At 39.2% G+C, this 57,671-nt stretch carries 49 protein-coding genes, 1 tRNA gene, 2 other RNA genes and 1 other annotated feature (2 of these 53 running past the window's edge); all 52 genes read right to left on the reverse strand.

Annotated features, from left to right (window positions below; genetic code table 11):
- A protein-coding gene (gene thrS, locus KHY58_RS02240; protein WP_118091341.1) for a threonine--tRNA ligase crosses the window boundary here: on the reverse strand, positions 1–1,500 show its 5' portion. The gene continues 411 nt to the left of window position 1, outside the view; the window shows 1,500 of its 1,911 coding nt (coding positions 1–1,500); it begins with the start codon at positions 1,498–1,500; its stop codon lies beyond the left edge, outside the window.
- Positions 1,501–1,641: 141 nt separating this feature from the next.
- Positions 1,642–1,874, reverse strand: a binding site (T-box leader).
- A gap of 239 nt (positions 1,875–2,113) precedes the next feature.
- Positions 2,114–3,103 carry a hypothetical protein gene (locus tag KHY58_RS02245; protein WP_118091342.1) on the reverse strand — a complete coding sequence of 330 codons (990 nt, stop codon included), beginning with the start codon at positions 3,101–3,103 and terminating at the stop codon, positions 2,114–2,116.
- A gap of 101 nt (positions 3,104–3,204) precedes the next feature.
- Positions 3,205–3,480 carry a DUF4911 domain-containing protein gene (locus tag KHY58_RS02250; protein ID WP_118091343.1) on the reverse strand — a complete coding sequence of 92 codons (276 nt, stop codon included), beginning with the start codon at positions 3,478–3,480 and terminating at the stop codon, positions 3,205–3,207.
- A gap of 3 nt (positions 3,481–3,483) precedes the next feature.
- On the reverse strand, positions 3,484–4,728 hold the full coding sequence (locus tag KHY58_RS02255; RefSeq protein WP_118091344.1) for a peptidase U32 family protein: 1,245 nt from the start codon (positions 4,726–4,728) through the stop codon (positions 3,484–3,486).
- Positions 4,728–5,336, reverse strand: coding sequence for an O-methyltransferase (locus KHY58_RS02260; protein WP_004697053.1), 609 nt, complete (start codon positions 5,334–5,336; stop codon positions 4,728–4,730). The genes KHY58_RS02255 and KHY58_RS02260 overlap by 1 nt, the downstream gene beginning before the upstream one ends.
- A gap of 23 nt (positions 5,337–5,359) precedes the next feature.
- Positions 5,360–6,793, reverse strand: coding sequence for an endolytic transglycosylase MltG (mltG, locus tag KHY58_RS02265; protein ID WP_118091345.1), 1,434 nt, complete (start codon positions 6,791–6,793; stop codon positions 5,360–5,362).
- A 243-nt stretch (positions 6,794–7,036) separates the two neighbouring features.
- A complete protein-coding gene (locus KHY58_RS02270; protein WP_008601328.1) occupies positions 7,037–7,333 on the reverse strand; it encodes a DUF1292 domain-containing protein in 297 nt (98 codons plus the stop codon).
- Positions 7,334–7,359: 26 nt separating this feature from the next.
- Positions 7,360–7,779 carry a Holliday junction resolvase RuvX gene (gene ruvX / locus KHY58_RS02275; RefSeq protein ID WP_004696363.1) on the reverse strand — a complete coding sequence of 140 codons (420 nt, stop codon included), beginning with the start codon at positions 7,777–7,779 and terminating at the stop codon, positions 7,360–7,362.
- Entirely contained in the window at positions 7,779–8,039 is a 261-nt protein-coding gene (locus KHY58_RS02280; protein WP_004696366.1) for an IreB family regulatory phosphoprotein, read from the reverse strand. The genes ruvX and KHY58_RS02280 overlap by 1 nt, the downstream gene beginning before the upstream one ends.
- 154 nt (positions 8,040–8,193) lie before the next feature.
- Entirely contained in the window at positions 8,194–10,809 is a 2,616-nt protein-coding gene (alaS, locus tag KHY58_RS02285) for an alanine--tRNA ligase (protein ID WP_278471755.1), read from the reverse strand.
- Positions 10,810–11,086: 277 nt separating this feature from the next.
- The gene (locus KHY58_RS02290; RefSeq protein WP_008714242.1) at positions 11,087–11,899 is read right to left on the reverse strand and encodes a C40 family peptidase; all 813 of its coding nucleotides are present in this window, start codon (positions 11,897–11,899) and stop codon (positions 11,087–11,089) included.
- 84 nt (positions 11,900–11,983) lie between these two features.
- On the reverse strand, positions 11,984–12,994 hold the full coding sequence (locus KHY58_RS02295; protein ID WP_004696372.1) for a glycosyltransferase family 2 protein: 1,011 nt from the start codon (positions 12,992–12,994) through the stop codon (positions 11,984–11,986).
- Between the two features lie 376 nt (positions 12,995–13,370).
- Entirely contained in the window at positions 13,371–13,748 is a 378-nt protein-coding gene (locus KHY58_RS02300; RefSeq protein WP_004696374.1) for a hydrogenase expression/formation C-terminal domain-containing protein, read from the reverse strand.
- Between the two features lie 68 nt (positions 13,749–13,816).
- Positions 13,817–14,395, reverse strand: a complete 579-nt coding sequence (locus KHY58_RS02305) for a HyaD/HybD family hydrogenase maturation endopeptidase (protein WP_278471757.1) — start codon at positions 14,393–14,395, stop codon at positions 13,817–13,819.
- Positions 14,388–15,197, reverse strand: coding sequence for a Ni/Fe-hydrogenase, b-type cytochrome subunit (gene cybH / locus KHY58_RS02310; RefSeq protein ID WP_278471759.1), 810 nt, complete (start codon positions 15,195–15,197; stop codon positions 14,388–14,390). Before cybH ends, KHY58_RS02305 begins: the two co-directional genes overlap by 8 nt.
- Before the next feature lie 14 nt (positions 15,198–15,211).
- A complete protein-coding gene (locus tag KHY58_RS02315) occupies positions 15,212–17,113 on the reverse strand; it encodes a nickel-dependent hydrogenase large subunit (RefSeq protein ID WP_105086643.1) in 1,902 nt (633 codons plus the stop codon).
- Positions 17,113–18,252 carry a hydrogenase small subunit gene (locus KHY58_RS02320; RefSeq protein ID WP_105086644.1) on the reverse strand — a complete coding sequence of 380 codons (1,140 nt, stop codon included), beginning with the start codon at positions 18,250–18,252 and terminating at the stop codon, positions 17,113–17,115. The genes KHY58_RS02315 and KHY58_RS02320 overlap by 1 nt, the downstream gene beginning before the upstream one ends.
- Positions 18,253–18,526: 274 nt before the next feature.
- A complete protein-coding gene (locus KHY58_RS02325; protein ID WP_004698670.1) occupies positions 18,527–18,856 on the reverse strand; it encodes a thioredoxin family protein in 330 nt (109 codons plus the stop codon).
- A 57-nt stretch (positions 18,857–18,913) separates the two neighbouring features.
- An RNA gene (gene rnpB / locus KHY58_RS02330) (RNase P RNA component class A) lies at positions 18,914–19,264 on the reverse strand.
- A gap of 49 nt (positions 19,265–19,313) precedes the next feature.
- A complete protein-coding gene (locus KHY58_RS02335) occupies positions 19,314–20,417 on the reverse strand; it encodes a Nif3-like dinuclear metal center hexameric protein (RefSeq protein WP_278451702.1) in 1,104 nt (367 codons plus the stop codon).
- Between the two features lie 15 nt (positions 20,418–20,432).
- Positions 20,433–21,164 (reverse strand): tRNA (adenine(22)-N(1))-methyltransferase, encoded by a 732-nt coding sequence (locus KHY58_RS02340; RefSeq protein ID WP_278471763.1) that lies wholly within the window; start codon positions 21,162–21,164, stop codon positions 20,433–20,435.
- A 244-nt stretch (positions 21,165–21,408) separates the two neighbouring features.
- A tRNA-Ile gene (locus KHY58_RS02345) sits at positions 21,409–21,483 on the reverse strand.
- A 71-nt stretch (positions 21,484–21,554) separates the two neighbouring features.
- Positions 21,555–22,112 (reverse strand): GTP cyclohydrolase I FolE, encoded by a 558-nt coding sequence (folE, locus tag KHY58_RS02350; protein WP_227065638.1) that lies wholly within the window; start codon positions 22,110–22,112, stop codon positions 21,555–21,557.
- 81 nt (positions 22,113–22,193) lie between these two features.
- Positions 22,194–22,940 (reverse strand): 4Fe-4S cluster-binding domain-containing protein, encoded by a 747-nt coding sequence (locus KHY58_RS02355; RefSeq protein WP_227065639.1) that lies wholly within the window; start codon positions 22,938–22,940, stop codon positions 22,194–22,196.
- Complete coding sequence (gene queD / locus KHY58_RS02360) at positions 22,927–23,265, reverse strand: 6-carboxytetrahydropterin synthase QueD (protein WP_004696395.1); 339 nt, start codon at positions 23,263–23,265, stop codon at positions 22,927–22,929. Before queD ends, KHY58_RS02355 begins: the two co-directional genes overlap by 14 nt.
- A gap of 205 nt (positions 23,266–23,470) precedes the next feature.
- Positions 23,471–24,631, reverse strand: a complete 1,161-nt coding sequence (gene rpoD, locus KHY58_RS02365) for an RNA polymerase sigma factor RpoD (RefSeq protein WP_004696398.1) — start codon at positions 24,629–24,631, stop codon at positions 23,471–23,473.
- A gap of 28 nt (positions 24,632–24,659) precedes the next feature.
- On the reverse strand, positions 24,660–26,432 hold the full coding sequence (dnaG, locus tag KHY58_RS02370; protein WP_278471766.1) for a DNA primase: 1,773 nt from the start codon (positions 26,430–26,432) through the stop codon (positions 24,660–24,662).
- Positions 26,433–26,687: 255 nt separating this feature from the next.
- The gene (rny, locus tag KHY58_RS02375) at positions 26,688–28,289 is read right to left on the reverse strand and encodes a ribonuclease Y (protein WP_004696400.1); all 1,602 of its coding nucleotides are present in this window, start codon (positions 28,287–28,289) and stop codon (positions 26,688–26,690) included.
- A 118-nt stretch (positions 28,290–28,407) separates the two neighbouring features.
- Complete coding sequence (locus tag KHY58_RS02380; RefSeq protein ID WP_195213119.1) at positions 28,408–28,851, reverse strand: regulatory protein RecX; 444 nt, start codon at positions 28,849–28,851, stop codon at positions 28,408–28,410.
- A gap of 2 nt (positions 28,852–28,853) precedes the next feature.
- Positions 28,854–29,894, reverse strand: coding sequence for a recombinase RecA (gene recA, locus KHY58_RS02385; protein WP_004696404.1), 1,041 nt, complete (start codon positions 29,892–29,894; stop codon positions 28,854–28,856).
- A gap of 4 nt (positions 29,895–29,898) precedes the next feature.
- Positions 29,899–31,146 (reverse strand): competence/damage-inducible protein A, encoded by a 1,248-nt coding sequence (locus KHY58_RS02390; RefSeq protein ID WP_278471770.1) that lies wholly within the window; start codon positions 31,144–31,146, stop codon positions 29,899–29,901.
- 37 nt (positions 31,147–31,183) lie between these two features.
- On the reverse strand, positions 31,184–32,530 hold the full coding sequence (gene rimO, locus KHY58_RS02395) for a 30S ribosomal protein S12 methylthiotransferase RimO (RefSeq protein WP_004696407.1): 1,347 nt from the start codon (positions 32,528–32,530) through the stop codon (positions 31,184–31,186).
- Between the two features lie 59 nt (positions 32,531–32,589).
- Positions 32,590–33,627 carry an ABC transporter substrate-binding protein gene (locus KHY58_RS02400; RefSeq protein ID WP_008601367.1) on the reverse strand — a complete coding sequence of 346 codons (1,038 nt, stop codon included), beginning with the start codon at positions 33,625–33,627 and terminating at the stop codon, positions 32,590–32,592.
- Positions 33,628–33,683: 56 nt separating this feature from the next.
- Positions 33,684–35,630: a YgiQ family radical SAM protein gene (locus KHY58_RS02405; RefSeq protein WP_004698698.1), complete on the reverse strand. Its 1,947-nt coding sequence runs from the start codon at positions 35,628–35,630 to the stop codon at positions 33,684–33,686.
- A 39-nt stretch (positions 35,631–35,669) separates the two neighbouring features.
- Complete coding sequence (locus KHY58_RS02410; RefSeq protein ID WP_004698676.1) at positions 35,670–36,122, reverse strand: helix-turn-helix domain-containing protein; 453 nt, start codon at positions 36,120–36,122, stop codon at positions 35,670–35,672.
- A 48-nt stretch (positions 36,123–36,170) separates the two neighbouring features.
- Positions 36,171–38,915, reverse strand: a complete 2,745-nt coding sequence (locus KHY58_RS02415) for an FtsK/SpoIIIE family DNA translocase (RefSeq protein WP_278471773.1) — start codon at positions 38,913–38,915, stop codon at positions 36,171–36,173.
- A gap of 82 nt (positions 38,916–38,997) precedes the next feature.
- The gene (locus tag KHY58_RS02420; RefSeq protein WP_077708566.1) at positions 38,998–40,299 is read right to left on the reverse strand and encodes a replication-associated recombination protein A; all 1,302 of its coding nucleotides are present in this window, start codon (positions 40,297–40,299) and stop codon (positions 38,998–39,000) included.
- A gap of 243 nt (positions 40,300–40,542) precedes the next feature.
- Positions 40,543–40,714, reverse strand: a non-coding RNA gene (gene ssrS / locus KHY58_RS02425) — 6S RNA.
- Positions 40,715–40,794: 80 nt separating this feature from the next.
- Complete coding sequence (gene aspS, locus KHY58_RS02430; protein WP_278471776.1) at positions 40,795–42,600, reverse strand: aspartate--tRNA ligase; 1,806 nt, start codon at positions 42,598–42,600, stop codon at positions 40,795–40,797.
- An 8-nt stretch (positions 42,601–42,608) separates the two neighbouring features.
- Positions 42,609–43,880: a histidine--tRNA ligase gene (gene hisS, locus KHY58_RS02435; RefSeq protein ID WP_205112501.1), complete on the reverse strand. Its 1,272-nt coding sequence runs from the start codon at positions 43,878–43,880 to the stop codon at positions 42,609–42,611.
- Positions 43,880–45,307 (reverse strand): coproporphyrinogen dehydrogenase HemZ, encoded by a 1,428-nt coding sequence (gene hemZ / locus KHY58_RS02440; protein ID WP_278471780.1) that lies wholly within the window; start codon positions 45,305–45,307, stop codon positions 43,880–43,882. Before hemZ ends, hisS begins: the two co-directional genes overlap by 1 nt.
- On the reverse strand, positions 45,300–45,788 hold the full coding sequence (locus tag KHY58_RS02445) for a Fur family transcriptional regulator (protein WP_004696420.1): 489 nt from the start codon (positions 45,786–45,788) through the stop codon (positions 45,300–45,302). Before KHY58_RS02445 ends, hemZ begins: the two co-directional genes overlap by 8 nt.
- Positions 45,789–45,829: 41 nt before the next feature.
- Positions 45,830–46,465 carry an MBL fold metallo-hydrolase gene (locus KHY58_RS02450; protein WP_004696422.1) on the reverse strand — a complete coding sequence of 212 codons (636 nt, stop codon included), beginning with the start codon at positions 46,463–46,465 and terminating at the stop codon, positions 45,830–45,832.
- Complete coding sequence (locus KHY58_RS02455; RefSeq protein ID WP_004696424.1) at positions 46,465–48,705, reverse strand: RelA/SpoT family protein; 2,241 nt, start codon at positions 48,703–48,705, stop codon at positions 46,465–46,467. The genes KHY58_RS02450 and KHY58_RS02455 overlap by 1 nt, the downstream gene beginning before the upstream one ends.
- 11 nt (positions 48,706–48,716) lie before the next feature.
- Positions 48,717–50,699, reverse strand: coding sequence for a single-stranded-DNA-specific exonuclease RecJ (gene recJ, locus KHY58_RS02460; protein WP_278471783.1), 1,983 nt, complete (start codon positions 50,697–50,699; stop codon positions 48,717–48,719).
- A 194-nt stretch (positions 50,700–50,893) separates the two neighbouring features.
- Positions 50,894–52,312, reverse strand: coding sequence for a [FeFe] hydrogenase H-cluster radical SAM maturase HydG (gene hydG, locus KHY58_RS02465; protein WP_077708570.1), 1,419 nt, complete (start codon positions 52,310–52,312; stop codon positions 50,894–50,896).
- 310 nt (positions 52,313–52,622) lie between these two features.
- Positions 52,623–53,711, reverse strand: coding sequence for an ABC transporter substrate-binding protein (locus tag KHY58_RS02470; RefSeq protein ID WP_278457609.1), 1,089 nt, complete (start codon positions 53,709–53,711; stop codon positions 52,623–52,625).
- A 1-nt stretch (position 53,712) separates the two neighbouring features.
- Positions 53,713–54,522: an ABC transporter ATP-binding protein gene (locus KHY58_RS02475; RefSeq protein WP_278457610.1), complete on the reverse strand. Its 810-nt coding sequence runs from the start codon at positions 54,520–54,522 to the stop codon at positions 53,713–53,715.
- Positions 54,523–54,536: 14 nt separating this feature from the next.
- Positions 54,537–55,535, reverse strand: coding sequence for a FecCD family ABC transporter permease (locus KHY58_RS02480; protein ID WP_060919189.1), 999 nt, complete (start codon positions 55,533–55,535; stop codon positions 54,537–54,539).
- A 1-nt stretch (position 55,536) separates the two neighbouring features.
- Positions 55,537–56,559, reverse strand: a complete 1,023-nt coding sequence (locus KHY58_RS02485) for a FecCD family ABC transporter permease (RefSeq protein WP_060919190.1) — start codon at positions 56,557–56,559, stop codon at positions 55,537–55,539.
- A 293-nt stretch (positions 56,560–56,852) separates the two neighbouring features.
- On the reverse strand, positions 56,853–57,617 hold the full coding sequence (locus KHY58_RS02490; RefSeq protein ID WP_278457613.1) for an ABC transporter permease: 765 nt from the start codon (positions 57,615–57,617) through the stop codon (positions 56,853–56,855).
- Positions 57,614–57,671 carry the end of an ABC transporter ATP-binding protein gene (locus tag KHY58_RS02495; RefSeq protein WP_060919192.1) on the reverse strand. The gene runs 599 nt beyond the window's last position, so only the last 58 of its 657 coding nucleotides appear in the window; the start codon falls outside the window, past its right edge; the stop codon is at positions 57,614–57,616. The genes KHY58_RS02490 and KHY58_RS02495 overlap by 4 nt, the downstream gene beginning before the upstream one ends.

The raw sequence follows: 57,671 nt of genomic DNA on the forward strand, positions 1-57,671 counted from the left end.
TTCACCAATGTATTCAATTTGGAAACGTTCAGGCAAGTTCATATCTAATTGGATAGTACCACATTGCCATGTACGACCTAAGGAGTCTTCGATATGGTAGTCAAGTTTAGGACCGTAGAATGCGCCGTCGCCAGGGTTGATTACGTATGGAATACCTTTCGCTTCGATAGCATTACGCAATGCTTCTGTCGCTGCTTCCCAAATTGCGTCATCACCCATTGCATTATCAGGTTTAGTGGACAGTTCTACATGATACTTCAAACCGAATTGACTATAGATACGGTCGAACAATTCGATAACTTTCATCAACTCAGTTTGCATTTGATCTGGCAACATGAATACATGAGCATCGTCTTGTGTGAACGCACGTACACGGAATAAGCCGTGTAATGCACCGGACAATTCATGACGGTGAACTAGACCGAGTTCAGCGTAACGCAATGGGAAGTCACGATAGGAATGCATTTCGTTTTGGTAAACCAAGATACCACCTGGGCAGTTCATAGGTTTAATTGCATATTCTTCATCGTCGATGATTGTAGTGTACATATTTTCACGGTAATGATCCCAGTGACCAGAAGTTTCCCACAAATGTTTACTTAAGATGATAGGTGTACGAATTTCTTCATAATCAAAATCATGGTGAACTTCACGCCAGAAGTTTTCTAATTCGTTGCGAAGAGCCATACCTTTTGGTAAGAAGAATGGGAAGCCAGGACCTTCTTCTTTGATAACAAACAAGCCAAGTTCTTTACCAAGTTTACGGTGGTCACGTTTAGCCGCTTCTTCAAGCAAGTGAAGGTATGCATCAAGTTCTTCTTTCTTTTCAAATGCAGTACCGTAAATACGTTGCAACATTTTATTTTTTTCATCGCCGCGCCAGTATGCACCTGCAATGCTTTGTAATTTGAAAGCTTTCACCTTGCCAGTGGATGCCACGTGAGGTCCTGCGCAAAGATCGATGAAATCGCCTTGAGAGTAGCAGGAGATTACAGCATCTTCAGGAAGGTCTTGAATCAATTCTACCTTGTAGTCTTCGTTTTTAGATTTGAAGAACTCGATAGCTTCTTGACGAGGCATAACGGATTTAGTAATCGGTAAATTTTCTTTTACGATGCGGCTCATTTCCTTTTCGATTTTACCTAAATCTTCTGGAGTCAAAGTATGTTCCATATCGATATCATAGTAGAAACCTTTGTCGATAGCGGGTCCAATAGCCAATTTAGCTTCAGGCCATAAACGTTTGACAGCTTGAGCCAAGATATGAGAAGCTGTGTGGCGCAATGTATGTTTACCACCATCTTCTTCGAATGTTAAGAATGCTACTTCAGAACCATCTACAAGTTCTTCGCGAAGGTCTGTTAATTCGCCATTTACGTTTGCAGCTAATACTTTTTTAGCTAAGCTGTTAGATAGTTGTTTTACTGCTTCCCCAAGAGTAGTGCCAGCAGCGTATTCCTTTGCACTACCATCAGGTAAAATGATTTTTACATCTGCCATTTTTCTTTCCTCCAATTTATAAACTAGGATAGCTTTGATTTTTCACTGTCCCCAATAGACCTACTTACCACACAATACATATACAGTGAGTAAATATCTTGAAGAAATTGGGTAATAAAAAAAGACCCTCTATCCCTACAAACAAGGGACGAAGATCATTCGCGGTTCCACCCTAGTTAACTACCTATACGAATATATGTGTATAGTTAATTCACTTCATTAAGCCCGATAACGGTGGCGGCCGTACTTGCCTACTTAGGTTCGACAAATCAGTTTAAAGGGGGTAACTCTAATATATGTGTAAGGCATTTCCAGCATCTGCCTCTCTCTGGTACACAGGGATAAAAGAATCATGTCCTTTGCATCACTTTTACTAGATTATAGTATCATAGAGAATTAAAAAATTCAATACAGTTTAACTGGAAATTTAATAAGAACTATAAATTGTAATTGTTGTTAGAACGATATACTATAAACTTCACCTTTATTTTTCGTATATACATTTATTTTTAAAAGAAAACGGCCCGAGAATGATATGGCCCCCTTTACTAGACAACCAGTGAAAGCGGAACATATCAGAATCTCGAGCCATTTTATATACATTATTTGTAAATTAGCGTTTGAAGTTTGTAGACAACATAGCGCCAATTACTTTTTCCAATTTGCTAGTGGAAAGATCTGGACCTTTGTAAAGTGTTAAGAGTACATCATTAGAATTATCTTGTTTAGATACCATCATAACGCCACTACCGCGAGCACCGTTATCATCGTAATCTTTTGCTACGATAACAAGGTTCAAATAATGATCCTTCATGTATGTGTACACCTTGCTTGTGCGCGCAGAGGAACCAATCATTTTTGCCATGTTCATACCACGGTTAAATACGATTGCATTTGCATTATGAGGATTTGCCGCTAATTGTTGCTTCTCTTCTTCATTTAGAGGCATGAGGTTTACCATGAGGGAGTCACCCATCTTGCCGCGGAACATGGCTGGCATCGTTTCGCGCACGTCATCAGGAATACCTGTGTCAGCAGTCAATTTCAATTCCTTAGGAACGGTCATGTATAAAATGCCCTTGCTATTGCGTCCCACCTCTGTTGTACTGAGGTCTACAGCGCTAAGCATAATGGAATCTTTAATGGTCGCTACTTGATTAGCCAACGGTTTTTCAGGAACGCCACGGCTCGCCAATTGTACATCGCCAGATTTAGTTTTCTTCAATGTTTCCACATTCCAGCTTGCGCCTTTTTTGTCTGCATCGCTAGCTTCTGTGAAAGCATTCGCCCCGTCTTTTGTGCCTACATATACATAGGTTTGAGCCGGGATGATGGTATCTGGTGCACCAGATTTATTGAATGCCGCACCATATACTACATTAGGAATCACAGTAGAGCCAATTTGTAAATTGTTGTTAGTTTGGCTTTCCACATCAAAATTGATATTCCCTGTGAAAGTCATATCAGGACCATGGTTGATAACAACCACATCTCCTGCTTGAGGAATGATTACAGGACCTACAGGACCCGCCATAGCTACACCTGCCATCGATACTCCAAGGCAAGCTGTTAATAATGTGCGTTTCAAAATAGATTTTTTCATAGATATACTCTCATTTCTCTACAATTCGTATACATTTGATGTAATTGTAAATCTAATATAGTCATAAAATTCCCTCATATGATTTACAATCAAAATTATACTTAATCTTCTATAGTGACATAGTTGGATAAACTACTCAATACTTCAAGCGCCAAGGGCCTTGTAGATGGTGTGCAGCGCAACATACACCGCCCACTCGCATCTACAGAGGTCATAACACCTAAATATTCATAGCCTTCAATGATGCGATTGATAAAATTCGTATGCTTAGGATCAATGTGAAAGTACACATACGCTTCTTCTCCAGAGGTGGTTAAATCGGGTATATCTGGAAATGCACCAATTGATTTACTCGGCTCTAAGGGTGTACTGCTCATAAACTATTCATCTTCTTTAGATTTGCACTCACGGCGCATCATGGAATACGGTTCAAGAGGTGTATCCATATAAATGCGTACTTTCATTTGTGCATGAGGTGCTACATCGATAGGATTGCCGTCTTCATCTGTCATTTTTTCGATAACAGTTTCAACGAGTTCTCCTTTTGGCTGGCAGAATTCTACCTTTTCGCCTACCTTGAAGTTATTACGTTGTTCAAGATCAACGTATTTTTCTTCTTCATTGTAGCCCATAACTAAACCGATGAAGTCATGGCTTTGAGTATTCGTAGATTTACCATAGTTTTGCGCTGTTTCATCAGGGCGACCTTCAGCAAAGCCGTCTGTATAAGGGCGATGGGAAATCTTTTCTAATTCAGCAATCCATTCTGGACGAACGTACCAATCTTTACCTTCTTTAAGGTATGTATCAATCGCTGTGCGATATACTTTTGCCACTGTGGCACAGTAGTGAACGGATTTCATGCGACCTTCGATTTTAAGGCTATCAATACCAGCTTCATATAAATCTGGAATGCGGTGAATTAAGCACAAGTCTTTAGAGTTAAAGATATACGTGCCATGTTCATCTTCTTCGATTGGGTAATATTCACCAGGTCGATTAGATTCCACAAGAGAATATTTCCATCGACAAGATTGAGAACATTGACCACGGTTAGCATCACGATTACCTGTCATATAGTTAGACAATAAGCAGCGACCAGAGTAAGAAATACACATAGAACCATGTACGAAGGACTCAATTTCAATATCTACATGATCCTTCATTTCTTTAAGGTCTGCTAAGGATACTTCGCGAGCCGCTACAACACGTGTGGCACCAAGTTCTTTCCACATTTGAACTGTATGCCAATTTGTAGTAGAAGCTTGTGTACTTACGTGAAGTTCTAAACCTAGAGCCACGCGCTTAGCAAGGCTAAAAATCCCCATGTCTGCAACGATGATAGCATCAACACCAATGCTTTCAAGAAATTTCAAATAGTCCTCTAAACCTTCAAAGTCCTCGTTGTGAGGAATGATATTACATGTAACATGAATCTTTTTGCCATGTGCATGTACAAATTCTACAGCTTCCTTTAATTCCTCATCAGAGAAATTAGAGTTACCTGCGCGCAAGCCAAAACGTTTGCCTGCGCAATATACGGCATCCGCCCCATAGCGGATAGCCATTTTAAGCTTGTCCATATTACCTGCAGGACAAAGCAATTCCATAAAATGTTCTGCCATTATTTGTTGTGCCCTTTCCACACACTCACACTCATACCATCACCCATTGGGTAAATAGTAGTGTTAAACAATTCTTTATTTTCAACATATGTTAAGTATTCTTGTAACCGTTTTACGATAGTTTTGAACCGTTTTGGTGGTTCCTTATCGCCCCTTACATAGCCTCTAAAGAGTACATTATCTGCAAGAATGACGCCCCCTTCTTTCACATGTGGCAGAATAAGTTCAAGTTGTTTTAAATATTGCCCCTTTGGACCATCTAAAAACACTAGATCATATTCGCCTGTGAGTTCCGTTAAGACTTGAGATGCATCGCCTTTCAGCAATGTAATGTTATCGGCATAATCGGATTGGTTAATATAGTATTTCGCCATTTCGTGACGCACATCATCCAGTTCAATGGATGTAATATGCCCCTCTTCCTCGTCAAGTAGCGGAGCCATCAACAAAGCGGAGTAACCAATGGCGGTGCCCACCTCTAACACAGAGGTGGGCCGGTACAAACCTATTAATTCTTCAAATAGATGAACCTCAGATTCTCGTAAAATCGGCACATCATTAATCATCGCGTAAATACGCTGTTCATTTAAAATATCATTTAATGTCATGAAAGTAGATTAAATCTCCTACATTATCTATTGTTAGTACCACTAGGAACTACCAACGTAGAGCGTTCAGCAGGATTTGCAGGTTCTACCTGAATTTGTGGTACTTGTTGTGCATTAGGAATCACATTTTGCATCGATTCAGGTACAGGTGTCGTCGTTGGTACATACGTATTGTTATTTGTATTATTTCCATAGGATGGAGCAGCCGGCGTGACTTGCGTCGATGATTGATTTTGTGTTGAACCTGGTACAGGATCTGGAATCTCAGCTGCTGGAACTGTAGTTGGTGTGTATTTATAACTAGGTTCTACGTCAACATATTGAGAATCTGCTTCCACCGCTTCTGCAGAACTATAATTATAATTAGGCTCTGTAGTCGCTACTGCTACGTCATAGTTAGGACCAGCTTGTGCGGCTACTTCCGTATTAGCAGAAGAATTTTTTACCGTATCAGCACCATAAATTTTATTAACCGCTGCTAAATGTTCTTCGTATGATTTAGAGAAGTGATTATGCCCTTCTTTATCTGCTACGAAGTATAAATAATCTGTATTTTCAGAATGTAATACCGCATCTAGAGCTTTTTTACCAGGGTTTGCAATTGGTCCTGGTGGTAAACCTTTAGATACATATGTATTATACGGGCTTTGCAATTGTGTATCACCAATTGTTACATTTTCTTTCGCATAGCCAAGTACATAGGAAATAGTCGCATCAGATTGCAATGGAATACCATGAGCTAAACGCTTTTTGAATACCCCTGCAATAGTTGGACGGTCTGCATCAAATAAAGATTCTCGTTCAACGATAGATGCCAAGGTTACAAAGTCATGAATACTCATATGTTGAGCTTGAATTTGTTTCTTCACAGCTGGTGTAAGGTAACGATTCATTTCGTCAGCCATCATTTGAATAACATCACGAGGCGTAGCACCTACGGGGATTTCATACGTACTTGGGAACAAGAAGCCTTCTACAGGATATGTGGCAGGTTTTGTGCCTTTCATATAAGGGTATGGTACATAGGTCTTAGCTTCAGCTAAGAAGTCCTTCGCCTTCATAATTTGATTCTTTTCAAGAACGATAGCAATATCACCAACTGTATATCCTTCTGGAATTGTAATACGAATAGATTCTACATGACCTTCTTGTAATAAGGAAATGAGTTCACGCACAGTTACCTTATTAGGTATTTGATAATGGCCAGTTTGAAGCTTATCATTGGTGCCACTCAAGTATAACCAGAGCTTAAAGCCCTGAGTTGAGCGAATTAGCCCCCTTTCAAAAAGCATATCTGCAATTTCAGTACCCGTTTGACCTTTTTCTATAACGACTACTTGTGTTCCATCATCTTGAGCAAAGGTATTCGGTACAAAGTACAATGCACCAAGGCCTCCACCAATAATTAATATACCTACAATAACTAGGATCAAAATATATCTTAAGGCTTTTCTCACGTTGTTGAGTTCCTTTCTGTAACATAACAGTATATCAATTCATTATACCATAAACTCTATATTTCCCCTATATAAAAGGGCAATGATTCCACTTATTCCATTTTATGCAATATATTAATTTTATATATTTGTTATGCCCTTAGCATGAATGAAGTCCCTTCTTTGTACAACAATGATAATGTATAACAAAATAAAAATAGCGCATTGTCCACTGACAACACGCTAAATTTATGCTAAAAACGATTATTCGTCTTCATCCATGTCTTCATACAGTTTTACTAGAGTTTCAAAGTTTTCATCTTCTTCATCCAAAGGTACGTATTCTTCTACGCCTTCTTCATTTGTTTCGATGCGAGCCAAGATCATGTACGTGTCATCTTGACCTTCATGGTCGGCATCTTCATCTTGTACATGTACAAGAACGGCATACTCTTGACCTTCATGGCTCAAGATAACATCTTCTGTGAAGTATTGTTTATTACCATGTTCGTCTTCGAATTCCAAATAATACACTTCACCTTCAAAATTTTGGTCAACCATTGGAAACCCTCCTTAAGGAAAAATACTTATTTATTAAACTGCAAGCGATCTAAATATCCTTGCAAAATTACAACCGCTGCCATTTTATCGATAACAGATTTACGCTTTTTACGGCTCACGTCAGCTGCGATGAGTTGACGTTCAGCCATAACAGTAGATAACCGCTCATCCCAATATGTAACAGGTAAATCGATGACTTCCTTCATTTTTGCAACGAATTCTTCAGTCTTTTCAGCCCGTTCACCTTTTGTACCATTCATATTTTTCGGCATACCTACCACAAGTTCATGTACTTCATATTCAGAAATGAGTTCTTGTAAGCGATTAAAGTCTTTTTCCAGAGATGTTCTACGAATGGTTTCAATACCTTGTGCAGTCATGAGCAGTGCATCGCTACAGGCAATACCAATAGTACGGCTGCCTACATCTAATGACATAATTCTCATTATAATTGTTTAGCCTTTGCGTATTCTTTCAACAATTCTTCAATCAAGTCATCACGCTCTAAACGGCGGATATCGGAACGCGCATTATTATAACTTGTTATATACGCAGGATCTCCAGAGATTAGATACCCTAAGATTTGATTAATTGGATTGTAACCTTTTTCTTGAATAGATTGATAAACGCGAGTGAGCACCTCTTCAGCGGTCATCGGTTCATCGTCTACTTTACGGAATAACATGGTTTCATCTGAAACGTTCATCGTATCCCTCCTTTTTATTACATCGGCAGATTTCACCATACAAGTGAAATCTCACCTACTATTATACTTGAATTAAAGCTACAAAGTCAGTAACTTTTTATGCATTATAAAAAATTTCTATAACAGATACAAGTATAATTATAAAATTATATGCCTATTGTAACATAGATTTTAAGGCTTCACCACCAGCTTTTAAGGCTTCCATTAATTTAGCTGGCTCTTTGCCACCTGCTTGTGCCATATCCGGACGGCCACCGCCATTACCTCCAGCTACTTGAGCTGCTGCTTTAACAATATTACCTGCTTTTGCACCTTTAGCAACGACATCTTTAGATACTTTACATACAAAGTTTACCTTATCATCGCCCATAGCAGCGCCTACAAGAACCACACCAGAGCCATTCAATTTATCAAGACCCATATCAGCTAAGTCGCGCAATTCATCAATGGAGGACGCCTTTACAGCTGCGGCAACAAATTCAACATCACCTATCACAACTTTACCAGCAACGATGTCAGCTGCACCCGCTGCCGAAACTTCTTTACGAATTTGTTCTAATTCTTTTGCTGTGTCTTTAGCTTCTGTCAACACTTGGTGTAAGCGTTCTTCTATTTGAGGCGCTTTAGTTTTAAGCTCGCTTGCCATGCGTTCAATAGTCAAACGATCTTGTTTTGCTGCATCGAGAGCTGCACGACCTGTAATCGCTTCAATACGACGTACACCAGAACCGATACCAGCTTCAGATGTTAAACGGAAGGAACTAATGAAAGCTGTATTGCCTACATGAGAACCACCACATAATTCAACGGAGAAGCCAGGAACCTCTACAACGCGAACTACATCACCATATTTATCTCCGAAGAGTGCCATAGCACCTTTTGCTTTTGCTTCATCCATGGACATTTCAGCAATAGCTAGGTCCGTAGCTTTTAAAATTTCTTCGTTTACAAGAGCTTCGATTTGATCAAGTTCCTCTTGCGTTACAGGAGAGAAATGGGTGAAGTCGAAACGCAAGTAATCTGGAGTTACTAAAGAACCTGCTTGGTTTACATGCTCACCTAAGATTTGTTTCAAAGCTGCATGTAACAAATGGGTCGCTGTATGATTGCGAGCCATTGCTGCACGGCGATTTGTATCCACTTCAAGAGTGACATCATCGCCTTCAGAGATGGAGCCTTCTATAACAGTACCGATATGGTATACAGTGCCTTCTGGTAAACGTTTAGTGTTATGAACCTCTACCTTACCCATTGGGCCCACAATAAAACCTGTATCGCCTAATTGACCGCCCCCTTCTGCATGGAATGGAGTCGTACGTACGATGATAGTAATTTCATCACCGTCAGCAGCTGTTTGTAAACGTTCAGCACCTTTACCTATCATCAATACAGAAGATGCTTCTACAGCCTCGTCCTCAAGAAGTTCTTCGTCTTTCAAGAATGTAATATCCGGTGTTGCTACCTTTGCATCTTCTTTAACACGGGCTTCACGAGCGCGTTCACGTTGCTCTTTCATAGCAGCTTCAAAGCCTTCATGGTCGATTGTAAAACCACGTTCAGAAACAATTTCCTCTGTTAATTCCCAAGGGAATCCATATGTATCATATAGTTTGAATACTTCAGAACCAGGAACTACAGTTGCCTTTTCAGCAGCTAATGTATCGATCAAGGAGTTTAATAGCTCAAGACCTTGCTCCAAGGTTTGGTTAAAGCGTTCTTCTTCGTTTTGAACCACGCGTTTAACGAAGTCTTGTTTCTCAGCAATAGATGTAATACCAGGGCCAAGAATGTCTACGACTACATCAATAAGTGGTGTTAAGAAGATACCTTCAATACCAAGTAAACGGCCATGACGTACAGCACGGCGTAAAATACGACGCAATACGTAGCCGCGACCTTCGTTGGATGGCAATACGCCATCGGAGATCAATGCAGTGACAGCACGAGCGTGGTCAGCGATAACTTTTAAAGAAACATCTGTATTTGGATCTTCGTTATATGTAACACCAGCGCATTTTGCAGTGGCTTCGATGATTGGGAAAATCAAATCGGTTTCAAAGTTTGTTTTACAGCCTTGTAATACGGAAGCCAATCGTTCAAGACCGGCGCCTGTATCGATGTTTTTATGTTGTAATGGTTCATAAGATCCATCTGGCATTTTATTGAATTGAGTAAACACTAAGTTCCAAATTTCAAGATAGCGATCGCAATCACAGCCTGGCGCACAATTAGGGTCATCACAACCATGTTCAGGACCTTGATCAAAAAAGATTTCGCTATCTGGACCACATGGGCCTTCTCCAATTTCCCAGAAGTTATCTTCGAGACGCGTGATATGGCTCTCTTCTACACCACAATCATTATGCCATGTATCATATGCCTCTTGGTCATCTGGATATACAGTAACATATAATCTATTTTTATCGAGTTTAATAACCTCAGTTAAAAACTCCCACGCCCAATGAATAGCTTCTTTTTTAAAGTAGTCCCCGAAAGAGAAATTCCCCAACATTTCAAAGAATGTATGATGCCGTGCTGTACGCCCTACGTTTTCAAGGTCACCGGTACGCATACTTTTTTGGCATGTTGTAATACGACGACAAGGAGGTACCAATTTACCTGTAAAGAACGGCTTCAATGGCGCCATACCTGCCCCGATCAATAACAAAGACGGATCGTTTTCTGGTATAAGAGAAAAACTATCTAATTTTAAATGTCCTTTACTTTCAAAAAACTGCAAGTATGCTTGACGCAGTTCATTACCCTTCATGTGTATATTCCTCCTAAAATTATTTACTCTTCATTATAACTCAAAAACGATATAAAATCTATCAAAAACATTGAGATTATGCGGAATTCACGCACTTTCATACCAATCCAATCAGACCGTGAAAGATATAAATTTTAATCCATATTTTTTACAATAAAAGTAAAGGTCAAATTTAGTCAATGCTAGTTAAATCGTGAATAATAAACATAAAAAGAGGTTATACAAATCAACAAAACAAAATTGATTCGTATAGCCTCTTTTATAGCTAGTTATTAAATTAGCGTACAACGCGTTTTGCGCCGATGTAACGTTCACCCCAATAGCCAGTATCAAGATCTGCTACTGCAACACCACGACTGGAAGTGGCGCTAATGAACTTGCCATCGCCAATATAAATGCCAGAGTGAGATGGACCTGGTTCATATGTTTCGAAGAATACCAAATCCCCTGCTTTCAAGTTCGCACGAGAAACTTCAACACCTACGTTATACTGTTCATCTGCCAAACGTGGTAAGGAAATACCTTGTTTTTCAAATACATATTTAACATAACCAGAGCAGTCAAAGCCACTTGGAGTAGTACCGCCAAATACATATGGTACACCGCGGTATTTGTCAGCTTCTGCCAAGATTGCGTGAATACTGCTAGGTGTTTCATTTTTCGTAATATTGTTTAATTTAACGTTCTTGCCATTAATGGATTGACCAGCGATACGACGGGATGTCGCGTTGCTGTTTGTAAAAGCGGATTTCGTTGCTACTGCTTTAGTCGCTGCATTTTGAGTCAATACTGCCTTCGTAGAACGAGGAGCACCCATCAACGCATTATACGTAGCAGGGCCTACGATACCATCCACTGGAAGGCCACGATCTTGTTGGAACAAACGAACTGCCCACTTCGTCTCCTTACCATATACACCATTTTTATCTGTAGCATTATAGCCGTGTTTAATTAGTTGTTGTTGAACCGCTGTAACACTTTTGCCCTTATCACCATATTGTAATGTTGTTGCGCCAACCATGGCTGTTGTGGCACACACAAAAGTTAATGTTAATGCCGTTATTTTAACCTTACTATATTTTGACTTCATATGCTTCCTTTCCAAAAAACTTTTAAAGTAAGTTATTTATTCAAAATATACTAACCGTCTATTTATTTGCATTCACAAATACAGCTAGTCTTCTTTGCTCTTGTTGGTATAAGCCTCTGGTGCCATAAAAACATCTGCACTGCTTGGTCCGAGTAACGGAGCCTCTTCATGCTCTTCAAAATTTATAGCTGACTTAACCCAATACAAAGGCCGTTGCTTCACCTCTTCAAAAATACGACCTACATACTCGCCAATGATTCCCAGTCCGACGAGTTGAATTCCACCAATAAACAAGATTGATACGCCCAAGGTTGTCCACCCATTCAAAGCTTGTCCTGTAAGATATACATACAAAAGATGTAAGATGAGCAAAAAACTCATTCCACCACAAAGTACACCTACATACAAGGCCGCCCGTAAAGGCACCCTTGAAAAAGCGGTTACACCATCGAGAGCAAATCGAATCATTTTACGCACACTAAACTTTGAGACACCTGCAAATCGAGGTGGTGCCACAAAGTGCAACTCTGCTTGTCTATACCCTAAGGCACCGACAATACCGCGCAAAAATCGACCATGTTCTCTAAATCGTTTCAACGTGCCCAATGCTTTACTATTCATGAGGCGGAAATCTGACCCACCTTCAACAATAGGAACATCGGCCATTTTGTTCATTAGTTTGTAATAATACTTAGACGTGAAAGATTTAGCCCAACTAGCGTCATCAGTTGAATCGCGAATGGTACGCACCACATCATACCCTGATTCCCACAATCGAACTAGTTCAGGAATCAATGCAGGTGGATGCTGCATATCACCGTCCATTGTAATGACTGCATCGCCATGAGCATAATCAAGTCCACATGTAAGTGCCGTTTGATGCCCAAAGTTACGAGCCAGCAATAACACTTTAACATGTTTATCATTGAATGCAATTTCACGCAGTATCATAGCTGACGAATCACTAGATCCATCATCCACGAAGATTAGTTCATAATCATATGTGAGACCTGACATAACATCAGTTACAGCTTTATAAAAGTTCGCTATATTTTCCTCTTCGTTATATACAGGCACTACAATAGAAAGTAACATAAATCCTCCAAAGTATTTTACTCACATATTTTATGTTAATTAGTAAATTAAGGCAAATGCTAAAGGTTAACAATAGGACTGATAATGTTTATAAAGCCAGTAAACAAGCTACTTCTCTATAAAATACCAATAAAACCCTTCATTTATCCTTTATATAAGTACAGTAAATCAATATTATATTAATTTATTTATCAAGCTACTTAATAAAGTAATTTATAAAAAATATTTATTTTATTAATATAGAAACAAATATGATTATTTCTAGCTTTATCAACTATTAATTAAAAATTTATATGAATTTTTATCATAAAATTATCAAAAACGCCTAATTTCATCTATCTTTCATGAAAAAGAGACCCGTTAAGGGTCTCCTTTACTATAATCCAGCAGCATCAATCCAAGATTGTAAATCTTCCTCCGCCAGTTCCATATCTTCTATATAAGCACCAGCTACAACTGGATATTTAGCGACCTCTACTGTATGTAAAATGGAATCATCGCGACCATTTTTATAAGTCCCAATCCAGATTCCAGAAAATTGTGATTCATACCATTCTACAGGTTGATCAGTTTCATTAAAGTTAATCGTAATATGACCGCGTCCAAGTGTTTCTAATACTTCAACTTGTTCTTCCTCTGTTAAACCTGTTTTTTCAATATAAATCGAATATGTCTCACCATTTTCACGCAAATTCTTTAGAGCCAAACGCAACTCATTTAAAACGGCGCGAACATTACCATAATTTTCAATCATAAATACTCCTATACAGAAACTATCTTTACATTCTATAAGCTATCTATACATTATATGAAATTTCCACTTTATGCTTTAGGCTCAACTGTTACGCCCCATTCTCGTAGGACATGCAAAATACGTTTTTTAACCTCAGGCAAGGCACATTGTACCGGCCCGCTAGGTTCAAAACCAATTTCCAATGATTCCGGTTCTACACCGATAACCACTGCATCTTCTAATGGATCTTCTTGAATAGCACGGATGCGTAAAATATCTTGCATTCCTACTTCATGTACAGAAATATGTTCCGTAAAATATTGTTCCAATTCCTTATGAGGAAATTCATATATAGTTCCTGGAGCATCTCCACCATTAATAGCGTCTACAAGAAGGATTTTCTTCATACCACGCATATACGTAAGTAATTCCATTCCCATAGTGCCACCGTCAATAATGGAAATCGCAGGCGTAAATGTGAAAGATTCTTTCAATTCTTTTACTACATGAACACCTAATCCCTCATCGGTAAGCAAAATATTGCCGACTCCAAGTAGGATAATTTCATTGTCTCCATCATCATAAAGGCTGTTTAAATCAATACGCGGACCCTTTGAGTCCGCGTATTGTTCCAAGCCACTAATAATATCAGTACTTGTTTTAGTCATTTTCTTGTAATTCTCTTTCTCTAGGATCATTAGGATCACTTGGACGATATGTAGTACCAGATGGTTTATCAATACGTTCCCCACGACGACGTTTACCATTGAGGTCTTCAATATCAATTGGATCATGAGCGTAATATTTCATACCGGAAACCATAGCCGATACTTCGCCCGACTCCTCCATAACATCTTCTCGGAATGCCATATACACGTGAACAATAGTAAAGAACAAGAATCCCCACGCAATGTAGTGATGGATAACATGGACCTTGTATTCACCACCAAATAATGTAACCACTGGTGCAAATAAAGTTCCTAAAACACCATTAGGGTTAACCATCGAATACATTGCGAAACCCGTTAAAATTTCAAAGAAGAACATAATGTATACCATCATATACGCAGTTCTAGCTAAGGAATTACGAAGCCAATGATGTTCATGTTTTTGAGGAATCATTAAATAGTGCAATGTTGTTTCTTTAAGACCGTACCAATACCGTTTTTGGCGGAATTTAGGTAATAATCTATCTCCTCGATTCCAAAGAGCTCCTGCAAATCGGAAAATAAAGGAGAATGTTAAGATAACCCCTGCAGTGAAATGGATACGACGCATAGTTTCCATAGAGAACCAGCCATCAATAGCAAAAGTTGGCTCTGGATTACCTGTGATAGCTGCAAATCCGGGATCACCGATATATAGACCTGTCCAAAATAATGCAGTTACGCTTAGCACCATAGTCCAGTGGAATATGCGCAGCCATAGACTAAATACGACATACGCCTTTTTGTCAGTATGTATTAACATAAGTCCACCACCCTTTATTTACACAATGCATCTGTATTGACGGAAACAATTTTTTCGCCTTTTTTATTGTATAAATGGGTTGCACATGCCAGGCATGGATCAAAGGAGTGAATTACCTTCAAAATTTCAAGTGGTTTATCCGCAATTTTTACATGTGTATCAATCATGGAATCTTCATAGGCACCATGTTCATTAGCTGCAGTTTTAGGGCATGCATTCCATGTAGATGGTACGATACATTGATAGTTTGCAGAGCGTCCATCTTTAATATGTATCCAGTGCCCCAAACCACCACGAGGCGCATCTACAAGACCAACACCTTTAGCATCTTTATCCCATGTATTTGGTTCAAACTTAGTCATATCCGCTACTGTAGTATCACCATTTTTAATATTAGATACAAGTTTGTTAAAGAAGTATTGGCTAATATTTGCCGCTACTTGTGCATCAAGGCCACGACATGCCGTACGTCCCACCATAGTAGTCATCCATACATGAGCTGGTACACCCAATACTTGTGATACTGTATCAATTTGACGAACAATCATAGATTCAGCCCAAGTTGGGTCTTTGATTATGCCTTGTTTTACCTTTGTATACACAACAATATATTTTGCTAATGGACCAACCTCTGCAGTTTTCCCTTTGAAAGTTGGAGATTTAATCCAAGAATATTTTTTATCTTCATCAAGGAATTCCCATTTTTCTTTTGTACCAGATTTAGGACCTGTAAATTTAGGATCAGTAACACCTTCAATAGGATGAAGTGTTTTTGTTCCATCTGGATATGTAAACCAGGAATGATCAACCTCTTCACTAAGATATTGAGGATCCATGAAATCCTTACCTTCTAATGGGATGAATGTTGCTTTATCTACACCTAATGCAAAGTTCTCAACAACACCATTGGAACGAACAATACATTTCTTATGATACTCACCATTAGAAATACCGGTGTACGTATCATCAGGATAATCGCCATAGGACATAACGCGTTTCTTCGCAAGGCCACCACCATCGATCATACCTTTTTCTACATATATTTTACCGATAGCTAATAGATCTGGCACGTAGAAATTATCAACTAAGTCTTTAGTCAATGCAATAGATTGCTCTACAGCAGCAAGGCGTTGCGTATTAATAGGGGCATTCATATCATTCATAGAAATAGAGCATGGCATGCCACCTACAATGTAATGAGGATGAGGGTTTTTGCCACCAAATACAACATGAGGAATTACAATATCCCGTTGACGATCAAGAATGTTCAAATAATGAGATACGGCCATCAAATGAACTTCTGGCGGTAACAAGTTATAATCAGGATGATCCCACCATTGAGCGGAGAAAATCCCCAATTGGCCTGATTCAACTATTTTCTTAACCTTTTGTTGTACAGCCGTAAAGTATGCTGTAGTAGCCTTAGGAAACTCTTTAGGATAGGCAGAGTCTTTTGATGCCGTTTCCGCAGGTGCTAAACCGCTCACATTATAAGTTGCTAATACATCATTTTGTAATTGAGCGGTTTTAGCAGGATCTGCACTAAGAGCTGCTACCGGACTAATCCAATCAAGCGCATGTAAGTGATAGAAATGCACGATATGATCATGCACATCTAGACTACTATGCATGATATTACGTATATAGTTTGCATTTTTAGGAATTGTAATTCCAATTGCATCCTCTACCGCACGTAATGCTGCCAACGCATGTGTTGTAGTACATACACCACAAATCCGTTGTACGAACGCCCAAAGGTCACGAGGATCGCGATCTTTAGCAACAAGTTCGATACCGCGCCAAGCAGTACCAGAAGACAATGCGTCCTCTACTTTACCACTCGCTTCATCAACTTTTATTTCAACCCGTAAATGACCTTCAATACGGGAAATCGGATCTACTACTACGCGTTTCATTAGTGACCTCCTCCATTATTATGTTTCTTTTCATCCCATAAGCCTTGTTCTTTTAAGCGTTTTTCTTCTTTCATATCAAGAATTTTATTACGCGTAAGAGTTGCTGCACCATGAACGATAACCGCTGCAGTGGCACCAACGGCAGCTACTGTACCGATTGTATCAGCAGTTGTGATAGTATTAGCCAATGGAATATCTGGTAATCGTTTGTAGAACACATCATTATCCCAGAAGCCCTTTTCAGAGCAACCAATACAGCCGTGACCGGATTGAATTGGATAGGACAAACCATTCCACCAACGTAGATTACCGCAAGAGTTATATGTTTGAGGTCCACGACAACCTACCTTGTACAAGCACCAACCAGATTTAGATGCATCATCGTCAAACTTTTCAACGAAGAGTCCAGAATCAAAGAAGGCACGACGATAGCATGTGTCGTGAATACGATTGCCATAAAATTGTTTTGGACGACCTTGCGCATCAAGAGGTGGGATTTGACCAAATAATGCATAGTGCATGATTACACCAGTCATAACCTCTGGAATTGGAGGGCAGCCAGGAACCTTGATAATTGGCTTACCAGATACAACGGAAGATACAGAAACTGTATTTGTTGGATTTGGTTTTGCCGCCTGTATACCGCCCCAAGAAGCACAAGAACCATATTCTATGATTGCTGCAGCTCCTTTAGCTGCTTCTAATAAGGATTCTTTAAATGTACGTCCACCTACTGTGCAATAAACACCATCTTCATCAAGTGGTACGCCACCTTCAACAGCCAAGATATATTTACCGGCTTTTTCTTTGATGATTTTTTCTAAATGTTCCTCTAATGGTGCACCAGACGCTGCCGCCAAAGTATCATCATATTCAAGAGAAATCATGTTCAAAATAACATCAGAAGTAAAGGGAGAGGATGAACGGATAAAAGATTCACTACAACCAGTACATTCATGACCATGCAACCAAATCACCGTAGGTAATTCAGTTGTTTCGGCAGCCTTAACAACGGTGTCTAACATCGTTGGAGGTAGACCTAAAATAGCAGTGAGTGCTACACAGGATTTCATAAATGTGCGTCGACTCAAACGGCGTTCTTGGAAGAGTGTCCACAAACTATTTATACGATTCTTCATGGAATATAGCCTCCTTACAACAACTTTGCGCAATATAATTATATTACTTAATAAACTACAACGTTTATGACAGAAATCATTTTTATGAGCTCACTCTATCAGTTTGACGAAGTTCAACCAGCATGATGACAATCATATTTTCACTATTTTATTATATCACTTAACATTTATGAAAACTATAAAATTTAACAAAAAAGCTGTATATAAGAAATTAACTTTTCTTATATACAGCCTCATGTTATTTATTTTCTACGAATTCCTAGTTATTAATTAATTAGATAACTTCCTTTATTAGAGACTCAAGCATATCTGCTTTTTTATAACCCACAAGGGAATCAAGCATTTTACCATCTCGGAAGAATACTAAGGATGGAATACCATCAACATCTTCTTTTAACAAAATACCGCGAAGATTTTTATCTTCTGCATTAACACTAAAGAATTCTACTTGACCTTTTAAACGCTCTGCTACGTCTTCAATTTCTGGACGCATAACGGTGCAAGGTTCGCACCAACCAGCCCAAAAATCAACAATAGCTAAACCTTTAGCGCCAAGCACTTTCTCATCAAATTCTTGTACACTAGTAATTGCTGTAATTGCCATGAAGTTCTCCTAACAAAGATCTACAATCTTATATACTATCAATTATATGTTAAATATAGAAGCAAGCAATCAATAAGCCGAGTTCTGTTCCGCTTGCGCGGTGACGATTATCTTTCTAGGCGTACAGTCGCCTGCACGCTCGAGCGACACAACCCGGAAGGTAGGCGGGACCACCCTTAACCCTTCCCTATTCGGTCTTGCTCCGGATGGGGTTTACCTAGCCAGCCTGTTACCAGACTGCTGGTGAGCTCTTACCTCACCTTTCCACCCTTACCACTTACGTGGCGGTTTCCTTTTCTATGGCACTTTCCCTAAGGTTACCCTCGCCAGACGTTATCTGGCATCCTGCCCTATGGAGCTCGGACTTTCCTCGAGTCTTATAGACTCGCAACCGTCTTTCATACTTGCTTCAATTCAGTTTATCATAGCTAACAATTTGTTGCAAGAAAATGCATCATTACACAAAGAAGAAATCATTTTGTTCTGTGAAAGCTTTCACAGGAACAGTAAGCCCTGCAGAGATTAAATAGTCACGTAAACCATGTGCCACTATAGACTCAGTTCCAAAATGCCCCGCATCAACTACGAGTAAGCCTAATTCCTTAGCCATTTGCGCCTCATGATACTTCACATCACCTGTAATATATGCATCTACATGTAACCTGGCAGCATCCTTAATAAATTCTGCACCTGCACCAGAGCATAGAGCAATGGATTGAATCGCTTTCGGCACAATACCAGCAAAACGAATGTTAGCATCAGGCAACGCTTCTTGTACCCATTCACGGAAAGAATCTAAGTTTAATGCATTAGGCAAGCGACCTACCCGTCCTAGATATTGAGTTGAACTAGTAGGCTCGACTATATTCAAAACCTCATAAGCAACTTCTTCATATGGATGAGCTACTTTCATAGCCGCCACGACTTTGCTTAAATGCGTACTATCAACGATAGCATTCACTTGTACCTCAGGAACCACTGTCAAAGCGCCAGCTGCGCCAATGACAGGATGAGAATCTTCATTACCAACAAAGCGTCCTTCCCCATGGATACTGAAACTACAATGCTCGTAATTGCCAATTTGGCCTGCCCCTGCATCACCCATCGCCAAACGAACCGCATCAGCTGAGCTTTCAGGTACAAAGGTGGTCACCTTATAAAGCGCCTCTTCACCAGTTTTAATGAAGCCCTTAATATCAATAAGTCCCAATTGCTTCGCCAACATATCATTGAGACCGCCTGGAGCGATATCAAGATTTGTATGAGCACTATATACGGCAATCTTATGTTGAATCAGCTTATTAATCGTACGCCCTTGAGCAGTATCACATGATATCTGTTTCAACCCTTTAAAGATTAATGGGTGGTGACTAACAATTAAATTACAATTTTGTTCAATAGCATATTCTACGGTTTCTTCTGTTACATCTAACGTAGTCACTACACCTGTAACAACTACATTCCGATCGCCCACCATTAAACCTACATTATCCCAAGACTCTGCATACGAATGCGGTGCTAATTGCTCCATCAAGGTAATAACATGTTGAACCGTTATCATACAACTCACTTCTTTCTATTTATTCTCTAAAAGATTACGAAGAAAATTAACTTCTCGCTCTAAATCCTGATATTTATCAGTATGATTTAATTTCTCTGTCATATCATCTAATGCACATTGTCGTTGATATATTAAATACTCTATATATTTCATCCAAAGTGGTGGTCTATCTTGTTCCAATAAAGCCCCTACAGACCACAACAAGGAGTCTTCCGGTAATGATCGATAAATATCTACATATTCAGTCATACCTGTATAAGCTTCCACGCAGTCATTGCGCACGGCTAAAAATGCTGTATAGAGCTTACCAGCATCTTCTACGATGATTTCTAGAACGATAACATATCCCTTTTGAACCATATATTGACGTAATTCTTTTTGTCCATTCTGTGGTTGGAGTACATAGAACTCTAATGGTTCTGGGCCTGCATCTACAATATCCCGCATTAAAAATCCACCCATACCACAACAAATGGCGCCGTTCAACTCGCCCTTTTCTGTCACTTTAAGACCATCGCCTAAACGACAATCTACTTTATCGGCTAGTCCACAAGACTCAACATATGATCTTGCAGACTCTAACGGACCTTTATGTACATCACCGGCAATGACATATTCAGCGCGTTGACGATTGATGAGCTCTACCGCTAAATAGCCATGATCGGTACCGATATCAGCAATGGCATGAGCCTTTGGTACGATTGAGAATACCGCTTCTAGGCGGTCCATCATAGGTCTAGGTTCCATAACATCCTCTACTATTACTAATTATATATTACTAACTATTCATTCTTAATTCTTAATTCTTAATTATTTATTCTTGATTATTTTTTGCTTATTTTATGCTTATTTATTTACATATTTGTTCTCGTTTATTTATTTCTAAACATAATACTATTCAAAAATAAGCTTTGTTAAGTTACACAAATAAATGATTTACATATAAAAATAACCGCCCTTGAATTCTCAAGGACGGTAGATGTCAACATAATGGTGGGCCCACCTGGGTTCGAACCAGGGACCGACCGGTTATGAGCCGGTTGCTCTACCCCTGAGCTATAGGCCCTCAGTTAGTTTCTAGCTTATTAATTATACCGAATAGACTATCATTTAGTCAAGGCAACTCAAACGCTAAGACTATTTCATTAGCATAAAACGGTGAATCATATGATCTTCGTTAAATACGCCTTTAGTAGTTAGTGTAGTCGTTTGGCTATCTGTAGATTTAATGCCTCGTGCACTCATGCAGCTGTGAGACGATGTAATGTGCACAATAACATCATCAGACCCTGTCGCTAAGGAAATTACTTCCGCAATATCTTCACCAATTTTTTCTTGTAGTTGTAAACGCTTGCAGCACATTTCAGCTATGCGGGGAATCTTAGATAAACCTATGACACGACCTTTTGGAATGTACCCAATACTGATACTCATATCATACATCAATGCCATATGATGTTCACAATTAGAGAAGCAAGTAATATCCTTTACTACTACCATTTGATTTGTATCTACAGCGAAGGTCTTACCATACATGTCTGCAATCTCAGCATTTGTATACTGAATGCCTTCATATACCTCTTCCATCATTTGAGCCACCCGTTTCGGTGTTTCTAACAAACCGTCCCTATTAGGATCCTCACCTAATGCTTCTAACAACTGATATATAAGCGATTCTATTTTTTTTGTATCCATATTTACCCCTTTATATCAAGATTTCATCAGACCTCATATCATACCATAGAAAAGATACTGATACTACACAGCCTAACAATACTATACACCCTTTGCATCTGGATCCCAGACAAATTTATGGATTTGCAGTTGGAATCGTACATTCTGCAAATTATATGTTTTCATATAATCGATAATCGATGCCGCCTCAATCTGTCCCCATACAGGCGATACATATATTTGAGCCACTGTAGGATATTTACTAATTATGCGACGCATACAATCCAAATCTTCTGGAGAACCAACGACAAACTTAATCAAATCATGTTCTGTAGCCACCTTGAATATATCTATATTCATAGACTCTTCGGCTAAAGAGGACGACGTTTTATAATCGTAGGTAAACCACACATTATCTCTATGAAAGCTCGGTACAATCGTGCCATTTGTTTCAATATTGAAATCATAAGGACTATTATTAGGCCTCTCTCGTTTATCTACATCTTTATCTACATCATTAATACGAGTTAAATCACTTTGACTTGATGGACTGTCTTGTATCTTTAAAGCCTTCCGACGATTTAATTCATCAATTAACTCTACAACAGCAGCTTCTTGTAATAGAGGCTCCCCACCAGTAATAGTAATGCGATGATTGCCTAAGCATTCAATAACATCCGCCACCTCAGCTACAGTCATCTCTGTGAAAACACTATCAATGCCATAGCTATAAGTCGTATCGCAATAGGAACAGCGAATATTGCAATCATGAAGGCGTAAAAATGTAGTCAGCAAGCCTTGCCGACTACCTTCCCCATCAATAGAGGCAAAAATCTCAATCACGTTCATAAATAGCTGTGTTCCCTTCAGACTCTTGAACCTCTACTTTAAAGCATTTTGGACCCAATTCATCAGCGATCCATTTTGCCATATTCTCCGCAGTAGGATTTATATCGCCTAGTACATCATTGATATGGCGATGGTCCAATCGACCATGAATTTTTTCTTTAATAATCGTAAAGTCGATGACCATCCCATTATGATCTAACTCTTCAGAACGTGCATGAACTGTAATAATCCAATTATGCCCATGAAGATTTTGACATTTACTCGGATAATCTAGTTTTAATTGATGAGATGCACTCACCTCTAACCGTTTAGTAACTGTAAACATTATATCTCCTATCTATTACATAAGCTTTCAACTTATATCTATTACATAAAACTTATCGCTATTACATGAAACGCTTGTCTATTACGTAAGTCTTATCATAAATTACTTTTTATTGTAAGATATTACCATTTTTTATTATAACACAAAAGGGTTGTAATACAGTGCTATACACCACTGCATTACAACCCTTAAGAGATTCAAAATCTTATAAGAAGTCTTTGATTTTATCACGTTTACCGCGGTTGCGCAATTTAGTAAGCGCTTTACCTTCAATCTGACGAATACGTTCTCTTGTTACATTGAAATGTTGACCAACTTCTTCCAATGTGCGAGGCTTACCATCCTTCAACCCAAAACGTAAAATCAATACTTGTTGCTCACGATCAGTCAAGCATGTAAATACATCTTCAATTTGCTCTTGCAATAAAATATAACTAGCTGCATCGTCTGGAGCAATTGCATCTTGGTCCTCGATGAAGTCCCCTAAATGGGAATCTTCCTCTTCACCAATCGGAGTTTCCAAGGATACTGGCTCTTGGGCGATTTTCTGAATTTCACGTACCCGCTCTACAGTAATTCCCATACCTTCAGCAATTTCTTCTGGCAATGGCTCACGACCCTTGTCTTGCAACAATTGTCTAGAAATACGAATCAATTTATTAATTGTTTCTACCATATGTACAGGAATACGAATCGTACGAGCTTGGTCTGCAATAGCACGTGTAATCGCTTGACGAATCCACCATGTAGCATACGTTGAAAATTTATAACCTTTAGTATAATCGAATTTATCTACCGCTTTAATCAGACCTAGGTTACCTTCTTGGATTAGATCCAAGAACAACATACCGCGACCTACATAACGTTTCGCGATACTTACAACTAATCGCAAGTTAGCATCTACCAATTTTTTCTTAGCCTTTTTGCTAAGTTGAATATCTTTATATGTAGCATCCTCTTGTGCACCAGCTTCGATTTGCTTAGCTAATACGATTTCTTCGTCAGCTGAAAGCAATGGTACGCGACCAATCTCTTTTAGGTACATTCGTACAGGGTCATCAATATTAACACCAGAATCAACACTTAAATCGATAGAAATTTTCTTCTCGCTAGAAACTTCGTCTTCATCTTCATCCGTTTCAATTGTATGACTATCTGTATCATCAGCATCAATATCTGCCACAATCTCAACATTCAATTTACCCAAAGTCGTATAAATATCATCTAATTGTTCCGCAGTAATTTCCGTCTGCTCATGAAGAGCATCTGAAATCTCGGATTGTGTCAACACACCGCTCTTACGGCCTTTTTCAAGAAGTTGCTCAACAATCTCCTCTATTTGACTTTTTTGTACTTTCTTAGCCACAGCGCTCTCCTTTTTAACCATTAATGATTTACTTAGACCATTCTCTAATTAAATTCTGTATTTCCTGACACTTATGTAATTCGCTAATAAACGTCGAATCTCCTGCTCGTTTTAATTGATCCGCCATAATTGAATGCGCTTTATACTGTTCACGCAATGAATGGAGCCTTATCTTGCGGATTAATGCAGGCACTTGTACCTTGTATTCATCGTCACTCATGACGACCAACCTAGAGTAAATATCGTATTCTTGAGAAGATAAAACAGATTGAATTGCAGTTTCATCTAGACGACCTTCGGACTTATACAAGGTGAATAGCTTTTCTATTATACCTCGATATTCAATTTTTTCAAAGTCCTCTAATGGCAAATAGCTCATCATATGTTGTAATACTTCGCCATCTGTGAAAGCTAAGGACAATAATTTTTCCGCATCCCCCTTTGGTAAATCCTGTTTTGGCAAAGGTGTTGATGCAGTATCCACTAATTCAATTTGTCCTTTTTTCACATAATCTCTAAAGTATCTAAAAATAGTACTATTATCAAGCCATAATGGCAATGCCAATGTTTTTAAAGCATCATCTCTCTGTGTTTGACTATCTATATTTGCAATATATGGGAAAACATCTGTCATAACAGCCTGCTTCCCTTCTGTATCATTTGTATCGTGTTTAATCAAAGACTCACTTAATAGATAATCAAGAGGTTTAACAGCTTTAGCAACTAACTCCTTAAATGCCTGTCCCCCATGATTACGCACATAATCATCTGGATCTTTACCGTCTGGCATGGCAAGGACACGCACCTTAAAATCCGTATTTTGCAATAATTCAATAGCCCTAGCAGCCGCTTGACGACCAGCACCATCCATATCATAAGCTAACACGATTTCTTCAGCTTGCCTCATCAAGATATGCCCATGATCTCTTGTATAAGCAGTCCCCAATGATGCGACTACATTAGTAACACCATGATTATGAGCGGATATAACATCCATATAGCCTTCTACAAGAATAGCTTGTTTTTCCTCACGAATAGATTTATAAGCCTTATCAAAGGCAAATAAGAGTTTACCTTTTTCAAAGATTGATGACTCTGGAGAGTTTAAATATTTTGGTGTACTATCATCCATAACGCGTCCACCAAAAGCAACTACTCGCCCTTTACCATCCATAATGGGGAACATAATTCTATTTCTGAAGAAATCATAAAATTGACCCTTTTGGTTCTTTCGGACAAGATTCAACTCTAAAAGAATGGAATCTTCAATGCCACGCTCATGAAAGGCACGATATAACTTATCCCAACCATCAGGAGCAAAACCAAGCTTAAATGTTTCTATGGTCTCTTGTGTGAGTCCTCGCTTTTTCAAATAATCTAATCCCACTTTACCAATAGACGTTTGAGTGAGACAATTATGGAAAAAGGTAGCCGCTAAATCAGAAGCTTCATACAGTTTTTTGCGTCTTTCATCTCTAGCTCTTTGTTCAGGTGAAAGTTTCGCCTCTGGCAATGGAATATTAGCTCGATTAGCTAGCCGCTCTAGGGCTTCTACAAAGGTTAAATGCTCTAATTCCATAAGAAATTTAATAGCATTTCCTGATGCATGGCACCCAAAGCAATAATAAAAACCCTTTTCAGGGGCTACACTAAAGGATGGCGTTTTTTCATTATGAAATGGACAACAACCCCAATAGTTCTTGCCGCGTTTCTTTAAGGCTACATGCTCGGATACAACTGACACGATATCATTAGCATCTTTGATTTGTTCAATCAACTCATTTTCAAAATATCGGCTCATAGCCAACGCCTCCTTCCCCATATATATATTAATTCTATATACAAATAAAAAATCCTCTATTTGTAAAGCATTTCAATCAATTAAATTATTAAAAAAGTATAAATAACTTGATACGAATCATAGGAATCATCATCTACAACGCAATGTACATGATGATTCCTATACGCCGTATATAGCAATATATAATTACCGAAACTTTGATAACAATAGGCTGCAATGAAAACATTGCAGCCTATACTTATCGCTTATAGCATATTATTTTGCGTAATCCACAACGCGAGTTTCACGAATAATTACGACCTTAATTTGGCCTGGATATTCAAGTTCTGACTCGATGCGTTTTACGATATTCCGAACAAGTAATGTAGACTCAGCTTCATCAATCTTATCCGGTTTTACTACAACGCGAATCTCACGACCGGCTTGAATAGCAAAACATTTTTCAACGCCTTCGAAGGATTCAGCGATTTCTTCCAATTTAGATAAACGTTTTAAGTAGTTTTCTAATGTTTCTCGACGTGCTCCTGGACGGGCAGCGGAGATAGCATCAGCGGCAGCTACTAATACAGCTTCTACAGTTTGGAACTCTTCATCACCATGATGAGCACCAATACAGTTAATTACTGCTGCACTTTCACGATATTTACGAGCCACATCAACACCGATTTGAACATGAGAACCTTCAAGTTCACGGTCTAATGCTTTACCAATATCATGAATCAAACCACCTCGTTTAGCCAAAGTTACATCACAGCCTAGTTCAGCTGCCATTAAACCTGCTAAATGAGATACTTCAATGGAATGTTTCAATACGTTTTGACCATAACTAGTACGATATTTCAAACGGCCCAAAATCTTAACAATTTCAGGATGTAAGCCATGAACATCAGCTTCAAATGTCGCTTGTTCACCAGCCTCTTTAATAGTTTGGTCCACCTCTTTACGAGCTTTACCAACCATTTCTTCAATACGAGCTGGATGGATACGACCATCTACAATCAATTTTTCCAGCGCAATACGAGCCACTTCACGACGAATTGGATCGAAGCCGGAAAGAATAACTGCTTCTGGTGTGTCATCGATAATCAAATCAATACCTGTTAATGTTTCGAGTGCACGAATGTTACGGCCTTCACGACCGATAATGCGCCCCTTCATTTCATCATTAGGCAATGCCACTACGGATACGGTAGTTTCCGCTACATGGTCAGCTGCACAACGTTGGATAGCAGAGGAGATAATTTCTTTCGCTTTTTTCTCCGCTTCATCCTTAGCTTGCTGCTCCATTTCCTTAACCATAATCGCCGTTTCATGACGGATTTCTTGTTCCACATTCGTTAATAAGATATTTTTTGCTTCTTCGAACGTCATGCCAGAAATACGTTCTAATTCTGCCATTTGTTTTTCATACAAAGCTTCTACCTTTTCACGGCTTTGGGCTAAGTCAGCTTCTTTGCGATGTAAAGCTTCCTCTTTGTGCTCAATATTGTCTAATTTTTTATCCAAAGATTCTTCTTTTTGAAGAATACGACGTTCCATACGTTGAAGTTCAGAACGACGATCTTTATTTTCTCGTTCTACATCAGAACGGAGCTTATGAATTTCTTCTTTCGCTTCTAATAAAGCTTCTTTCTTTTTAGACTCAGCTGTGCGTTCACCATTTGCAATGATGCGAGCAGCCTCTTGTTCAGCTTGATTCAGTTTTCCTTCAGCAATATTTTTTCTTAAAAAATAGCCTACCCCTAGTCCAATCAGTACCATTACCACTGCAATTAGACTATACTCTAAAATTTCTTTCACCTCCTTTTTATTTCTCAAAATTGAGCTTTCATGCTCCTTTTTATGCCCTTTATGCATTAAATTATCAATTAGCCATATCATCATATAAATAAATAAGGCTATTATTAATTTTAGACTTCAAAGCCCTTTCTGTCAAGATTTTACAAGCCTACCAAGGCCTCTCAAAAAGCAGAATTTATTCATAAAAATCATTGCATACAACTTGAATTGTGCTTGTTGAGAACCCCCTGTATTTGAGAAAACTAAAAACTTTTACCCGAGGAGTCTTCTCTTCATTGAGAATAGATCCAAATTTTTTTTCTACCACCCGATAAGCAGCTTTTACCTCATCATAAGCAGAAATATCTTGAGGAATCGCAAGTCCTCGAAGTTTCATTTTTTGCTTAATCATATAAGCACCGTATTTCTGTTCTTTCATAAAATACGCTAATACTTGCTCAGATAAACGTTCATCATTAATGTAATCATAATCTTTAAGGCGCTCAAGGACCCTCTCAATGATAGGGTCCTCGAATTGTTTACGTCTCATTTTTTGCGTCAGCTCATAAGAACTAAGGAAGCGCTGAGCTAGGAAGCGATACGCTTGATCCATAGCAGCTTGCATCGTTTCGTCACTCATGATTATACTTCTTCAGTTACTTCTTCACCAATTACATCGATTTCTTCAGTGCCAACAGCCAATGTATCACGAATAATGCGATCGATTTCATCAGCTATTTGTGGATTCTCTAACAAGTATTGTTTAGCCGCTTCCTTACCTTGCCCCATACGTTCCCCATTATAGGAGTACCAAGCACCAGATTTATTAATAATTTCCATATTTGTACCAATATCAATAAGTGTGCCAGTTTTAGAGATACCTTCGCCATACATCAAATCAAATTCAGCTGTCTTAAATGGAGGTGCCACCTTATTTTTGACAACTTTGACTTTTGTTCGAGCGCCAACATTTTCGTTGTTTGCTTTAATTAATTCCCCTTTACGAACATCAAGTCGTACGGAAGAATAGAATTTCAACGCACGACCACCAGTCGTTGTTTCAGGATTACCGAACATAACACCTACTTTTTCACGCAATTGGTTGATGAAGATAACAACTGTTTTGGATTTACTGATGATACCAGTCAATTTGCGCAAAGCTTTACTCATCAAACGAGCTTGTAAGCCTACGTGAGCATCGCCCATTTCGCCATCGATTTCCGCTTTAGGCACCAAAGCCGCTACGGAGTCAACTACAACGATATCTACTGCACCACTGCGAACAAGAGCTTCTGTAATTTCTAGAGCTTGTTCTCCATTATCTGGTTGAGAAATCAACAAATTATTGATGTCTACCCCCAAGTTGCGAGCATATACAGGATCCATCGCATGCTCCGCATCAATAAATGCCGCAATACCACCTTGTTTTTGAGCTTCTGCTACAGCGTGAAGAGCGACTGTTGTTTTACCAGAAGATTCTGGACCGTAGATTTCAATTACACGACCACGAGGGAAGCCACCTACACCAACAGCAATATCGATAGCAAGAGAACCAGAGGAAATCACCTCTACATTCATGCGATCTGCCGCTTCACCAAGACGCATAATAGCACCTTTACCAAAATCTTTTTCAATTTGTTTTAACGCGTTATCCAACGCTGCTTGTCTGCCATCTACAGCCATTATTTTATTTCCCCTTTTCTGTTATATAAGTATAAACATAGTATAGTGCTAGCTCTGCCGCACTTTGTCTAATATCTTCTCGATTGCCAATTAAATTAGCTTTATGGGCCACTGTGCCATATGGACCAGTAACACCAAACCATACAAGACCAACAGGCTTTTCTCGAGTACCACCTCCAGGACCAGCTATGCCTGTCGTAGAAACAGCATATGTTGTTTGGCCAACAGTTCGTGCCCCCTCTGCCATAGCCTTAGCCACTTGTTCACTAACAGCGCCATACGCATCTAACATATCTTGTGGTACACCTAAAACACGATGTTTCACATCATTACTATACGAAATGACACCACCCATATAGTACTCACTACTGCCACTGACATTAGTCAGTAATTTACCAACCAATCCTGATGTACATGATTCAGCAGTACTAATAGTACTATGTTCCTCTAACAAGGTTCGACCTAATGTTTCCTCCATAGAAATTGTTAAGTTGCGCCCTATGCGAGAGCCTAAGCGTTCTCGTATGATTGCATCCCAAGGATTAAGCAGGTCTTGTGCCGCTTCTAATGTTTCAGCCTTAGCAGTGATACGAACCTCAATGTAGCCTTTTTTAATGAGCAAAGCTATGGTCGGATTAGATTGCTTCTTAATTAGATCCATCAAGGTGCTTTCTAAATCAATTTCACGAATATCATATACGCCATAACGATAGGATGTAACAACACCTTGAGAACCAAATCGGCCATTTAAATAAGGAACTACGCTCTCTTGGAACATGTCCTTCATTTCTCCAGGAGGTCCAGGTAAAAGTATGTACGTAGTGTCGCCATCTTCAACGACGACACCTGGAGCAACTCCAACAGGGTTATATAATACTTTCGCCCCTTCTGGTAATTGTGCTTCTCGCCGACTCGCATCGGGTATAGTACGGTTTACACTTTTAAAAAACCTTTCAAGCTCATTCATGGCCTCTTGATTAAACACAATAGGTCTGCCAATTGAATCGGCAAGTACATTACGTGTAATGTCGCCCTGCGTAGGTCCTAGCCCACCAGTACTAATAACGATATCAGCCCTTGTACTAGCGAGCTGAAAAACTTCAGCCATCCGTTTCGGATTATCACCTACCACCGATTGATGGGCAATGGTATATCCTAATTTATTTAACTCTTGTGCTAGCCATGATACATTCGTATTTACTGTATCACCTAGCAATAATTCTGAACCTGTAGAAATAAGTTCTACAATCATCAGATCACCTCCACAATCGAATGTATCGAACTGTGTATTATTCTACAACCGTAGCTACTACATCATAAGCAAAGCCTTGCTCTACTTGTACCTTAAGAATATCACCAGGTTGAATGTCTTCACCACAGTCTTCAATGTACATATTACCATCTACATCAGGTGCTTGAGATTTCAATCGACCTTTTGCAAGCAAGGTGTTATTCTCGCCTTCTTCGATTTCCTCTACCATCGCATAATCAATGGTACCTTCTAAATTGCGATTATTCTCTTCAGAGATAGCAGCTTGGATGGACATAAGAACGTGATAACGCTCTTCTTTGACCTCTTCTGGTATTTGGTCTTCACGAGCACCAGCTGGTGTACCATCTTCTTGAGAATACGTAAATACGCCCATATTATCGAATTTGATTTCTTTTACAAAGTCACAAAGTTCCTCAAATTGTTCATCTGTTTCACCAGGAAATCCAACGATGATAGAGGTGCGCAATGTAATATGAGTCGGTGCATTTCTAATCTTCTTAAGCAAGCGCTCAATATCATTGCGATCGTCTCGGCGATTCATTTGTTTCAAAATATCGTTATTAACATGTTGCAATGGAATATCTACATATTTACAAAGCTTTGGCTCATTAACAATAATATCTAACAATTCATCAGAGAAAAATGTCGGATATAGGTATAGCATGCGAATCCATTCTATGCCTTCTACAGTTGTTAATTCTTTTAACAATGTCGTCAATAATGGTTTACCAGCATTAAGGTCGATACCATAGCTCGTTGTATCTTGAGCGATAAGGACAACTTCCTTAACCCCGGTCGCAGCCAATCGTTCCACTTCAGCCTTAATAGACTCGATAGTACGACTGCGGAATGCACCGCGTACCTTAGGAATAATACAGAATGTACACCCGTTATTACAGCCTTCTGCAATTTTTACATATGCACTATAACGAGGTGTTGTTTGAATACGAGGCATGCGCTCATCATAGATATTCGTAATATTTTCCATGATACAACTGCGATTGCCGTGCTCAATAGCATCAACGGCTACCATAACTTGATCCCATGCACCGGTACCGATTAATGCATCAATTTCAGGAATTTCTTGGAATAATTCATCCTGATATTGTTGGCTAAGACAACCTGCTACGATAAGGCCCTTACAAGTACCATCCTCTTTATATTGGGCAACCTCAAGGATAGTATTTATAGACTCAGCCTTAGCTTTTTCAATAAAAGTACAGGTATTTACAACGATAAGATCTGCTTCGCTTAAGTCTTCTGTAATCGAATAGCCATTATCTCTCAATAAGCCTAACATTACCTCTGTATCTACTAAATTTTTAGCACAACCTAGGCTAACATATCCTAATTTTTTCCCCATTCTATATCCTTTCGTCACTAGATTCTTATTTATTTATTTCTTGGATTTATACAACTGACTTAGTCCTTACGGAATCGTACTTGACTAACCCAATGATTTAATAGTAACTTTTTACCTTCTAGAGTATAGCCACCATTCACAGGCCATAATACTAAATCATGCCCCATAGAATCTTTTGGCTCATCCATCTCAGGATTAGTAAATATATAAGTAAAATTCTTTTCTACCATATATTTTGCCGTTTTAGAAGATAGTAACCAATTAATAAACTCTACACTATCTGCTTTATGTTTTGAATTTTTTAAAACGGCAGCACCAGTCACATAATAAGACGTACCATCTTTAGGATAAATGATCTTAATTGGATACCCATGATGACTATATTGCGCCGCATCAGACAAGTTACCAATACCAATATTTGTCTCCCCTAGCGCAGTTAGGCGTATTGGAGTAGACAAAAATTTAGCATGTTGAACCACATGGGGCTTCAAACTATATAAGTATTCAAGAGCCTCTGGTTCCCCTTTATACTCTACCATATTATATAGCAAATTGGCCGCATTCTGAGATGCTACAAAATCGGTCATAACGATAGACCAATCACCTTGTTTTCCCAATGTATCCCATGTAGTAATATATTTACCAATGCCATTATGGAAGGTATCATTCTGAACAAATACGATGGGATCATACCAAATACCAACCCAATAGCCATTTGGATCCTTTAGATTATCACGTACCTCGTCAATACGTTCATTGACGATGGGCATATATTTACCTGCATTGGCACCAATTACGAGATTATCTTCAGAAGTTAGCACCAAATCACCAGAAGTATCAGCCACTGTAGAAGCCGACCGTTGTGACATTTGTTCCTCTGTAAGAGGCATTACAGTGACTTTTACCTTTTGTTCCTCTTCATAACGCTCAGCAAGCATAGCTGTCAAAGTATTAGGTAAGTCCGTATAGACTATAATTTCACCACGAATAGGCTCTTTGGCCTGTTCTATTTGTTCTTGTTGGTAAAAGTTTATGCCATAGATCAACATTCCTACCACAAATAATGCTAAGATGCTCGGAGCAATCCATCGTTTCATATATGCCTCCCATAAGACATAAAGTATCTTAAAATGAGAGTAGCTAGAGCTACTCCCTACATGTAACGACCACCAAAACTTTTATTAGATGTACGAACTTTAGTCACATCTCTACTACGCCTTTTTCCAGTCTGGCATCGATTCCTAGATTCGCAACCTCGTTTGCCATTACGAGATTTACTAGATTGGCTAATACGCTTAGAATTTCCACCAATTGGTCGGGGTGGAATTAAACATTCTGGGCCAAAGCCAATTAAATCACGTCGATTGGCTTCTATGAGAGCCTCTTTAACAAGGTCATAGTTTTCAATATTTTTAAACTGCATCAATGCGCGCTGTTTTGCTTTATCTCTACCCTTTTTAGCAACATAAACAGGTTTTCCATCTAGTGGATTAATGCCCGTATAATACATACAAGTAGAAAGGCTACCCGGCGTAGGAATAAAATCCTGTACTTGCTCTGGGTACATATGGTGATCTCGTAAAAATTCCGCTAATTCAATAGCATCCTCTAGGGCACAACCGGGATGAGAGCTCATAAAGTACGGCACTAAGTATTGTTTCTTACCAAGCTTTTTATTTGCCTCTTCAAACCAAGACTTAAAGGTTAGGAATTCTTCTTTACCAGCTTTCCCCATCATATTGGTAACCCGTTTAGATACATGTTCTGGAGCTACCTTTAGCTGCCCACTTACGTGAAACTCGCAAAGTTCCCGCACAAAATCTTTATTGTTATCGGCTAGTACATAGTCATAACGCAAACCAGAACGAACAAATACCTTTTTTACACCTTTTAGTTTACGTAATTTACGCAGTAAAGCAATATAGTCATCATGATTTGTATTCAAGTTTTCACAAGGTTCTGGAGCCGCACAAGTACGACCTTTACACGCACCATAGACAGCTTGTTTATCGCAAGCTAGATGGCGGAAATTTGCCGTAGGGCCCCCTACATCATGAATATACCCTTTAAAATTGTCCATCTTGATCATCATGTGAGCTTCTTCAATCAAAGACTCATGACTACGATTCTGAATGATACGCCCTTGGTGATTAGTAATAGCACAGAAAGAACAACTGCCAAAGCAACCTCGTTGGCTCACAAGGCTAAATTGAACTTCGCTTAATGCTGGCACACCACCCTTATCATCGTATTTAGGATGCCACTTTCGAGTATATGGCAAGTTATAGACACCGTCCATTTCCTCCTGTGTCAATGGCAAGGCAGGCGTGTTCTGAATGAGATATCTATCACCATGCTTTTGGACTACAATACGTCCATAGAACGGATCTTGTTCATCGTATTGAATGCGGAATGCATCGGCAAAATCCATCTTATCCGCCTTAATAGCTTCATACGATGGGCACTCTACATAGTCAATGGTTGGAATTTCCTTTGCCATGTAGCAAATGCCACGTATAGATGGCAAAGACTCTTTAAATCGACCCTGATCTAAGGCATCAGCTAGTTCAACGATTTGAAGTTCTCCCATGCCATAGACGAGTACATCGGCCTTAGAATCTACTAAGATGGATCGACGCACCGTATCTGACCAATAGTCATAATGACCAAAGCGACGCAAAGACGCTTCTATACCACCAATGATAAGAGGTACATCACTGTAAGCCTCCTTCATACGGTTAGCATATACCAAGGTAGCACGATCTGGACGATGACCTGACTCACCACCTGGAGAATAATCATCTTGACGGCGAACTTTCTTTGCTGCCGTAAATTTATTAAGCATTGAATCTAAATTCCCTGCCGTAACAAGGGATGCTAGACGTGGTTTACCTAGTTTTTTGAAAGCCTCTACATCATTCCAATCTGGTTGATCTATAATGCCTACACGATAACCTTTGGATTCCAAGTATCTACCGATAACTGCAGGCGCAAAGGATGGATGGTCCACATAAGCGTCCCCACTGATGAGAACGAAATCTAATTCAGCCCAACCACGTTCCTTCATATCCGAAGGTTCTGTTACTAAAAATCTATCCATTGATTGTGTAAATGCCTTTCTATCATGCCTAATCAGATACTAGAACAGGAATAACCATAGTAAAAATAATGCCATACAAACTAAAATAATCCCTAAAATAATGCGTTCTTGTACAATAGAGCGTTGACGTTTTCGTTGACGCGTTTCTAAGGACATACGCTTTTTAGATGTTTGGTATTCAACAAACTCACTTTGTACCAAATTAGGAGTTGCTTGAGCCTTCCGTCTTGTAACAGAACGTAAAGAAAAGGTATCTATGTCCCCTACTTGGCCCTGATATACTTTTACCAAGCGATCCCCATCAAGATCTAAGTAGTTACCATAGTTTCGAATAAAACCTTTTACGTAGACTTGACCAGGAATGATATCATAGTTGCCATCTTCGATAGCCTCTAAATAGGTTGTTTTAATGTGCAGCACTTGCTCCACATCTTTAAAGGTTAGATTACGTCTTACCCGTTCACGTCGTAATTCTTCGCCTAATTCAGCCATTTTCGTTCCTTTCTAAATCTACGTAATATTCATATAGTAATTAGCTAATTATTGCTCATCATTGGAATCGGAGAAATATCTAGCCTTAGCTTGTTCAGGGCTCATTAAAATTTCTCGCGCCTTACTGCCCATGCTAGGACCAACGATTTTAAGGTCTTCCATTGTATCTACAAGACGTGCCGCACGGGTATAACCTATACGGAAACGACGTTGCAACATCGATACGGAAGCTTGACCAGATTCCATAACGAGATTGACAGCTCGCTCTAATAATTCATCGCGGTAAACATCATTAGCATCAGAAGATTCTTTTTCAGCTTCCTTTTCCACTTCTTGAGTTACCGTATTATCATATTCTGGTTCTCGTTGAGCTTTCACAAACTCTACAAGTTTTTCTACCTCATCATCAGAAATGAAGGCCCCTTGTACACGAATAGGTTTATTAGCACCAATCGGAGCAAATAACATATCCCCTTTACCCAATAGTTTCTCTGCTCCTGCCATATCAAGAATGGTACGAGAGTCAATTTGAGAGCCTACAGCAAAGGAAATACGACTTGGCACATTGGCCTTGATAGAACCGGTAATAACGTTAACAGATGGCCGCTGCGTAGCAAGAACCATGTGAATACCTGCAGCACGAGCCATTTGTGCTAAACGACTAATAGATTCTTCAATATCATCAGGAGCCGTCATCATAAGGTCAGCTAACTCGTCGATAATCAACACGATTAGCGGCATAGCAGCCTTAGGATGCGCTTCATTATAGCTCTTGATATCACGTTTACCAGATGCAGCAAACGCCTTATAACGAGCCTCCATTTCACGAACGGCCCAACGTAATACAGCTGCTGCTTTTTTCATATCCGTTACAACTGGAGCCATCAAGTGCGGGATCCCATTGTAAATAGACAATTCAACCATCTTAGGGTCGATTAATAATAACTTAACCTCTTCCGGTTTGCGGCTAAAGAGAATACTAGAAATTAATGTATTTACACATACGGATTTACCAGAGCCAGTTGTACCAGCTACGAGCAAGTGAGGCATCTTCGCAAGGTCTGTAATAACAGGCTTTCCTGCAATATCCTTACCAAGGCCGACAGGAATACCTCCACGAGCATCTTTAAAGTCACTGCAATCAAGTACATCGCGTAAATGAACGGCTTCTGTCGTTTTATTAGGGACCTCAATACCGATGGCAGATTTCCCTGGAATCGGAGCCTCCATACGAATATGTTGTGCTGCCAAATTGAGGGCAATATCATCTGTTAAATTAACGATACGACTCACTTTCACGCCTGGTGCAGGTTCAATTTCATAACGTGTAACAGTTGGGCCTTGTGTAGCATTAACAACCTTTGCCGTAATACCAAAGTCACTCAATACATGTTCAAGCATCATCGCATTTTGTGCTACTTCTTCACCATTGTTTTGACTCCCCTTCCCTTTCGCCAAAATATCTAGGCTTGGGAAATGGTAAGGTCTATCATAGGACCGATGAATCTGTCCATCTTTAGATACAGCTACTTGCGCCGTATCTTCTGTAGTACTAATAATGGACGGTACTTGTAACCCCATACCTGCCATACCAGCTCCAGCACTTACAGAACTTGCCGCTGCACCCGTTCCTGGCACAGCGGAGGCAATAGCACCGTGATTCGTTTCCAATGGTCCTATTGTTGTATTTTGATAAGAGAATTCTGGTTCTTCATCATCAGAGTTTTCTACAGTTCCAACCTCATCTGAATACTCTTCATCTGGTGTATATGAAAAGTCCTCATCTGGAACATATACATAATCATCACTCGTAGATCTATGCGTATCAGAGAATTGTTCAAAATTATCAGCTTCATAAGACTTAGCATCACCAGATGCTTCAGATATATTAGCCAATTGCTCAGCCGCACGATTACGTGCTTCTATCTCAGCCAATTCCTTCCAAGATGTAGGAGTTCTTTGTGACTCCATAGTAGTAACTGTATCTTCAATAGGATCAACATCTATAGCTGTGGTAGAGTCAAAGAGGTCTCTTCCAGTAGCAATGCCTTGTTTTTCTAGTGCATCTAATGCTTGATCTGCTGCATCAGCAAAGCGTGTATCTTTTTCCCTGTTATAAGCTTTACGCTGTTCTGCCGCTTCTTTACGTTGTTCATTCCAATCTTCAAAGACTTCTTTTGCAACAGCAACCTTCTCAGCAGCTACCTCTTTTGCAACATCAAGGCCAACCTGTGTTTTGTCCGCAGCCTTTTGTAATCCACTGCGCAAAGACAAACGTGTCACCAGTAATCCAAAAGCTATGAGTAAGAATACATCAAGAATAATAGCCCCTAGATTGCCTAATAGTGTACGAAGGAATGTAGCAATTGCACCACCTACGAAACCACCTTGATTAGCTAGTTGTGTAGTAATGAGTTCCTGCCCCTCAGGAACGCGCCACAAGGGAACAAGAGCTAACAAAAATAGGAAAAACAAGGTCATTACAATCCCTCGTTTTGTAATGGAAATAAATGTATCCTTATATAATAATCTCCAACCTAACCAGAAAACGCATAAACAAGGAATAATACCCCCTAAGCCAAAGCCATAACGGAATATACCTGTTAAAATCTGTCCTACAAGGCCGAGTTCAAAGCCGAAAAAGCCCAGAAAGGAAATCACAGCAAAGGCAATGACAATAAGGCCTTTCACTTCGCTGCGCAAAGAAAAGCTTTGAGACTTTGATTGCTGTTTTGTACTTGTTCGCTTACGGCGTGTGTTGCGTCTTTTGGTGGAAGTATTTTCTTCTGCCATAAATCTATACAAACCCCTTACTTATATAACATTACAGTAAATTAACTTATCATTATATTATAGCATATATCGTAATATTAAGTTAATTTTTACAACGTTTCTCCCAGTCGTGAAGTAACTGTTCCTCAGTCCCTCTCTTTATGCCCTTATAGTAGGTTGCATCAACTAGAGGCGTTGGTAAATACTGCTGTTTTACATATCCATTAGGATAATTATGAGCATACTTATAAGCTTTCCCATGGCCTAATTTACTAGCCCCGCTATAGTGACTATCTTTCAAATGATCAGGTACTTGTCCACAATCCTTATGTCGCACATCAGATATCGCGGCATCAATAGCTACATAAGCAGAATTACTTTTAGGTGCGAGAGCAACATAGCACGCAGCCTCAGATAATATAATGCGCGCCTCAGGAAAACCTACCATATGAGCCGCTTGAGCCGCTGCGTTGGCAAGTATAAGAGCTTGTGGGTCCGCAAGTCCTACATCCTCTGCTGCACAAATAACAATACGACGAGCAATGAAATTAGGATCCTCTCCAGCTTCAATCATGCGTGCTAAATAATGTACCGTTGCCTGCACGTCAGAACCACGCATACTTTTTATAAAGGCTGAGATTGTATCGTAATGACTGTCTCCTTTTTTATCATATGTATATATACGACGACCTACGACCTTTTCAAGAACCTCAATAGTAATCGTCCCCTCATCGGGAACCATAGCTGCAGCTTGTTCAAGAATATTAAGGGCCATGCGGCCATCACCATTGACGAAAATTCCCACATCTTCCAGAACTTCATCCGTTACCTGTAGATGGCGTTTGCCTAATCCCACTTCTTCATCGGTAATGGCGCGACGTAAAATTTGACCAATAGCCTTTGGTGTAAGTGCTTCTAATGTAATAAGACGCAAACGAGATAATAACGGTCTATTAACCTCAAAGAATGGATTCTCTGTTGTAGCACCAATAAGGATAATAGTGCCATCCTCTACACAAGGTAACAACACATCTTGTTGGCTTTTATTAAAACGATGAATTTCATCGAGGAATAGAATTGTGCGTTGCTGTAAAGAACGAACTCGTTTGCGCGCGTCTTCAATGATGGTGCGCAACTCACCAATACCGGCGTTAGTAGCATTCAGGTTTACAAAATGGCTATTACTCACCTTAGCTATAATGCCAGCTAATGTAGTCTTACCCGTTCCACAAGGCCCATAAAAAAGCATAGATGGTATTGTATCCTTCTCTACCATAGCTCTCAAGAAAGTCCCCTTACCTACGGCCTTCTCTTGACCATATAAATGATCTAGTTTAGTAGGACGCATTCGTACAGGAAGCGGCTCGTATGTATTTGTAGGTGTCATATCAAACAAACTATCCATTCTATCACCTCAATTCGCACTCAGTTTAACTGTCGTATTTTCATATCTATAACTATTCAATCCAAAAAAATTACTGTCCCGTCATAAAAGCCTAATAACATCAGTAACTCGGTAACACTGATAATATTGGCAAGATATTTATAACATTTATGACATTTAGGACTCTTAAGATTTTAAATAGTTTAAATTCTTACCAAAGATATATTTATAGTATATGATATTTCAGTCTATTTTTACACGCAAAAAAGCCCCACCATGCCGTAATGTACCGCGTTTTGATCCTGCAAGGGCAGGTGGGTGTCCTCCTCATCCTGCAGTTGTCCCGTAAGGGCGTAACGTTCAGACGAGAGTTCAGACTCCCAAAGTAAATGTGTTGGCTCAAAACTGCGATATCACACGCACATGGCAGGGATATCTTATACTTAAATAGTATCAGAAAGATTAGCAATTAACAAGTCTTGACATTTCGATTTTAATCAATTCTTGCCTATGTTTTTACACTAAAGATTGCTCTTGTTCTTCTTCTACATCTGGTTTAATATGCAACTCTTTTAATTGCTTTGGTTCTACTTCAGATGGAGCTTGGCTCATGATATCAGAAGCAGATTGAGTTTTAGGGAATGCGATTACGTCGCGGATAGATTGACGTTTTGCCATCAACATAACAAGACGATCTAAGCCAAATGCACAACCTGCATGAGGAGGTGCACCATATTGGAATGCATCAAGCATGAAGCCGAATTTGGATCTTGCTTCTTCAATGGACAAACCAATTGCTTTGAATACTTTTTCTTGTACGTCAGCTTGGTAGATACGCAAGGAACCGCCACCAATTTCTACGCCATTCAATACCATATCGTAAGCAATCGCTTTTACGCTGCCAGAATCAGATTCCAATTTATCAAGATCCGCATGGCGTGGCATTGTGAACGGATGGTGCATTGCAACATAACGTTTTTCATCTTCGTTATATTCGAACATAGGGAAATCAGTTACCCAGGTGAATGCCAATTTATCTTGGTCAATCATGTTCATACGACGTGCCATTTCAAGGCGTAGTTCACCTAATGCACGTGCCACAGTTGCAGGTTTATCAGCAATCATCAATACGAGGTCGCCACCTTTAGCACCCATTTTTTCACCGATATTGCGAATTGTATCTTCACCTAAGAACTTCATGATTTGAGACTTGATAGAACCATCTTCGTTGAAGCAAGCCCATGCAAGGCCTTTGGCGCCGTAACGATTTACATATTCAACAAGGTCGTCAAGTTCACGGCGAGGAATGCCAGCGTCACCAGGTACAACAATACCTTTAACTACACCACCATTGTCGATAACAGAACGGAATACTTTGAATTCTGTATCTTTTACAAGATCAGTTACATCAGTAAAGGCCATATCAAAACGAAGATCCGGCTTATCAGAGCCGTATTTATCCATTGCTTCGTCCCATGTAATACGAGGCATAGGCAAAGAAATTTCTTTACCTAATGCAGTTTTAAATACATGAGCAATCATCTCTTCAAGCAATGCATAAATATCTTCTTCATCAACGAAGGACATTTCTAAGTCGAGCTGAGTGAACTCAGGTTGACGGTCTGCGCGCAAATCTTCATCGCGGAAGCAACGAACGATTTGGAAATATTTTTCGTAACCAGCAACCATCAAGATTTGTTTGAAAATTTGTGGAGATTGTGGCAACGCATAGAATGTACCAGCATTTACACGGGACGGCACTAGATAGTCACGAGCGCCTTCTGGTGTAGATTTAGTAAGCATTGGAGTTTCAATTTCCAAAAAATCGCGGCTATCGAAGAAATCGCGCATTGCTTTCGTTACTTTGTGACGCAAAATCAAGTTGCGTTGCATTTCTGGACGACGTAAGTCAAGGTAACGATATTTCAAGCGAATATTTTCATCTACATCGATATCATCTTGGATATAGAAAGGAGGAGTTTTAGCAGAGTTCAATACGCGCAACTCTTCACAGAACATTTCGTATGCACCTGTAGGAAGATTTGGATTAATAGCAGCCTCATCACGCTTTGTAATCTTACCACGTACACAAAGCACATATTCATTACGAACATCCTCTGCTTTGTGGAACGATTCTACGTTATGATCTGGGGATGCCACCACTTGTACTACGCCAGAACGATCACGTAAATCCAAGAAAATCAAACCACCATGGTCACGACGGCGTTCAACCCAACCACATAATACGACCTCTTTACCTACCTCTTGTTCAGAGATGGTGCCACAACCGTGCGTACGGTGTAAGCCTTGCATTGTTTCCATTCTAATTGTCATCCTTTCACCAAAGAAGTTATACGTTCAGCCACTGTATCAAGAGATACAGTCTCTTGTTCACTAGTATCCATGAATCGAATTATGGCTTCTTTACGAGCCAATTCATCATCACCCAATATAATAACATATTTCGCATTAATTTTGTTAGCGTATTTTAATTGTGCCTTCATACTCTTGCCCTGCCCGTCCATTTCAACGGTAATATATTCATCATGTAAGGCTTGGCAAATTTTGAAAGTCTCTACCTTAGCCGCATCACCAAGAGCGACTACGAATACAGATGGTTCTACAGTTGGCTCAGGCAATAAGTTTTGTTTTTCAAGAGCTAATAGTAAACGCTCCATGCCCATAGCAAAACCGATAGCTGGAGTATGAGGTCCATCGAGCTCTTCTACGAGACCATCGTAACGACCACCACCAGCTACAGCACTTTGAGCACCTAAAGGAGTATATTGTACCTCAAAGGCTGTCTTTGTATAGTAATCAAGGCCACGTACGAGACGAGGATTTAAAGTATATTGCACATTAGCTGCAGTTAAATAGGTTTTCAATTCTTCAAAATGATCATGACACTCTTCACATAAATGTTCGTGAATTTCAGGAGCACCTACGGACAAGGATTTGCATGTTTCATTTTTGCAGTCCAAGATACGCAAAGGATTTTTGTACAAACGCTCTTGGCAATCGCTACATAATTGTTCCTTTTTAGGTTCAAAGAAAGCGATTAATTTTTCTCGGTATACAGGACGACATGTTGGGCAACCTACGGAGTTTACTTCTACATTGAGGTCTTTAAGGCCAAAGTCTTTTAATAACTGTACAACCATACAGATAACTTCACTATCTACCACTGGAGATTGCGAACCTAGTACCTCTGCACCAAACTGGTGGAATTGACGATAACGACCCGCTTGCGGTTTATCATGACGGAACATAGGGCCCATGTAATACCATTTTGTGAGACCTTCTTTACCATATACTTTATTTTCTAAGTATGCGCGCACAGCAGACGCCGTATTTTCAGGGCGTAAGGTAAAGCTAGAACCACCGTCATCACCAGTGGTAAAGGTGTACATCTCTTTTTGTACTACATCTGTAGTCTCACCGATACCACGTAAGAATAATTTAGTTTCTTCAAAGGCAGGTGTGCGAATTTCATTGAACCCATATACTTTACAAATTTCGCGCATACGTTGTTCAATATAATGCCAATGTATCATCTGTTCTGGCAAAAAGTCTTGTGTACCTCTTGGTTTTCTTATAGCCATTACACAACCTCCCAAAATCTTTCACAAATTTTATGTCGTTTCTCTAAAAGTGCATCTATCGTTACGTGATAAACATCTACGTCTTTTGGCATATGCTGTTTAAGTTGACGGTATTCAGGGGCTCGCATCCACTTAGACGAGCTGCCAGGCCCCATAGATAGAATACTCTGCCGTTCTTCCATGATCTGAATATTATATTCACACGCTTTGCCAGGCAAGGTATAGCCAATATTCTCTAACTGCCCTCTCATATATTGTTGGCGATATAAATAATATGGCACATAACCAGCTGCTTCAAGACGCTCTTTACCATATTGTACCATTTCCGCCACAAGATGTTCTTCAGGAATATCATCTTCCATATGTAAATCGTACAACGGGCTACCACGTTTTAATGCTAACGTATGAATTGTAACATTTTCCGGCAGATTTTGACATACATAATCCATATTCTCTATCATGTTTAACATCGTTTGATTAGGCAAGCCTGCAATAAAATCCATATTTACGGCTAATGATGTATTGTTTTTTACATATTGTAAAAGTTCATCAATATCCCGTACACTATGGCCGCGTCCAATACGACGCAAAATATCATCTTGCATTGTTTGCGGGTTAATGCTAATACGATTCACACCTAGCGCAAGCATGGAACGTAGCTTTGTAGGATTAACAGAATCAGGTCGTCCTGCCTCTACAGTAAATTCATGACCTTCTGGTACGAGTAGAGACAACTGTTTTAGAACCTGGTGAAAGTCTTCATCCTTTAGCACTGTCGGAGTACCACCGCCCATATAGAGGGTATTTACGGTTAAATTATAAGATTGGACAATAGCTTTCATATCTTCTATATCACGGGTTAAAGCCTTTAGGAATTGACTTTTACCAGCATAATCCTGATAGAGACCATATGGAAACGAGCAATATACACAACGCGTGTCACAGAAAGGAATACCACAATAGAGACTCACCTTTTTATCATCTGTATCAGATAGAAATGGACGTTGATACTCGCCAATGTCCCCCAAAGTAGCAAGCTTTTCCATAGACACAGAAAACTCGTCCCGAATGTGACGAGTTGCTGCGTGGACAGAGCCATATGTATCTATATATTTATGTAGTAGCTTTGTAGGGCGCACACCTACCATAGTTCCCCACGGAGCCTCAGCAGGTAAGCCTTGATATTCACGCAAATAGCGCAACAAGGCTTGTCCAATTTGGCGACGCCCCATAGAGGAAACAGGGCCTTCAAAAATCTGAACCGAATCACCAATGGTAACAGTTAATGTGTAGAGCCCTTCCACTTCATGTGCTTCAAGGATAACCTCTGGATTTATCTTATCAGAAAAGAGTCCCGCCGCGCCACAGTTATGAGCTACTACGGAGCCAAGTGGTAATGGACCCGTATATAGATATCCATTAACCATGATGGGACATACGCTCAAGCTTTTCTAATTCTGCTTCAGTCATATGATTTTGGCAATCACTACAGTAACCATATACTTTCAATTGATGATCAATGGTACGGAAGTTTAATTTCTTAGCGATAATAGACTCCAATGTTTCAAGCATGTCGTCTTCAAACTCGGATACTTTACCACATTTTACGCAAATCAAATGATGATGGAAATGAGCGAACTCTTCGTCATTTAATTCATAGCGATTACGGCCATCACCAAAATCAAGACGTTTTAACAAATCAAGTTCTGTGAAGAGATCAAGAGTTCTGTAAATTGTTGCTAACCCGATATCAGGTGCTACTTCTTTTACAAGAACATATACATCTTCAGCACTCAAGTGATTTTCATCAGCATCGATGAATGCTTGCAAAATTGTTTGACGTTGAGTTGTCAATTTGTACTTTTTGTCTTTAATGCGTTCTTTTAATTTTTCTAATGTTGTGTTCATAATAAATTTCCCCTCGACTGTAAAAAATAATTCGTTTAAACCTACTGACCAACGAATGGGTTGTATTGTTTTTCATACCCTATATTTGTTTCCGGTCCATGACCAGGATAAACCATTGTATTATCAGGCAATCTATATAGCTGAGTCTTAATCGATGATATCAGGATCTCATAAGAACCATTTGGAAAATCTGTACGGCCTACGGAATCTCTGAATAGAGTATCCCCTACAAATACAAGACCTTCCATGTAATAACACACCCCTCCTGGCGTATGACCTGGTGTTTCAAGCACCTCAAGATCGATATCACCACATGTAATATGATCACCTTGTTTAACCTCGATGATTTCCGCTTTTACCTTAATTGGCGTTGGATTGCTATAAGCACTAAGATTAAGTTCAGGATCAGATAAATACGGTACATCGCCTTTATGAATATATACAGGCACATGATAGGTGTTTACAATTTCTTGAATGCCACCAATATGATCTCCATGTCCATGTGTCAGTACAACCGCCTTCGGCTTTAAGTCATGTTTTTTTAGCGCATCTAGTACTTCAGCTGTTGCAGGATCGATAATGAAAGCTTCACCTATCGCTTTATCACCGATAACATAGCAATTTGTTCCTAATGGACCTAAAGGCATGCGCATAAGCACTAATTGTTGTTCGCTCATTAAGCCCCTCCTTTACTACGTTGAACAGTATACACTTCACGAATACGACGCAATTTAGTCATTACGAAATCTAGTTGCGAAATATCCCGAATATCAACCACCAAATTGATGCTTACATTTTTTGTATCTTCTTGAACCTTAGCATTGATGTTAGTAATGGTGATTTTCAATTCTGAAAGCACCGCCATAACCTCCATGAGAATGCCAGCTCGATCATAAGCCTGAATATCAATGCCTACATGGAAAGATTCTCCAGAAGAACCGTCCCAAGAGACTTCTATCATCCGCTCTAAGTCTTCAGGAGAATGTCCCATGCTAGGGCAATCACAGCGGTGAATAGAAACACCACGACCACGGGTTATGTAACCTATAATATCATCACCAGGTACAGGATTACAGCATTTTGCCATACGCACCATCACACCAGCTTCACCTTTTACGAGAACACCAGTGCCATTTTTAGTTTTCTTTTGTCCTTGAGATTTTAATTTCTCAATAATTTGCTCTGTACTGCGCTTAGATTCCTCTACCTCTTTAGACTTTTTATAAAGTTCAATTAAACGCAAGAGAACAGTGCTTACAGGAATGCCGCCATAGCCACAGGCTGCAAACATTTCCTCTTCTGTACCGGCTTTAAGTTGTTTCGTTACATGTTGTAAACGGTTGTCTGCACATAATTCTTTCCAATTATGATTCAATCGTTTTGCTTCTTTTTCAAGAGCTTCTAAGCCTTTTTCAATATTTTCAGCTTTATTTTCACGCTTGAACCAATTACGAATTTTACTCTTACTTTCAGAAGAACCTACGATATTCAACCAATCAAGGCTAGGACGACCTGTTTTGGATGTGATGATATCAACAATATCACCATTTTGCAAGGTATAATCCAACGGCACAATTTTGCCGTTTACCTTAGCACCAACACAATGATGACCTACATCGGTATGAACTCGATAGGCAAAGTCAAGCGGTACAGAGCCTATTGGCAACTTAACAACGTCACCCTTTGGCGTAAATACAAATACCTCACCAGAGAAAACGTCTAATTTCAAAGCATTAACGAGTTCTGTTGGATTACTAGTATCTTGCCATTCAAGAACCTGGCGCAGCCATGCAACCTTTTGATCAAATTCTTTATCGCCGTTTTTATTTCCTTCTTTATATCGCCAGTGAGCAGCCACACCATATTCAGATACACGGTGCATTTCCCAAGTACGGATTTGAATCTCTACCGGTTGCCCCATCGTGCCGATAACGGTTGTATGCAAGGATTGATACATATTAGACTTCGGCATGGAAATATAATCTTTGAAGCGATAAGGCAATGGCTTCCACAAGCTATGTGCAATGCCAAGTACTGCATAACAATCAGGAATGCTATCAACAATTACACGAACGGCAAGCAAATCATAAATTTGGGATAAATCACGATTGTCCTTTTTCATCTTCTTATAAATACTGTAGAAGTGTTTTGGACGACCTTTGATATCCGCCTTAATATGGGCTTCACTTAAGGCCTTTGTAAGTTGCCTCATCGTATCATTAACAATGTCTTCCCGGACTTGGCGTTTTTGTTTCATTTGATCGACTAGATCATAGTATTTTTCCGGCTCTAAATAACGGAAGGATAAATCTTCCAACTCCCATTTCACATTGAAGATACCAAGACGATGTGCCAAAGGTGCAAAGATTTCTAGGGTTTCCTTAGCAATACGTTTTTGTTTGTCACTACGCATATGCTTTAAGGTGCGCATATTATGTAAGCGATCACCCAATTTAATAACTACGACACGTACGTCCTTCGCCATAGCTAAAATCATCTTTCGATAGTTTTCCATTTGGCGATCTTCTTTTGTTTCATACTGGAATTGGTTTAATTTTGTTACCCCATCAACGAGGAATGCTACTTCAGAGCCAAACATCTCCTCTAGGTCTTCCTTCGAGTAAGATGTATCTTCAACCACATCATGCATAAGAGCTGCCATGAGTGTAATATGGTCGATTTGTAAATGTGCCAAAATATCAGCTACAGCTAAAGGATGCATAATATACGGTTCACCGGAAGCTCTAAACTGACCTTCATGAGCCTTATCAGCAAGCTCAAAAGCTTTCAATACTTGGTCACACTCATCATCTGTTAAATACGTATGGATATACTCCATAAACTCGGCTAAGGCTTTACTTTTATCAAATGTACTTTGTTCCACCAAAGCTTTGCCTTCTTCATTTACAGTTGTCATGATGTCACCTCCTATACACTATAAGTAAGGAATGTTACGGATGTGACAAGATCTAATTTTCCTTCAATGGCGTTCCATCTAAGCATTAATTGACCATCATCACTTGTATATTCTTCAACAATGCCCAATTCTTTAAATACATCAATAGATGTTAGAGCACTGCGATTATTCTGATCTGCCGGCTTACGGCGCAATATATCTTGTTCTACATTATAAACCGATTGACTACGACCTCGCATGGACTGTTTTATTATGACATACATTTGTCTAAGCCCTTCTGTAGAAAGCTTAATCGGCTCTTCAGTCAATGGTTCAATAGCTTGAATCATGAGTTGCGGAGAAACCATACCTTGCCATTCATTCTTTTGCAAGGAAAAAGCCACTTTTACCACAGTTCCCATAAAGATAGATTTAAATAAGTCTGGACGATTCCAAGCTATAGCATCTAATGTACCATTCGAAGTTTCAAATATTATCTTACAATGATTTTTTAATTGGCCCATGAGCATAATATCTTGCACGGTAGCTTCCATAATAGCAAAGACTGGCGTGCTATTGGCCATCCCATAAGGTTCAAGGTCTGATACGCGGTCAATGATATCGACATCGATATCATCAACAGGTAGTTCCGCATCAATAGCAACCACAGGAATATATTCCTCATCTGTAATAACTGCTTTGCAATACTTGGTTAACCGTTCTCGTAACTCATCAATACGATTTGCATCGATGCTAAAGCCTGCTGCCGCAGCATGCCCGCCAAACTGTAGCAAGATATCCTCACAAGATTTTAATGCATCATATATGTTAAAGCCATCTATACTACGGCACGAGCCTTTACCAATGCCATCATGAATACTGATAACTAAGGTTGGTTTGTAAAACTCCTCTACTAGACGAGAAGCAACAATACCAATGACTCCTGGATGCCACTCTTCGCCGGCCACAATAGTTACATAATCAGCTTTATGTCCTTGATTAGCTACATCAACACGAGCTAACTCATGAATATTTCGTTCTAACTCTTGTCGTTCACGATTCGTTTCATTTAGTTCATCCGCAATTGCCTCTACTATATCCTCGTCATCGGTCACAAGTAGTTCGACCGCACGCGTTGCATGCGTTACGCGACCCGCTGCATTAAGACGAGGTGCTAAGGTAAAACCAATATGTCCAGATGTAATAGTTCGTTCATGGAGCCCAGCTACACCAATAAGCTTTTTAATTCCTAAATTAGGTTCCCTATTCATCTTCTCAAGGCCTGATTTCACAATGATGCGGTTCTCACCGACCAAAGGTACTACATCGGCCACAGTGCCAAGTGCAACGATATCTAAATCATCTAAGTACCATTCTCCGTGCTTTGTAAGCCACAAGGCTTGGCATAATTTGAAAGCAACCCCTACGCCAGATAAGTTTTTATCCTTATATGGACAATCCTTTTGCTTATGATTTATAACGGCCTTTGCTCGTGGAATCATATCAGGAGCCGTATGGTGATCCGTAATAATCATATCGATGCGGTCTCGTACAGCCTCTACAATATCGTAAGAACTAATGCCGCAGTCTACAGTAATGACTAAAGCCGTTCCCCGTTCAATAAGGTGCTCTAAAGCCTCTAAATTGAGGCCATACCCTTCACTTTGACGTTCTGGTATGTAATAGGTAACATCGGCACCTAATTTCTTTAAAAATCGATAAAGTACTGATGTTGCAGTAATACCATCTACATCATAATCACCATAAATGACGATTGGTTTGTGACTTTCAATTGTTTCCAGAACTAGTGAAACAGCCACATCCATATCTTTTAATGTAAATGGATCTAACAAATCTGACAAAGTACCTTGTAAAAACTGACGACCTTCGTCTACATCAATGTGACGATTCACCATTAATTTAGCCACAATAGGGTTTACACCAAGTTCACGGATTAAGATATTCTCTTTCTCTTGATCACCTTTACAAAGGCGCCAACGTTTTTTCTTAATCATCATATCCCTCAGTAGTTTATAATCAATATTATTCTTGAATTCAACGTATTATCATTATCATTTTTATTTATTATACCTTAAAATGCAAATAAAATAAACTATTTTATATATTTTATTCTCATTTAAATCTTGCTATTTTCTCAACAAGAAAGAGCCTCCCATTATCAATAGGAGGCTCCATATCAGTGAATTCCTTAGAACCGGAAGTCCCGTTCGCCGTCTTTCATCTGTGCAATATAAGCTTTAGCTTTATCTTTAACTAAATCATTTTTGATATTTTCTAACTGTTGTTCAATAACCTTAGAACCATGAGCCTTAGTTTCATCATTGCCGTAATCCATGATATATTCGTTCAATGTCATCAACGCATTTGGTTGACAACAGTTGTGAATTTGACCGGATTTTGCAAGAGCCATGAATCGATCCCCAGTTCTACCTGCACGATAACAAGCAGTACAGAAGCTTGGAACATACCCAAGGTCTAGCAACCAGTTAACGATTTCATCTAATGTACGCGTATCACTACGATCGAATTGTGCCGTATTATCTTCTGGCTTTTCTTCTTCTTTGTAACCACCTACACTAGTACGAGATCCACCACTAATTTGGGAGATACCTAATGCCAAGCCACGTTCACGCATGGATTGACTTTCACGAGTGGACATAATCATACCTGTATACGGTGTGGAGACGCGGATAAGAGCAACAATTTTTTCAAATACATCATCAGGTACAGCATTACTGAAATCATCTACATCGATATCATCCGCTGGACAAATACGAGGTACAGAAATAGTATGTGGACCTACCCCATACACAGCCTCTAAATGTTCTGCGTGCATCAACAAACCAACGAAATCGTATTTATAATGTTCCAAACCATAAAGAACTCCGATGCCTACATCATCAATACCACCTTGCATAGCGCGGTCCATCGCCTCTGTATGGTAGGCGTAGTCGCTCTTAGGGCCTGTAGGATGTAAAGCTTCATAGTTTTCTTTATTATATGTTTCTTGGAATAATGTATACGTGCCAATACCAGCTTCATGTAATTTTTTGTAGTCCTCAACGGAACAAGCTGCAATATTTACGTTTACACGGCGGATTTCACCATTTTTATTTTTGATACTGTAAATCGTCTTGATGGATTCCAAAATATATTCCAGTGGATTATTAAGAGGATCTTCACCAGACTCAATTACAATACGCTTATGGCCCATCGCTTCTAACGCAATAACCTCTTCTCTGATTTGGTCTTGCGTTAATTTTTTACGTTTAATATCGCGGTTTTTGGAGTGGTACGGACAATACACACATCCATTGATACAATAGTTAGACAAGTATAACGGTGCAAATAGAACAATACGATCGCCGTAGATAGCCTTCTTGATTTCCTTTGCTAAAGCAAAAAGCTTTTCCTTATATTCAGGTAACGGACATTCTAAGAGAACTGCTGCTTCTCGGTGGTTTAATCCCTTAAATGTAGCAGCTTTCGCTAAAATAGCATCTAACAACTCCCTATTTTCCTTGTTTTCCTCTGCATAGGCAAGTGTGTCAAGGATTTCCTGATGGGAAATAAATTCCTCCGCCTTTGGAGATTTTACATCATACATAGTACTTACCTCAAATCTTTCTAGTGGCAATGCCACCCCTCTTTAGGTTTATGAAAGTATATGACAACCAGTCTTCTGGTATTTCACTGATACTGTACATAGTATACCACTATTCCTACTAAAAAGCACAGGAATTTGATACATGCAAAAAGGTTGCCACCTCATAAGAGGAAGCAACCTTTATATCATGGGAGTTTCTAATCTATATCGATTATCTATATCGAACATGACTAAAATGTATGTATGTATTTTTACACGAGATAAACCCTTACATAATAGTACTAACTATATATTACAAATGTATTTAGTCCTATTCTCCCCATGTATCATACAGCTCTTTCATAGCACGTTCTTTCGCAATAATACCATGGGCCATCCACAAAGTACTATCCACTTGCAATACATGATCGGCTTTTACAGCAGGCAAATTTTTCCACAACTCATCTTTTTTAAGATTTGCCAATCGTTGGTCTGCTACACCTTGATTATTAGCACTAGAAGCACCGTAACCAGCAGAAACGATTAAATAGCCTGCATCAAGATCGGGTAATCGCTCTAAAGAAATCGCATTGTTCGTAGGGTTAAGTTCTGTTTCTAATACCATATCAGGCGGTTTAATATTAAGTAATTCAGCCATAAAGACATTCAAATCGCTTTTCATATACGGATACAATCGTATTTCTTTATTTAAAATTCTTAGAAAAGCTACGGTTTCCCCTTGCATATGTTCAGCTAAAGCTATCCGTGTTTTCTTAGCCTGTGAATAATATTCTTTCAAACGAGCTTCCCCTTTTTCAGGGACCCCAAGTGCTTTAGCAATAGTTAGTAGTGCAACTTCTTCCTTATTTACGTTGACAGAAATGGTTGGAGCAATTTTAGAAAGTGCATTATATGCCGCTTTGCCATAAGAGTCACGCATAATAATCAAATCCGGTTTTAAAGCCTGAATCTGCTCATAGTTGATAGTCTTTGTTTCATCATTAATACTAAAATTTTGAACATTACGATTACTTAATTCATTATAAAGATAGCTTTTTTCATTAAAATTTGCCCCTATAAAAGATTCATCTAATGCAATCATAGGATCTTCTGTCCGAACAACCACGATACGTTTATGTTCTTTGGGCATAACTGTTGTCCCGAGCTTATGAGTGACAATAATCTTATCTCCTTCAACAGTAACAATTTTATCTGCTGCCTTTTGGATAGCCGTTAATCGCTTCTTAAACTCTTTATCAATTTCCTTTGGATCATTAGATCGTTCTAGGGCAGCTTTCATCTTATCATCAAGGCTAGCATAGATAGCTTCATGAGTCATGCCATTTTGTTGAGGTCCGCAACCGGCAATCCCCATAATTACACAAGCTCCTATTAAGCTTGACAGTAACAATCGCTTCATACTACACCTCACGTGCCGTATGGTCATAATTCTTCATAGAATAAGGAATACAGAACGGACGATCCGTCTTAGGATCATTCATAATCGTAGAATCTACACCAAATACATCCTTTAACATCTCGTTATGGAAAATATCATGAGGAGTACCTTCGTACTGAATTTTTCCATCTTTCATAGCTACTAAATAATCAGCAAAACGAGCTGCTTCATTAAGTTCATGAATAACCATAATAATCGTCTTATTATATGTTTTATTTAAATGCTCTACTAAATGCAATACATCCATTTGGTGAGATACATCAAGAAAGCTCGTCGGTTCATCAAGAAACAAAATATCTGTATTTTGTGCAATAGCCATAGCAATCCAAGCTCGTTGGCGTTGACCGCCAGACATGTGCGTAATACCACGATCTGCAAATGATAGTAATTCAGTTTCTTTTAAAGCCCACTCTACAATTTCTTTATCTTCCTTTGTAGTACGAGCAAAAAGGCTACCTTGATGCGGTGCACGTCCATACATAACAAGTTCGCGAACAGTGATTTCACCAGGTGCTGTAGGATTTTGAGGTAAAATAGCAACCTTCTTCGCTAATTCACGACTATTGTAATCACCAATAGACTTACCATCTAATAATACATCACCATCCATGGGACGAATAATACGACAAATTGTTTTTAACAATGTAGACTTACCACAACCATTAGCACCAATCAATGCGGTCACTTTACCTTCTGGAATTGTAAGATTCAAGTTTTCTATAATTTTTGTATCACCGTAACCTGTGGTTAAGTTATTAATTTCTAATTTCATTTATATCTCCCCTTTTACGCTTTTGTTTTCGCTAAAATATACAAGAAGTATGGTGCCCCGATTAAGGCTACAATAATGCCTAAGAGGATTTCGTCAGGCGCAATAATGGCTCGGCCAATCCAATCGGCAGTGACCACTAAAATAGCGCCAATTAGACCTGTTAACGGCAAGAAATACGCATGGTCGGCACCAACTAAACGACGTGCAATGTGAGGGGAAATAAGCCCTACAAAACCAATACTACCACCGATAGCTACACAGAACCCAGATAAAAGAACTGCAATAATTAAGTATACGAATCTAGAGCGATTTATATGTACGCCAAGACCAATCGCCGTTTCATCAGCTAAGCTTAATAAATTTAACTCCATATAACGAGCATAGAGAATAAGTGATAATACAATGACAACTGGTACAAGCACCCATACGTGCTCCCAGGTATTACCCGAAATGGTACCGATTGTCCAGGTATTAACTAAATAAAATTTATTAGGGTCCAAACGCGTTACGAGTAAGACTTGCAATGCATGGAACCCTGCGCTCATAGAAATACCTGTTAAGATTAAACGATATGGCGAAATAATATCGCGGCCTCGACAAGATAAAAGATAAATTAAAAGCGCTGCCACAACAGCACCAGCTACGGCAACAGTTGGTAATGTCCAAATCCCCCACGCCGTTGTAGAACCTGCAAAATACACTAAAAGAACTACACCTAAGCCAGCACCAGCATTTACGCCTAACAAGCTTGGGCTAGCCAATTCATTACGAGATATAGTTTGGAAAATCGCACCAGACATAGCAAGGCCCATACCAATAAATACAGCCAAGATGGTACGAACTAAACGAAAATCAAAAACCGTGAGGTTTTCTACATCATTACCACCGCCAAAAAGAATGCGAATAAGATCAGATGTAGACATATCGCTAAATCCTGTATGAAGATGTCCATATATAGCACCTAATAATATAAGTGTCATAACGAAAGAGTAGGCAAAAAAGCGTTTTTTCATCTTATTTCCCTCCCTTACGATTTGCTAAATAAATAAAGAATGGAACCCCTACGAGCGCAGTAATGGCACCTAATGGTGTTTCAAATGGAGGATTTATGATACGAGCCACAACGTCTGCAATCATAACAAGAACCGCACCAAAAAGTGCAGAGAATGGAATTACTAGTCGATAATCGATGCCCACCAGTTTACGTGTTATATGTGGAATGACGAGACCTACAAAACCGATAGGACCGGCTAGAGCAACAGCAGAACCGCTAAGAATAAGTACTGTCAAACCAGATAACACACGGACGCGATTTAAATTACTACCTAGACCAATCGCCACCTCTTCACCAAAGCTTAAAAGCGTAACAGATTTTGATACGTACATAGCAATAAGAATACCAACAATAGTCCAAGGTAATACGAGTAATACTTGTTCCATGCGAATACCGCTTATACCGCCGGCAGTCCAGAAGCTTAATTCTTGTGCTACTTGGAAGTACACAACAAGCATATGTGTAACAGCTACAAATACTGCACTAATAGCCGTACCTGCAAGTGCAAGATATACAGGGGTAGCTTTACCACCTACGCGTTTAGCAAGAGCTAAAATAAATAGTGTTGCCAACGCAGCCCCAGCAAAGGAAAATAAAATACTTCCATTTAAGGTTAAATAAGGAAATAAAATCATTCCAACAGCTAGACCAAAACTAGCACCTGCATTAATCCCCAAAATAGAAGGACTTGCCATAGAATTATTGGTAACACCTTGCATCAGTGCACCTGATACGGCAAAGCTAATACCTACAACGATACCTGCTATCATACGTGGCAGGCGCAATGTTTGAACGATCATCTGTCCTATACTATTAGGATCATAGTTGGTAAAGGATAGAGTAATATCATCTATGCTGATATAGCGTATCCCAATGAAGAGTGAACCAAGAGATGTGGCAATTAAAATAGCTAAGGCTAATATACCTAGTAGCGTAGTTTTAGCTGCACGCCCTCCCCTTGTTTCTACGTCATAATTGCTCATAAGAACTCCTTACAATACGAAATACTATAGAATTTACTGATACATTATATCAACAATGCTCTATCTATTTCAATAATAAATCTCAGTATCATTTATAGCAATAATGCAATGTTAAAAACAAAATAAGTAAATCTTTATAACTATACAGAATTATATCCAACAATTTTTATTCCTATAATCATATATAAACATTATTTCTATAAAAAAAGAGCAGTAACCTTAAGGCTACTACTCTAAGTTATGAGTAAATATTCTGATTTGATGTACAATAAAATATATTTAAAGCACTAAATTTACCTATTTAATTGATTCCTATTATTAAAAAATGTTTTATACGCTAATTGACAAGTAATAAAGCAAGCAATCGATATGGTAGATAAACTCATAAATGTCACAATCATTTGATATTTTACAGCTTCAAGCGGGGGCATCCCCGCTAAAATAAGACCTGTCATCATCCCTGGTAAAGCCACAATTCCTAAGGTCTTAGCACTATCCACAGTTGGCTGCAATCCAGTCTTTATAACATCTCGCACGATGGCTTTTGACGCTTGCTTAGGTGTACTTCCTAGCGCTAGTTTAATCTCTACCTCTTGTTGACGCAATTCAAAATTTGATAGCATTTGGCGATAACAAAGCCCAATCGCTACCATAGCACCACTAATGACCATACCACCAACAGGAATCACTTGATAAGCAGTAAAATTAAGCACGCCCGTTAAAAGCAAAATCGTTAAAGTAATACTTGCACCTACGGTTATAGCAAACCAAGAAATCCACAGAGCATAAGGAATTCCCTTTCCCCGCTTAGAAGAATTATAGGCCGCATTGATAGCCATAAATCCTAATAAACCAATTATAAATATAGGACTTTCGGTACTAAAAATATAAGCTAAAATAAAACCTATAACAAATAACTGTATGGTAGCCCGCAAAGCACTTATAAAAATATCTTTCTCTAACTTCAACTCCTGCTGATAGGACATAAACATACTGATAATAACTAATGTAGATGCAAGGCATAATGACGTGGCTGAAATAGCATGAAATTGACTCATCGTAATACCTCCTCTTTAGCTAATGATCCATCTACAATTGTAATACGACGATTA

The organism is Veillonella parvula, assembly GCF_018366295.1.
GTDB lineage: Bacteria > Bacillota > Negativicutes > Veillonellales > Veillonellaceae > Veillonella > Veillonella parvula_P.

Excerpts from the sequence above, each read along its gene's own strand:
- KHY58_RS02245 (WP_118091342.1), bottom strand. The coding sequence starts at position 3,103 with ATGAAAAAATCTATTTTGAAACGCACATTATTAACAGCTTGCCTTGGA.
- KHY58_RS02250 (WP_118091343.1), bottom strand. The coding sequence starts at position 3,480 with ATGAGCAGTACACCCTTAGAGCCGAGTAAATCAATTGGTGCATTTCCA.
- KHY58_RS02255 (WP_118091344.1), bottom strand. The coding sequence starts at position 4,728 with ATGGCAGAACATTTTATGGAATTGCTTTGTCCTGCAGGTAATATGGAC.
- KHY58_RS02260 (WP_004697053.1), bottom strand. The coding sequence starts at position 5,336 with ATGACATTAAATGATATTTTAAATGAACAGCGTATTTACGCGATGATT.
- KHY58_RS02270 (WP_008601328.1), bottom strand. The coding sequence starts at position 7,333 with ATGGTTGACCAAAATTTTGAAGGTGAAGTGTATTATTTGGAATTCGAA.
- ruvX (WP_004696363.1), bottom strand. The coding sequence starts at position 7,779 with ATGAGAATTATGTCATTAGATGTAGGCAGCCGTACTATTGGTATTGCC.
- KHY58_RS02280 (WP_004696366.1), bottom strand. The coding sequence starts at position 8,039 with ATGAACGTTTCAGATGAAACCATGTTATTCCGTAAAGTAGACGATGAA.
- alaS (WP_278471755.1), bottom strand. The coding sequence starts at position 10,809 with ATGAAGGGTAATGAACTGCGTCAAGCATACTTGCAGTTTTTTGAAAGT.
- KHY58_RS02290 (WP_008714242.1), bottom strand. The coding sequence starts at position 11,899 with ATGAAGTCAAAATATAGTAAGGTTAAAATAACGGCATTAACATTAACT.
- KHY58_RS02295 (WP_004696372.1), bottom strand. The coding sequence starts at position 12,994 with ATGTTACTTTCTATTGTAGTGCCTGTATATAACGAAGAGGAAAATATA.
- KHY58_RS02300 (WP_004696374.1), bottom strand. The coding sequence starts at position 13,748 with ATGATTGAAAATTATGGTAATGTTCGCGCCGTTTTAAATGAGTTGCGT.
- KHY58_RS02305 (WP_278471757.1), bottom strand. The coding sequence starts at position 14,395 with ATGACTAAAACAAGTACTGATATTATTAGTGGCTTGGAACAATACGCG.
- cybH (WP_278471759.1), bottom strand. The coding sequence starts at position 15,197 with ATGTTAATACATACTGACAAAAAGGCGTATGTCGTATTTAGTCTATGG.
- KHY58_RS02315 (WP_105086643.1), bottom strand. The coding sequence starts at position 17,113 with ATGAAACGCGTAGTAGTAGATCCGATTTCCCGTATTGAAGGTCATTTA.
- KHY58_RS02320 (WP_105086644.1), bottom strand. The coding sequence starts at position 18,252 with ATGAAGAATCGTATAAATAGTTTGTGGACACTCTTCCAAGAACGCCGT.
- KHY58_RS02325 (WP_004698670.1), bottom strand. The coding sequence starts at position 18,856 with ATGGCAATTACAGCAATTACTAGTGTACAAGAATTTGATGAGAAAGTG.
- KHY58_RS02335 (WP_278451702.1), bottom strand. The coding sequence starts at position 20,417 with ATGATAACGGTTCAACATGTTATTACCTTGATGGAGCAATTAGCACCG.
- KHY58_RS02340 (WP_278471763.1), bottom strand. The coding sequence starts at position 21,164 with ATGGAACCTAGACCTATGATGGACCGCCTAGAAGCGGTATTCTCAATC.
- folE (WP_227065638.1), bottom strand. The coding sequence starts at position 22,112 with ATGGATACAAAAAAAATAGAATCGCTTATATATCAGTTGTTAGAAGCA.
- KHY58_RS02355 (WP_227065639.1), bottom strand. The coding sequence starts at position 22,940 with ATGAACGTGATTGAGATTTTTGCCTCTATTGATGGGGAAGGTAGTCGG.
- queD (WP_004696395.1), bottom strand. The coding sequence starts at position 23,265 with ATGTTTACAGTTACTAAACGGTTAGAGGTGAGTGCATCTCATCAATTA.
- dnaG (WP_278471766.1), bottom strand. The coding sequence starts at position 26,432 with ATGAGCCGATATTTTGAAAATGAGTTGATTGAACAAATCAAAGATGCT.
- rny (WP_004696400.1), bottom strand. The coding sequence starts at position 28,289 with ATGCATAAAGGGCATAAAAAGGAGCATGAAAGCTCAATTTTGAGAAAT.
- KHY58_RS02380 (WP_195213119.1), bottom strand. The coding sequence starts at position 28,851 with ATGAGTGACGAAACGATGCAAGCTGCTATGGATCAAGCGTATCGCTTC.
- recA (WP_004696404.1), bottom strand. The coding sequence starts at position 29,894 with ATGGCTGTAGATGGCAGACAAGCAGCGTTGGATAACGCGTTAAAACAA.
- KHY58_RS02390 (WP_278471770.1), bottom strand. The coding sequence starts at position 31,146 with ATGATTGTAGAACTTATTTCTACAGGTTCAGAATTATTGCTAGGTGAT.
- rimO (WP_004696407.1), bottom strand. The coding sequence starts at position 32,530 with ATGGGGAAAAAATTAGGATATGTTAGCCTAGGTTGTGCTAAAAATTTA.
- KHY58_RS02400 (WP_008601367.1), bottom strand. The coding sequence starts at position 33,627 with ATGAAACGATGGATTGCTCCGAGCATCTTAGCATTATTTGTGGTAGGA.
- KHY58_RS02405 (WP_004698698.1), bottom strand. The coding sequence starts at position 35,630 with ATGGATAGATTTTTAGTAACAGAACCTTCGGATATGAAGGAACGTGGT.
- KHY58_RS02410 (WP_004698676.1), bottom strand. The coding sequence starts at position 36,122 with ATGGCTGAATTAGGCGAAGAATTACGACGTGAACGGGTAAGACGTAAT.
- KHY58_RS02415 (WP_278471773.1), bottom strand. The coding sequence starts at position 38,915 with ATGGCAGAAGAAAATACTTCCACCAAAAGACGCAACACACGCCGTAAG.
- KHY58_RS02420 (WP_077708566.1), bottom strand. The coding sequence starts at position 40,299 with ATGGATAGTTTGTTTGATATGACACCTACAAATACATACGAGCCGCTT.
- aspS (WP_278471776.1), bottom strand. The coding sequence starts at position 42,600 with ATGGAAACAATGCAAGGCTTACACCGTACGCACGGTTGTGGCACCATC.
- hisS (WP_205112501.1), bottom strand. The coding sequence starts at position 43,880 with ATGGCTATAAGAAAACCAAGAGGTACACAAGACTTTTTGCCAGAACAG.
- hemZ (WP_278471780.1), bottom strand. The coding sequence starts at position 45,307 with ATGGTTAATGGATATCTATATACGGGTCCATTACCACTTGGCTCCGTA.
- KHY58_RS02445 (WP_004696420.1), bottom strand. The coding sequence starts at position 45,788 with ATGAACACAACATTAGAAAAATTAAAAGAACGCATTAAAGACAAAAAG.
- KHY58_RS02450 (WP_004696422.1), bottom strand. The coding sequence starts at position 46,465 with ATGAGCGAACAACAATTAGTGCTTATGCGCATGCCTTTAGGTCCATTA.
- KHY58_RS02455 (WP_004696424.1), bottom strand. The coding sequence starts at position 48,705 with ATGACAACTGTAAATGAAGAAGGCAAAGCTTTGGTGGAACAAAGTACA.
- recJ (WP_278471783.1), bottom strand. The coding sequence starts at position 50,699 with ATGATTAAGAAAAAACGTTGGCGCCTTTGTAAAGGTGATCAAGAGAAA.
- hydG (WP_077708570.1), bottom strand. The coding sequence starts at position 52,312 with ATGTATGATGTAAAATCTCCAAAGGCGGAGGAATTTATTTCCCATCAG.
- KHY58_RS02470 (WP_278457609.1), bottom strand. The coding sequence starts at position 53,711 with ATGAAGCGATTGTTACTGTCAAGCTTAATAGGAGCTTGTGTAATTATG.
- KHY58_RS02475 (WP_278457610.1), bottom strand. The coding sequence starts at position 54,522 with ATGAAATTAGAAATTAATAACTTAACCACAGGTTACGGTGATACAAAA.
- KHY58_RS02480 (WP_060919189.1), bottom strand. The coding sequence starts at position 55,535 with ATGAAAAAACGCTTTTTTGCCTACTCTTTCGTTATGACACTTATATTA.
- KHY58_RS02485 (WP_060919190.1), bottom strand. The coding sequence starts at position 56,559 with ATGAGCAATTATGACGTAGAAACAAGGGGAGGGCGTGCAGCTAAAACT.
- KHY58_RS02490 (WP_278457613.1), bottom strand. The coding sequence starts at position 57,617 with ATGAGTCAATTTCATGCTATTTCAGCCACGTCATTATGCCTTGCATCT.